Below are 55,250 nucleotides of genomic sequence, written 5' to 3'. Positions count from 1 at the left end.
CTTCAACGCACTTCTGTTCCCGCTGACGCACCGCTTTGCGTAGATCGCCAATGGCTTGCTGCTCATCTTCAGTGACTACACTGCGGCGGCAGGCAGCGCAGTCGATCAGCAGTTCGGCGATCAAGCGTGCGGCGCTTTGCTGGCGGGCCTGGCGCTGGGCCTGCTGATCGAGGATCAGCCGCTCCAACTGTGGCCGCGCAGTTTCCAGCAGCAGGGCCAGGCTTTCATACAATCGGCGTTCGCCATCTTCCGGCGGCGCCACGCTGTCGAAACGCACCAGCGCATGCAGGCCGAGGCGGGCCAGGGCTTCGCGCCAGTCCGGTTCGCGATGGTCGGCGCTGCTGACAAAATTAAGCACCGGCAGCAAGGGTTTGCCGCAACTGGCCAGCACTTGCAGCTCATCGCGATACTTGGCCAGCACCGGTTCGCGGGCATCGATCACATACAGGCCCGCATCCGAGGCCAGCAATTGGCGTAGCACCTTGGCTTCCTGCTCGAAACGCTGGCGCGCCTCGCTGCCCTCCAGGAACCGCGCCAGGCGTGCCGGGCCGTCGAGACGTTCGCCGGGGCGGTCCAGACGTTCCAGGTAGTCGAGCAGGGCGATGGCATCTTCCAGGCCCGGCGTGTCGTACAACTCCAGCAAGGCTTCGCCGTCCACCGACAAGCGTGCGCCTTCCACATGCCGCGTGGTGCTGGGACGATGGGAGACTTCGCCAAAGCCCACGTCGCGGGTCAGGGTGCGCAGCAGCGAGGTCTTGCCCACATTGGTATGGCCGACCACGGCGAGCTTCAGGGGGTTAGTCATGACCGCTCTCCAGCCAGTTCAATGGGGCGCAGTCGGCGAAGGGCAGCTCAAGCTGTTGCAGCGCGCTGTGCCAGTCGCCCAGGCGCTCGGCGTCCAGCGCCTGGCCGGGCGGCGCCTGCAGCAGCCATACACGGGTGGCGGTGGCGCTGCGTGCCAGTTCGGCGATCAGCGCCAGGCTGCCACGGTCGGGCGAGCGGCGCGGGTCGCAGACGATGGCCAGGCGCGCGGGCGGGAATCGGCTGAGTTGTTCCAGCAGCTTGTTTCGCGATTCACGGCTGTCGAGGATACCGGCGTTTTGTACGTTGCCAGGCAGTTTCGGTGGCCACAGGTGCTGATCGTCCAGCTCGATGGCCACCAGCAGGGCGCCGTCGCTTTCCATATTGCTGACGCCGCCGCTGACGTGGTGCAGCTGTTCGGGTGCGGCATCGTTGACTCCAAGGCGTTCGCTGCTAGGCATCAGGCGTTCGCGCAGTTGGGCATAGCCGGGCAGGTTGAGGTCCAGGCGCAACGCCGCACGTCCGATCTTCCAGCGCCACAAACAGAGCAAAGCGAGGACCGCCCGGGGCAGCAGGCCGTAGACCAGCAGCACGCCCACCAGCCAGGCAGCCCAGGCCTGACGGGCGCTTTCGATATTCAGCGCGGAATCGCCGCTGGCGCGGATCATGTCGACCGTCGGTACATTGAAGCCCAGCAGGGCGGGGAGGGTGCCGAGGGCCTGGGTGACGGCGATGAAGGTATCCGCACCGAGAAGGGTGGTTTCCCACACAAAGCCGTAGCGCCGGGTGGCGAGCAGCATCAGCAAAACCAGCATGGCGCTGAGCAACGCCAGCAACCACAGGCTGTTGACCAGAACGCCGATTGCCCAGCGATTGAGCTTCTGGCGCTGTAGCAACAGCAGCAGCGCCGGGGCCAGCTGCGCGGCCTTGGTATCGCGCGCCAGTTTCTCGCTGAGCCACAACCACAGTTGCCCAAGGCTGGCGCTGTGTTCGCCGGCAAACAGCAGGCCCAGGGCCCAACTGAGCAGCAGGATCAGGTTCAGGCCGAGCAGGCTGCCCAGGGCCCAGAACACATTCACCGGGGCTAGACCGTTACCCAGCGCGGCAAATGCCAGGCCGGCGCCGCTGATCACCGCGACGATCGCCAGTAGCACCAGCGCCAGGCGCGCGCCCTGCAGCCAACGACCGAGGGCGGTGGTGAGACCGTCGCGTTCGGCCAGGTGCAGGGCGCGCTGCTGGATGCGCGTCGGCAGGTCGCCACCGGCCGTGCGGGCCAGGCGATTGGCTTCGAGATCTTCCAGAGGCCCGGCGTGTTCTTCGCGCAGGCGCACGGTTTCGGTCAGCCAGAGTTTTTGCAGCGGGTTCAGTGCAGTCACGCGCTGTCCTGTTGTGTTGGTGAGGTTGGAGCATAACCGCTGTGCACCCTGTTGGGGAAAGCTGCGCGGGGCTCTGGTATTCTCGTCGCCATGAAAAAAACTCTCCCTTTAAGCCTGATCGCAGCCCTCGGTGAAAACCGTGTGATCGGCGTCGACAACAGCATGCCCTGGCATTTGCCGGGGGATTTCAAGTATTTCAAGGCCACCACCCTGGGCAAGCCGATCATCATGGGGCGCAAGACCTGGGATTCCCTGGGGCGACCGTTGCCGGGGCGGCTGAACCTTGTGGTCAGCCGTCAGACCGACCTGGTGCTTGAAGGTGCGGAAGTTTTTTCGTCACTGGAAGCGGCGGTAGAGCGTGCCGAGGAGTGGGCCAAGGCCCAGGGCGCGGACGAGCTGATGTTGATCGGCGGCGCGCAGTTGTATGCTCAGGGGCTGGAACAGGCGGATCGCCTGTACCTCACGCGGGTGGCGTTGAGCCCGGAAGGGGATGCGTGGTTTCCGGCGTTTGATGCGAACCAGTGGAAGCTGGTGTCGAATGTGGAGAACCCGGCCGAAGGGGATAAACCGGCTTACAACTTTGAAGTCTGGGAGAAAGCTTAAAAGCATCGGGGGCAAGCCCCCTCCCACACTTGAATGTATTCACACATCAAAATGTGGGAGGGGGCTTGCCCCCGATAGCGCTCTATCAGACCTGAGCTAATTCAGCATGCTCATCGGCATCCAGTAACGCCTTGTCCGTCTGCCCCATGATCTGGCTGGTAATCGCCCCCGCCGTCATCGAGCCATTCACGTTCAGCGCCGTGCGGCCCATGTCGATCAGCGGCTCCACGGAAATCAGCAACGCCACCAATGACACCGGCAAGCCCATGGCCGGCAGCACGATCAACGCCGCGAAGGTCGCGCCGCCGCCCACGCCCGCCACGCCGGCCGAACTCAGGGTCACAATCGCGACCAGCGTCGCGATCCACAGCGGGTCCAGCGGGTTGATGCCGACGGTGGGCGCGACCATTACCGCCAACATCGCGGGATAGAGCCCGGCACAGCCGTTCTGGCCGATGGTCGCGCCAAACGAGGCGGCGAAACCGGCAATGGACTGCGGGATGCCCAGGCGGCGTGTCTGTGCTTCGATGCTCAAGGGGATCGAGGCGGCGCTGGAGCGGCTGGTAAAGGCAAAAGTCAGTACCGGCCAGACCTTGCGGAAGAAGCGCAGCGGGTTGACCCCGGCCAGCGACAGCAACAGGCCGTGCACCACAAACATCAGGCCCAGGGCCAGGTACGACACCACGACAAAACTGCCGAGCTTGATGATGTCCTGCAGGTTGGAGCTGGCGACCACCTTGGTCATCAGCGCCAGAACACCGTACGGGGTCAACTTCATGACCAGGCGCACCAGGCGCATCACCCAGGCTTGCAGGGTGTCGATGGCGTTGAGCACCTTCTGGCCTTTTTCCACGTCATCCTTGAGCAGTTGCAACGCGGCAACGCCCAGGAATGCGGCGAAAATCACCACGCTGATGATAGACGTCGGTTTGGCCCGGGCCAGGTCGGCGAACGGGTTGGCCGGCACGAACGACAGCAACAGCTGCGGGATATTCAGGTCGGCGACCTTGCCCGCGTAATCGTTCTGGATCACTTGCAGGCGCGCCATTTCCTGAGTGCCGGCGACCAGCCCTTCGGCGGTCAGGCCGAACAGGTTGGTCAGGCCGATACCGATCAGCGCTGCGATCGCGGTGGTGAACAGCAGGGTGCCGATGGTCAGGAAGCTGATCTTGCCCAGGGACGAGGCGTTGTGCAGACGCGCCACGGCACTGAGGATCGAGGCGAACACCAGCGGGATCACGATCATTTGCAGCAGTTGCACATAGCCGTTACCGACCAGGTCGAACCAGCCGATGGAGGCCCTGAGCACCGGGTGACCGGCCCCATAGATGGCATGCAGCACCACGCCGAATACCACGCCAAGCACCAGGGCGAACAGAACCTTTTTGGCGAGGCTCCAGTTCGTGCGGCCGGTTTGTGCCAGGCCCAGCAACAGGGCCACGAACACCAGTAAGTTGAGAATCAGGGGAAGATTCATTGAAGCTCCGTTGAGAAGGCAGCCCATCGCATGAGCCTGCGATTGCGAACCGGGAAGCCTAACAGCTTGAAATATATTGATTTAATACCGATATGGAATGGCGACTGTCGTTTTTGGAATAAGCATTTGCCGCTTAGACATACGCCCGTGGCGGAATCAGGATGCAGGCGGTCGTGCTCAACGCGAGAACTGTCACAGGGATTTGTTAGCGTCGATATCTTTCACTCAGGAAGAAAACGCTTATGAAGCTCGCGCCGAAATTGCTTGCCGCCGCTCTCTGCCTCGGGCTCGCCAGCCAGGCGTTCGCCGCCACCGAGTTGAAACACTGGCCGGCGCCTGCCGCCAAACAACTGAACGAGATGATCGCCGCCAACGCCAACAAGGGTAACTTCGCGGTGTTTGACATGGACAACACCAGCTACCGCTACGACCTTGAAGAGTCGCTGCTGCCGTACATGGAAAACAAGGGCCTGATCACCCGCGAGAGTCTTGATCCGTCGCTCAAGCTTATGCCGTTCAAAGACACCGCCGACCATAAGGAAAGTCTGTTCAGTTACTACTATCGCCTCTGCGAAGTGGACGACATGGTGTGCTATCCGTGGGTGGCCCAGGTGTTTTCCGGGTTCACCCTCAAGGAACTCAAGGTCCAGGTCGACGAGCTGATGGCCTCCGGAAAACCCGTTCCGGTCAGCTATTTTGAAGGCGATACGGTGAAAAATTCCGAGGTGCAGCCACCGAAAGTTTTCACCGGCCAGGCCGAGCTGTACAACAAACTGATGGAAAACGGCATCGAGGTGTATGTGATGACGGCCGCTTCCGAGGAACTGGTGCGCATGGTCGCCGCCGATCCGAAGTACGGCTACAACGTCAAACCCGAGAATGTGATCGGCGTGACCACCTTGCTCAAGGACCGCAACACAGGTGAACTGACCACCGCGCGCAAACAGATTGCCGCCGGCAAGTATGACGAGAAGGCCAACCTTGGCCTGGAACTGACACCCTACCTATGGACCCCGGCGACCTGGATGGCCGGCAAGCATGCGGCGATCCTCACCTATATCGACGAATGGAAAAAACCGGTGATCGTTGGCGGCGACACGCCGACCAGTGATGGCTACATGCTGTTCCACGACGTGGATGTGGCCAAGGGCGGCATTCACCTGTGGATCAACCGCAAGGACAAATACATGACCCAGCTTGACGGCATGATCGCCAAGCACGCTGCGGCGCAGGCCAAGGAAGGGTTGCCGGTGACCGCGGACAAGAACTGGGTGATCGTCAAGCCGGAAGACATCCAGTAACAGGCCGGACGCGGTAAAAAATGTGGGAGGGGGCTTGCTCCCGATGGCGGTGGGTCACGCAGCTCATAAATTGCCTGACCCTCTGCTATCGGGAGCAAGCCCCCTCCCACATTTGATCTTCATGGGTCTTGGGGGTGATCTCCAGGCAAAAAAATGCCCCGCCAAGTGCGGGGCATTTTCATGGGTGACGGTTACAAACCGTCAAGCATCGCCTTGTTACGCACAGCACCTTTATCGGCACTGGTCGCCAGCAGCGCATAAGCCTTCAATGCGGTGGTCACTTTACGTGGACGCTTCTCCACCGGTTTCCAGCCTTTCTTGTCCTGCTCAACCCGGCGTGCCGCCAGTTCTTCATCGCTGATCAACAGGTTGATCGAGCGGTTCGGAATGTCGATCAGCACCTTGTCGCCATCCTGCACCAGGCCAATCGCGCCGCCGGCAGCGGCTTCCGGCGACGCGTGGCCGATGGACAGGCCAGAGGTGCCGCCGGAGAAACGGCCATCGGTCAGCAGCGCGCAGGCTTTGCCCAGGCCTTTGGACTTCAGGTACGACGTGGGGTAGAGCATCTCCTGCATACCCGGGCCGCCTTTGGGGCCTTCGTAGCGGATGATCACGATGTCGCCTTCTTTCACTTCGTCGGCGAGGATGCCGCGTACCGAGCTGTCCTGGCTTTCGTAGATCTTGGCGCGGCCTTCGAAGACGTGGATGGACTCGTCCACGCCGGCGGTCTTCACCACGCAGCCGTCGAGGGCGATGTTGCCGTACAGTACGGCCAGGCCGCCTTCCTGGGAGTAGGCGTGCTCGACACTGCGGATGCAACCGTTTTCACGGTCATCGTCCAGGGTGTCCCAACGGGTCGACTGGCTGAACGCGGTCTGGGTCGGGATGCCTGCGGGGCCGGCCTTGAAGAAGGTGTGCACGGCTTCGTCGTCAGTCTGGGTGATGTCCCACTTGGCGATGCCTTCGGCGAGGGACGTGCTGTGCACGGTCGGCAGGTCGGTGTGCAACAGGCCGCCACGGGCCAGGCAGCCGAGGATCGAGAAGATCCCGCCGGCACGGTGCACGTCTTCCATGTGGTACTTCTGGATGTTCGGCGCGACCTTGCACAGTTGCGGCACGTGACGGGACAGGCGGTCGATGTCGCGCAGATCGAAATCGATCTCGGCTTCCTGGGCGGCGGCCAGCAAATGCAGGATGGTGTTGGTGGAACCGCCCATGGCGATGTCCAGGGTCATGGCGTTTTCGAACGCCTTGAAGTTGGCGATATTGCGCGGCAGCACCGACTCATCGTTCTCGGTGTAGTAACGCTTGCACAGCTCGACGATGGTTCGGCCGGCCTGCAGGAACAGTTGCTCGCGGTCGCTGTGGGTGGCCAGTGTGGAACCGTTGCCCGGCAAGGCCAGGCCCAGGGCTTCCACCAGGCAGTTCATCGAGTTGGCGGTGAACATGCCGGAGCACGAACCGCAGGTCGGGCACGCGCTGCGCTCGTATTCCGCGACCTTCTCGTCAGACGCGCTGGAATCGGCGGCGATTACCATGGCGTCGACGAGGTCGAGGCCGTGGGAGGCGAGTTTGGTCTTGCCGGCTTCCATCGGGCCGCCGGAGACGAAGATCACCGGGATGTTCAGGCGCAGGGCGGCCATCAGCATGCCGGGGGTGATCTTGTCGCAGTTGGAGATGCACACGATGGCGTCGGCGCAGTGGGCGTTGACCATGTACTCCACGGAGTCGGCGATGATCTCGCGGCTCGGCAGGGAGTACAGCATACCGTCATGGCCCATGGCGATGCCGTCGTCCACGGCGATGGTGTTGAATTCTTTTGCCACGCCACCGGCGCGTTCGATCTCACGGGCGACCAGTTGGCCCAGGTCCTTGAGGTGGACGTGGCCCGGTACAAACTGAGTGAACGAGTTGGCAATCGCGATGATCGGCTTCTTGAAGTCGTCATCCTTCATCCCCGTGGCACGCCACAATGCGCGCGCGCCGGCCATGTTGCGGCCGTGGGTGGATGTTTTCGAGCGGTAATCAGGCATTGGAGCACTCCGGGCGGCTAATCACTTACTAATCAGGTGCTAAAGGGGAGAGAGCTTCTATTGACGTCTGGAACACTCAGAAAATGGCCGTGTGTCCGGAAGTTGCCACTCGCGTCGCGGGATCGCCGCGTGCTTGGGCCTCGAGCTCATAAACCCGCCGGGGGATGACTGGCGATGAATAGGGCCGATTCTACACCGCTGGCGGCTGGAGGGAATGGCCGTCTACCTGTAGGAGCGAGCTTGCTCGCGAAAATCGTCAACGATGACGCCGTGCTATCAGGTAGCCCATGTCGTCTATGGGTTTTTCGCGAGCGAGCTCGCTCCTACAAGGGCGGATATATCCAGAACAATTGTTTGAAGGCTGGTTGGCGCTTCAGCTCCTACCGTTTCTCTTCCAATCACAGAAGAGGACGAAGGAATGTCCATTCAGCAAAATACTCATCGGCTGCGTAAGGGGCGCTATTCAGAATCGGGCCGTATCTACTTGCTAACGGCTGTCACCCATCAACGGCAACGCATCTTTCAAGACTGGCTTATCGGTCGCTTGCTGGTCCGCGAATTCAGAAAGGCTCAGGAGGATGGAGATGCAACGTCACTAGCCTGGGTGATCATGCCCGACCATTTCCACTGGCTGGTGGAGTTGCACAACGGCGATTTGCCCAGGCTCATGCAGCGAACCAAATCGAGAAGTGCCCGTGCAGTCAATAAGGCAAGACGGTCCTTCGGAGTGCTTTGGCAAAAAGGCTATTTCGACAGGGCGCTGCGTCGTGAGGAGGACTTGAAGGCAATGGCTCGCTACATTGTCGCAAACCCATTGCGTGCAGGTCTTGTTGATCACATTGGCCAATACCCGCTATGGGATGCCATCTGGCTATGAGACACCTTTACCTGTAGGAGCGAGCTTGCTCGCGAAGAACGTCAACGATAACGCAGTGCTATCAGGCAGCCCGTGGCGCCTATTCGTTCTTCGCGAGCAAGCTCGCTCCTACAGATGTTTCGGCTTCAATCAGCTGTTAGGCAAAAGCCGGCACGTAATGCTCTTGATATACCGCGTCTCGACAATCGCCGGGTGCACCGGATGATCCGGGCCCTGGCCGCCGCGTTCGAGCATCTGGATATTGCGGTCCAGGTGGCGGGCGCTGGTCAGCAGGATGTTCTGCAGGTCGTCTTCCGGCAGGTGCATGGAGCACGACGCGCTGACGAGGATGCCGTCCTTGCTGAGCAGGCGCATGGCTTGCTCGTTCAGGCGGCGGTAGGCGCCTTCGCCGTTTTTCATGTCTTTTTTGCGTTTGATGAAGGCCGGTGGGTCGGCGACGATCACGTCGAAGCGTTCTTCGCTGGCTTTCAGTTCTTTCAACGCTTCGAAGACGTCGCCTTCGATGCAGGTCATCTTCTCGGCCACGCCGTTGAGCGCGGCGTTGCGCTCCACGCCGTCGAGGGCGAAGGCGGAGGCGTCGACGCAGAACACTTCACTGGCGCCGAAAGCGGCGGCTTGCACGCCCCAGCCACCGATGTAGCTGTACAGGTCCAGAACGCGCTTGCCTTTTGCATACGGCGCCAGGCGCGCGCGGTTCATGCGGTGGTCGTAGAACCAGCCGGTTTTCTGGCCCTGGATCACCGGGGCTTCGAATTTCACGCCGTTTTCTTCCAGTGCGACCCATGCCGGCACCAGGCCGAATACGGTTTCGACATAGCGGTTGAGGCCTTCGGCGTCGCGCGCGGCGGAGTCGTTCTTGAACAGGATGCCGCTGGGCTTGAGCACTTGGGTCAGCGCGGCGATCACGTCTTCTTTATGGGCTTCCATGGTCGCCGAGGCGATCTGTACCACCAGGATGTCGCCGAAACGGTCGACCACCAGGCCCGGCAACAGGTCGGAATCCCCGTAGACCAGGCGGTAGAACGGCTTGTCGAACAGGCGGTCACGCAGGGACAGGGCGACGTTGAGGCGGTGCACCAGCAGCGACTTGTCCAGCGGCAACTTGATGTCGCGCGACAGCAGGCGGGCGCAGATCAGGTTGTTCGGGCTCATGGCCACGATGCCCAGGGTCTTGCCGCCGGCCGCTTCCAGGATAGCCTGGTCGCCTGCCTGGAAGCCGTGGAGTGGGGTGGCGGCCACGTCGATTTCGTTGCTGTAGACCCACAGGTGGCCGTTGCGCAAACGACGATCGGCGTTGGCTTTGAGACGCAGGCTTGGCAGGGACATGACGTCGCTCCGGAAAAAAGAGCGGGAGTATACCGTGTTGTGCATTGCTTGGCGGCGCCGCCGGACATGTGGGAGGGGGCTTGCCCCCGATAGCGGTGGGTCAGTCAGCTCATCTTTCACTGATATACCGCAATCGGGGGCAAGCCCCCTCCCACATTTGATCGAGTTTCGGTTTGGGTTTTTGGGTGTCGGCCCGGTCTGCATAAGGGGTAGAATCCCCGCCTAGCCCAGAGTGTGTACTTATGTCCCAAGAGCTTTCCGCCGAACAGATCCAGCAGGTCCTGCAAGGCATCAGCGTGCCGCCCCAGCCGCAAATCATGGTGGATTTGCAGATGGAGCAGTACATGCCCGACCCGGACCTGGAAGTGATCGCCCGGCTCATCGCCCAGGACCCGGGCCTGTCCGGCGCGTTGCTGAAAATCGTCAACTCGCCGTATTACGGCCTGAGCAACAAGATCGCCTCGATTCAGCGCGCGGTGAACCTGCTGGGCAGCCGCTCGGTCATCAACCTGATCAATGCGCTGTCGATCAAGGGCGAGATGAGCGACGACACCATCGTCACGCTCAACCGCTTCTGGGACACGGCCCAGGATGTGGCAATGACCTGCCTGACCCTGGCCAAGCGCACCGGCTCCCAGGCGGTTGACGAAGCCTATGCCCTGGGCCTGTTCCACGATTGCGGCGTGCCGCTGATGCTCAAGCGGTTCCCGAACTACATGACGGTGCTGGAGCAGGCCTACGCCAATGCCGGTCCGGATTGCCGTGTGGTTGACACCGAGAACAATGCGTTCAACACCAACCATGCCGTGGTGGGTTACTACACCGCCAAGTCCTGGCGCCTGCCGGAGCATGTGACCGACGCCATCGCCAACCACCACAACGCCCTGGCGATTTTCAGCGATGAGTCGTCGCGTAACCCTGTGCTTAAGAACCTGCTGGCGATCCTGAAAATGGCCGAGCACATCTGTTCGTCCTATCGCGTGCTGGGCAACCAGGCCGTTGACCATGAGTGGGATGCGATCGGCCATTTGGTGCTCGACTATGTGGGCCTGTCGGACTACGACTTCGAAAGCATGAAGTTGTCGATCCGCGAACTGGGCGCGCACTGAGCCTTTCTTCCCGAGGTACACATGCCTGAGTTACCAGAAGTCGAAACCACCCGGCGGGGGATTGCCCCGCACCTGGAGGGGCAGCGCGTCAGCCGTGTGGTGGTGCGTGAGCGCCGCCTGCGCTGGCCGATCCCCGAGGACCTTGATGTGCGCCTGTCCGGGCAGCGCATCGTGCTGGTGGAGCGGCGCGCCAAGTACTTGTTGATCAACGCCGAAGTGGGCACCTTGATCAGCCACCTGGGCATGTCGGGCAACCTGCGCCTGGTGGAAGCCGGCACGCCTGCGGCCAAGCATGAACATGTGGACATCGAGCTGGAATCCGGCCTGGCCCTGCGTTACACCGACCCCCGGCGTTTTGGCGCCATGCTCTGGAGCCAGGACCCGCACAACCACGAGCTGCTGCTGCGTCTGGGCCCCGAGCCATTGACCGCGCTGTTTGATGGCGAACGCTTGTTCCAGCAGTCCCGCGGGCGGTCGATGGCGGTGAAGCCGTTCATCATGGACAACGCCGTGGTGGTGGGCGTGGGCAATATCTATGCGACCGAAGCGCTGTTTGCGGCGGGGATCGATCCGCGTCGCGCGGCGGGCGGTATATCACGGGCGCGCTACCTGAGGCTGGCGATCGAAATCAAGCGCGTGCTGGCTGCGGCAATCGAGCGGGGCGGCACCACCTTGCGCGATTTTATCGGCGGCGACGGGCAGCCGGGGTATTTCCAGCAGGAATTGTTCGTGTATGGCCGGGGCGGCGAGGCGTGCAAGGTCTGCGGGACCGAGTTGCGCAATGTAGTGCTGGGGCAGCGGGCGAGTGTGTTTTGTCCCAAGTGTCAAAGCTGATGGCTGTGTGATGGCTGATATCGCCATCGGGGGCAAGCCCCCTCCCACATTTTGAATGTATTCACAAATCAAAGTGTGGGAGGGGGCTTGCCCCCGATGAGGCCTTTACAGGCGCTAAAGAACCTCAGGCTTTACCGGTAATCTTCCGGTACTTCTCCATCAACTGCTCTTCAGTCTCAGGGCGCGCTTCATCCAGCGGAATGCAATCCACCGGGCACACCTGCTGGCACTGGGGTTCGTCGTAGTGGCCGACACATTGCGTGCACAGGTTGGGATCGATCACATAGATCTCTTCACCCTGGGAAATCGCAGCGTTCGGGCACTCGGGTTCGCAGACGTCGCAATTGATGCAATCGTCGGTGATGATCAGGGACATGAGAACTCCTGCCAGGGCTGTCAGCCAAGGCATCTGAAAACGAATGCGCGCAATTGTGCCGCATTGGCGCCCGCAGTGCGAGCGGGCGCCGAGTGAGCGGTCTTACTTCTTGAAGCGCAGCGTCAGCGCGTCCGCGACCGCCGGGTGCACGAACTTGGTGATATCTCCGCCCAAAGCGGCAATTTCACGCACCAACGTCGAGGAAATGAACGAATAACGTTCCGATGGCGTAAGGAACAGGCTTTCCACGTCCGGCGCCAGTTGGCGGTTCATGTTGGCCAGCTGAAATTCATATTCGAAATCCGACACCGCGCGCAGGCCACGCAGAAACACATTGGCGTTCTGCTCCTTGGCAAAGTGCGCCAGCAGGGTCGAAAAGCCCACCACCTCCACGTTGGGCAGGTGCTTGGTGACCTCTTGCGCCAATTCCACGCGCTGCTCCAGGGGAAACAGCGGGTTTTTCTTGGGGCTGGCGGCAACCGCGATGATCACATGGTCGAACAGGCGAGAGGCGCGTTCGACCAGATCGCCATGGCCTTTGGTAATCGGGTCGAAGGTACCTGGGTACAACACTCGGTTCATCGCGTCGTCCTGGCGGAGTCCGTTGGGGAATCGGATGGTATCGCAGCCATCCCGGTCGGCCAAGTCGACTTACGTAGATAAATGCCGTGAATCGCACGGTTTTTCACGCTGTTTTCAGACGTTCGGACAAGGCTGACGCCAATTGGGCGCTCATTCCATACACCGACAACTGGGGGTTTGCCCCAATGCTGGTGGGAAACAGGGAGCCGTCGTGAATCGACAGGTTACGCAGTTGGTGGTGGCGCCCGAGGCTATCGGCAACCGCGTTTTTCGGGTCTTCGCCCATGGCACAACCGCCCATCACATGGGCGCTGCCCAGCGTGGTTCGATGTAGCTCAAGGCTCAAACCGTCAATCACACTGCGCGCCTCGGCCAAGCTGCTCACGTATCGGGCATCGTGATGCAGGGGCTTGACCGATTTGGCGCCTGCTGCGAACTGTATCTCGGCCATGCTGTGAAAGGCCCGACGCAGGCCGTCCCAGGCATAGGGCGAAACCTGATAGTCGAGCACCGGCGTACCGTCACCGCGCAATTCCACTGCGCCGCCAGGGCTGTCGGGGTGAAAACCGTCGCGCAACAGCGCGAGCATGGCGTGGGTATGGGGCAGTCGGTTCATGTCCAGGGCATTCTGCCCGCCGTAGCCGCCAAACAGCGTGCTTGCCAACCCTGGGTGTAAGGGCGGGGCTTCCAGCTTGTAGGACATTTTACCGGTAGTGCCGTCCTGCCATTGGAAATGGTCGGAATAGATCGACTGCGGCGCCCCGTAGAACGGATTGATCACCTCGTCGAACAACCCGGCGGAGAAGTTCACCAAGTGCAGGAAGGTGCGCTTGCCCAGCCGTGAATGAGGGTCGGGCGCGTCCGAGCGCATCAGCAACGCCGGGCTGTTGATGCCGCCGCCCGAGAGTACGTAATGTTTGGCCTTTACGCTGATCGTGCGTCCGGTAGGCGCCACACAACGCGCATCCATGGCCACGCATTCCAGGCTGCTGATCGTGTCGCCGCTGTATGTGAGGCGCTCGGCACGGGCCAGGTAGAGCAGCTCGCCGCCTTTCTCCAGGGTGGCGGGGATGGTGGTCACCAGCATCGATTGCTTGGCGTTGACCGGGCAGCCCATGCCGCAATAACCCAGGTTGAAGCAGCCGCGCACATTGCGCGGGATCACATGCCAGCTGTAGCCGAGCTTTTCGCAGCCTTTGCGGATCACGTCGTTGTTGGCATTCGGCGGCAGGGCCCAGGGCGCGATGCCCAGGCGCTGTTCCATTGCTTCGAACCACGGCGCCATCTCGGCGCTGCTATGGCCCTTCACCGCGTATTCGCTGGCCCAGTGGGCGAGGGTGGCATCGGGGGTGCGAAAGCTGGAGGTCCAGTTGATCAACGTTGTACCGCCCACTGCCCGGCCCTGCAGTATGGTGATCGCACCGTCCTTGCTCATACGCCCAATCCCTTCCTGGTACAGGCTGGCGTAGGCTTCGTCTTCCAGCAGCTTGAAATCGCTGCTGGTCTTGAGCGGGCCTTCTTCGATCAGCAACACCTTGTAGCCGGCGGCGCTGAGGATTTCCGCTGTAGTACCGCCACCGGCGCCGCTGCCGATGATGGCCACGTCGGCTTCCAGGGTCAGGTCATTGTCGAGGGCGGCGCCGTTGTGGGTTTTCCAGCCTCGGGCCAGGCCGTCGCGGAACAGATCGGGTACGGGCATCAGGGTCGTCTCTTTTTTATTGTGAGGGATGCAGATCAGATCTTCGGCGGGCCGGGGTACCCGCAGTGGGCCCAGGACTCGGGCCGGAAGTACCAGGCCATGATCACCAGCTTGAGCAGCGAGCCCTGGCCCATGCGCAGCAGGTTCAGGTAGCTGTTTTCCCAGCGGTGCAGGAAGTTGCGGATCTGCTCGCTGCTCGCGTTTTCCCAACTGCCCCAGATGCCGGTCAACGGTCCTCGGGTAATGCCCATGCTCAACACGTCGAACAACTGTTGGGTGAGCTTGAACATCTCCGGCGACAGGTGCTGCAGGCTGTAGTCGAGTTTTTTCAGAGTGTCTTCAATCCCGGCGCTCACGGCTTGCGCGCTGGCCGCGCTTTCCAGCAGTACCGGGATTACCGCGCGCAGGAACGGCAAGTCACTGGCGCGCAACATCGCAAAACCGCTGGCCGGCGTGCTGCTCGAGCAACCGCTGAGGCTGGCGCCCAGCCCGGCGGTGGCCAGGAAGGCACTGGCGCACAGGCCGATTTTCAAGACGCCGCGCCGTGACAGCGAAGGTGTTTCAGTCAGGCTGGGGTTCATTGTTTTTATTGTCCCGAAAGTGGCGGTTTCAGCGGATAAACAGCTTCTGAATCAATTTCTGGATGGATTTTCCATAGGGCGGATAGATCAACTTCGCCGCATTCAAGCGCTGTTTGACCAGCACGCCCTTGGCCTTGCTGAAAGTCAGAAAGCCTTCGTGACCGTGGTAGTGGCCCATGCCAGAAGGGCCGATGCCACCAAACGGCAGGTCGTCCTGTGCGACTTGCAGCAGGGTATCGTTCAGGCACACGCCGCCGGAGTGGGTCTCGTGGAGCACACGATTCTGTTCGCGCTTGTTGTAGCCGAAGTAATACAGGGCCAGTGGGCGTGGGCGCTGGTTGATGTAGGCGAAAGCCTCATCAATGCCGCGATAGGGTACGATCGGTAATAGCGGACCGAAGATTTCGTCCTGCATCACCGTCATTTCGTCACTCACATTCAGCAGCAGGCTGTGAGCCATGCGCCGGGCCTGGCTCTGGTCGTACAGCGTAATCAGGGTGGCGCCCTTGTCGGTGGCGTCCTTTACGTAAGCATCAAGCCTGGCCAGTTGCCGCTCATTGATGATGGCGGTGTAGTCCGGGTTGTCGACCAGGGTCGGATAGAACCCACGAATCGCATGGGAGTAAGCCTCGACGAAGTCTTCCACACGATCTTCCGGCACCAGCACATAGTCGGGTGCCACGCAGGTTTGCCCGGCGTTCAAGGCCTTGCCAAAGGCGATACGCTCGGCAGCGTCCTTGAGCGGCACATCGGCGGAGACGATGGCTGGCGATTTGCCGCCCAGCTCCAGCGTGACCGGTGTGAGGTGTTCGGCGGCCGCACGCATCACATGTTTGCCGATGCTGGTGGCCCCGGTGAACAGCAGATGATCGAACCGCAACCTGGAAAACGCCATGCCGACGTCGGCTTCGCCCAGCACCACGCACACCAGGTCCTCGGGGAAGATTTTCGCCAGCAATGCCTTGAGCAGTTCACCGGTGGCCGGTGTGGATTCGCTGAGCTTGAGCATCACCCGGTTGCCGGCGGCCAAGGCCCCGACCAGCGGGCCGATGGCCAGGTACAGCGGGTAATTCCACGGCACGATGACGCCGACCACACCCAGCGGCTGGTAGATGACTCTGGCCGATGCGGGCTGAAAGGCAATGCCTACAGCGCGGCGGGAAGGTTTCATCCAGCCTTTGAGGTGTTTGCTGGCGTAGTGAATGCCATGCAGGCTGGGCATCAACTCGGCGAACAGGGTTTCGTCTGCGCTGCGATGGCTGAAGTCCTGGCTGATCGCGTCTATCAGCGCCTGGCGTTCATAGCTGAGCACATCGCGCAGGGCCTTGAGCCATTGCTGTCGTTGCGCGGCCGGCGGCATCGGGTTGGCGGCGTAGGCGCGACGTTGCGCTTCGAACAGGATCTGGAGGTGATCCAGCGCCTGGGATTCTTGCAGGTAGGCAACGTTGGCAGACATGGCGCGATCCTGATTGTTATAGGTCTGCCTGGATTTTTAGAGTCATTGCTCTAAATTGTCAAATAACATTGCAGTAACATCCGGATTTAACCTGACCGACATACGCCGTAAGATGCCCCATCCCGTGTTTAGAAGCTGAGCCCCTATGGCACCACGAGTAAAGACCAGCGAGCGCATTGTGCAAACCAGCCTGGAGCTTTTTAACCAGCAGGGCGAGCGCAGTGTCAGCACCAACCATATCGCCGCGCATATGGAAATTTCCCCGGGCAACCTGTACTACCACTTCCCCAACAAACAGGCGATTATCGCTGTGCTGTTCCGCGAATACGAAGCCTTGGTGGACAGTTTCCTGCGCCCGCCCCAGGGACGCGCGATGGTGGTGGAAGACAAGCGCTTCTACCTGCAGGCCGTATTGGCCGGCATGTGGCGCTACCGCTTTCTGCACCGCGACCTCGAACATTTATTGGAAAGCGATCCGGAGCTGGCCACCGGCTACCGACGGTTTTCCCAGCGCTGCCTGATCCAGGGCGGGGCGATCTACCAAGGCTTTGTCGACGCCGGCATTCTCTCCATGGACCCGGTGCAAACCGAAGCCCTGACCCTCAATGCCTGGATTATTCTCACCTCCTGGGTGCGTTTCCTGTGCACCACCAATGAAAACTCCACCCATTTGAGCGCCGAGGCGATCAAGCGCGGGGTGTATCAGGTGCTGGTGCTGGAGGCGGGGTTTGTCACGCCCCAGGCCAAAGACGCGGTGGATGCGCTGTTCAAAGAGTTTTACGTGCCGTTGAACCAGGCACTGGAAGAAGTGAAGTAGGACCCTTTCCCTTTGTATTCACAGGAGTCAGTCATGCCGCTTGCCCAACTGATCAGCCCCCAGCAACTGGCCGAGCGCCAGACGTCGGCAGGGCTGGTGATCCTGGATTGTCGCTTTGCCCTGGAAGACCCGGATTACGGGCGGTGCAGCTATGCCGAGGGGCATATCGAAGGGGCGCAGTATGCGGACTTGGACCGCCACCTCAGCGGCCCGGTGATCAAAGGCGTGACCGGTCGCCACCCGCTGCCTGCGGCGGATGCATTCATCCAGCAATTGCAGGCGTGGGGTATCAGCGCTGACACTGATGTGGTGTTGTATGACGATGGGCCAGGGGCCTATGCGGCTCGGGCATGGTGGCTGCTGGTCTGGCTCGGCAAGCGCGATGGCGTGTTTATCCTGGACGGAGGTCTCAAGGCCTGGCATGCGGCGGGCTTCCCATTGAGCCTGGATGCGCCGGTGGTAGAGCCCGGCACGTTTGCCGGTACGCCGGATAATCGGCTACTGCTGGACGCCGAGCAGTTGCAGAAACGCCTGGGCGAACCGGACATGACCTTGATCGACGCCCGCGCCCAGGCGCGCTTTCGCGGCGAAATGGAGCCCATCGACCCGATCGCCGGGCATATTCCTGGCGCGCAATGCGCGGCATTCAGTGAAAACCTGGGTAGCGATGGGCGCTTTTTGCCGGCTGAACAGCTCAGGCAGCGGTTCGCCGCGCAGTTGCAGGGGCGACCGGCGCAGGAGTTGGTGGCGTATTGCGGTTCCGGGGTAACGGCGTGCCATAACCTGTTTGCGCTGAGTTTGGCGGGGTATCCGTTGGGCAGGTTGTATGCGGGGTCGTGGAGTGAGTGGATTACGGATCCTGCTCGTGAAATTGCAACAGGCGACTAGAGGCCGGATCTGCAAACCCAATCAAAATGTGGGAGGGGGCTTGCCCCCTCCCACATGTTTAACCGTGTTGTGCCAGTAGCCACTGGGGGATGCGGCGTTCCAGGTAGTAGCCAGGGCGTTTCAGTGAGCCTTCTACAAACCCCACATGCCCACCCTTGGCCAACAGCTCAAACTCCGTGCATGCCGACAGTTCACTCGCCTCCGGCAGGCTATGAGCAAACACAAACGGATCATCGGCCGCCTGGATAATCAGGGTCGGCGTGCGGATATCACCCAGGTAATACCGGCTCGATGCCTGTCGATAGTAGTCTTCGGCACTCAAGTAACCGTGCAGTGGCGCAGTCACACGCCCGTCGAAGTCCCAGAAGGTGCGCATTTTCTCCAGTGAGCCCAGCGCCTCCAGGGTTTTGAGCCCCTCATCACGGCCATCCTGCAGAAACTGGCGTTGCTTGACGCGGATATACGCCAGCATCTCGCGCATGAAGTGCTTCTGATAGATTCGCGAAAACCCCAGCCCGATGCGGTCCGCGCATTGGTCCAGGCGAAACGGCACCGACACCGCCGCCGCGCCTTGCAGCCCCGAAGCCTCGCCGGTTTCGCCCAAATGCTTGAGCAACACATTGCCGCCCAGGGAATAACCCACCGCATACAGGGGCGCCAAAGGTCGCTTGGCGCGCAGATGAGCAATCGCCGCCGCCAGGTCTTCGCTGGCACCGGAGTGATAGCTGCGAGCCAGCAGGTTAGGCTCGCCGGAGCAGCCGCGCCAGTTCAACGCCACGCTGGCCCAGCGTTGCGCGCCGAGCACCTTTTGCAGGCCGGCCACGTAGGGCGAATTGGACGAGCCGGTCAGCCCGTGCAGCACCAGTACCAGCGGTGCATGCAGGTCATGGGGGCCATGCCAGTCGAGATCGAGAAAGTCGCCGTCTTCCAGCCACAGACGTTCGCGTTGGCGCTCGATATGGGTGGTCGGGCGCCACAGCGGCCCCCACAGTGTTTGCAAGTGGGGGTTGCCGAGGCCGAAGGCGGGTTTGAAGCGGTCCACAGAGGGAATCATGGAAATACTCGCTGCCGGACGAGCTTGCCATGACTCCTGTAGGAGCGAGCTTGCTCGCGAAAAACGTTAACGTGACGCAGCGCTATCAGGCCGCCCGTGTCGCCTGTTCGACCTTCGTGAGCAAGCTCGCTCCTACAGGGTGCGGTGCCACAACGCGTAATACACCCGCCCGGATTTCTGCTCGCGGTGCAGGCGCCAGCTGCCCGGCAGGCCGAGCGTCGACGGCGCGGTCTCGCTCTCAGTGTAGATCCACGCATCGGGCGCCAGCCATTGGCGTTCTTCCAGCAGCGTGCACACGGTCGGCAGCAGGTTCTGGTTGAACGGCGGGTCGAGGAAGACCACGTCGTATTCGCTGGCTGCCTGGGTTTCCAGGTAGCGCAAGGCGTCGGCGGTCTGGACCTGGCCGTTGGTGCAACGCAAGGTGCCCAAGTGTTCCTTGAGGCTGGACACCGCCACATTGCTCGCATCCAGCGCCTGTGCCTGGGCTGCGCCACGGGACAGCGCCTCCAGGAACAGCGCGCCGCTGCCGGCAAACGGGTCGAGGACCTTGGCGCCGCCGATATACGGCGCAAGCCAGTTGAACAAGGTTTCGCGCACGCGATCCGGGGTCGGGCGCAGGCCAACGACATCGGGGAAGCTCAGCTTGCGGCTGCCCCATTCACCACCAATGATGCGCAGTTGGCCCACACCGTTATGCACGTTGTGGACAGGTTTTTTCGGGCGAGATGAACTGGCCATTAATGCTCCGGAACCCCGAGCGGCTGCTCGGCGGGTTTATCAGTGGGGGGCGGTAGTGGCTTTTGCGCAATCGTCGGGCCGGCGGTCACGATGACCATCTTGTCGGCGCTCAAGTGTTTGTTCATTGCAGCCTTGACCTGCTCTACGGTCAGGGCCTGGGATTGTTTCATGAAATCTTCCAGATAGCTCAGTGGCAGGTTATAGAAACCCATGGCACCGAGTTGCCCGACGATATCGGCATTGCTGGCGGTGGACAGCGGAAAGCTGCCGGCCAGTTCGCGCTTGGCGTCATCCAGTTCCTTCTGGGTGGGGCCGTTTTTGAGGTAGTCCGCCACCACGTCTTCAACCAGGCGCAGGGTGCCGCCGCTCATTTCGGCGCGGGTCTGCAGGTTGATCATGAACGGGCCGCGTACCTGCATCGGCGAGAAGCCGGAGTACACGCCGTAGGTCAGGCCGCGTTTTTCGCGCACTTCGCTCATCAAGCGGGTGCCGAAGCCACCGCCGCCGAGAATCTGGTTACCCAGGGACAAGGCTGCGTAATCCGGGTCTGCACGGTCGATGCCCAACTGGGCGAACAGCAGGTGGGTTTGCTTGGAGGGAAATTCGATACGGCTCAGGCCGGCCTTTGGCGCCGTCGGCTGGGCAATCTTCGCCAGCGCCGGGCCCTTGGGCAACGCGGCAGAAACCTTGGCGGTCATCGCTTCGGCTTCAGCGCGGGTCAGGTCGCCGACCACCGCGATCACCGCATTGCCCGCTGCGTAGGCCTTGGCGTGGAAGGCCTGCATCTGTTGCACGGTAATCGCCGGAACGCTTTCAGGCGTGCCTTCGCTGGGGTGGGCGTACGGGTGGTCGCCGTACAGGCGCTTGAACAGCTCGATGCTCGCCAGCTTGGCGGGGTTCTGTTTCTGGTATTCGAAGCCGGCCAGGATCTGGTTCTTGATGCGTGCCAGAGAATCGGCCGGAAACGTCGGCTTGCCGATCACGTCATCGAACAGCGCCAGTGCGGCATCGCGTTTGTCGCTGTCGCTCAAGCTGCGCAGGGACACCAGCGCCATATCGCGGTAGGCGCCATTGCCAAAATCAGCACCCAGACCTTCAAAGCCGCTGGCGATCTGGCTGACGTCCTTGCCCGGCACGCCTTCGTTGAGCATGGCATTGGTCATCAGGGCCAGGCCTGGCACGTTGCCGTCCTGGCTGCTGCCGGCGGCGAACAGGATGCGCACGTCGAACATCGGCAGTTCATGGGCCTCGACGAACAGCACCTTGGCGCCTTCGGCGGTGGTCCAGGTCTGTACATCGAGCTTGCGGTTGGTCGGCGCTTTACCGTCCAGCTCAGCCAGCGATTGCAGCTTGCTGGCCGATTGAGTCTTGTCCAGGGCCGGGCTGGCAACGGATTCGCTCGGGCGCAGGAAATACACGGCACTGGCTGCGATCAGGGTCACCGTGATCAGGCCGGGCAGAATCAGGCGGCTGCTTTTGCGATCATTCATGAGCGGTCTCCTCAGGCAGAACATGGGCGACGCTCAGACGTTCGCGGGTGAAATAGGTGCGCGCCGCCTTCTGGATATCTTCCGGGGTCACGCTTTGCAGGTCGGCAAGCTCAGTGTCCATCAGCTTCCACGACAGGCCGACGGTCTCCAGCGAGCCGATGGCCGTGGCCTGGCTGGTGATGGAGTCGCGCTGGTAGACCACGCCGGCGATTACCTGGGCGCGGATGCGCTCAAGCTCTTCGGCAGTGGGCGGCTTGGCCTTGAGCTCTTCCAACAGGCGCCACAGGCCGGCTTCGGCCTGGGCGACGGTCTTTTTCTTCTGCTGGTTAGGCGTGGCGCTCAGCATGAACAGGGTGTCGCCGCGAGTATAGGCGTCGTAATTGGTGGAGGCGGCGGAGACCAGTTCTTCACCGCGCTCCAACTGCTCGGAGATCCGTGCGCTGTAGCCGCCGTCGAGCAGGGCCGAGATCAGGCGCAGGGCTTGTACCGAGCGCTTGTCTTCGGCAGTCGCCAGGCCCGGCACGTTGAAACCGAGCATGACGCTGGGCAACTGGGTCTGCACGTGCAGGGTCAGCAGGCGCTCGCCGGGCTCGGCCAGCTCCATCGGAATCTTGGCGGGCGGGACGTCGCGCCTGGGAATCGGGCCGAAGTAGCGCTGGGCCAGGGTTTTCACCTCGTCCGGCGTGACATCGCCGACCACCACCAGGGTCGCGTTGTTCGGTACGTACCAGGCCTGGTACCAGTGGCGCAGTTCCTCGACCTTCATGCGTTCCAGGTCGGCCATCCAGCCGATGGTTGGCGTGTGATAGCCGCTGGCCGGGAAGGCCATGGCCTTGAACCGTTCAAAGGCCTTGGACATCGGGTTGTCGTCGGTGCGCAGGCGGCGCTCTTCCTTGATCACTTCGATTTCGCGGCTGAACTCATCGGCCGGCAGGCGCAGGCTGGCCATGCGGTCGGCTTCCAGCTCGAAGGCCACGCCCAGGCGGTCGCGGGCCAGCACCTGATAGTAGGCGGTGTAGTCGTCACTGGTGAACGCGTTTTCTTCGGCGCCCAGGTCACGCAGGATCAGCGAGGCTTCGCCGGGGCCGACCTTGGCGCTGCCCTTGAACATCATGTGTTCCAGGGCGTGGGACAAACCGGTCTGGCCCGGGGTTTCGTAGCTCGAGCCCACCTTGTACCAGACCTGGGAAACCACCACCGGCGCACGATGGTCTTCGCGCACGACGACCTTGAGGCCGTTGTCGAGGGTGAATTCGTGGGTGGGTTGTGGGTCGGCAGCCAAAGCTGAAAGGGGCAGACAAACTGTGCTGAGCAGCAGGCCTGCGGCGCGGCGGGCTAGAGCATTCATTCGTTTTTTAACCTGTTGGACTGCCCGCTTGGTCTTAGCGTCGGCGGGCGAGGAGGTGCTAGGATACCGATCCGACTTAGGGGCGGCCACTACGGCTGTCTTGTTGAGGCCCTATTTTGGCCTTCAAAATGTTGCGCATGAACGAGCTGGCTAAAAAACAGTCTGTTACGCATCGAATTTTATTTACCGAAGCGCCGCTTGGCGCGTCGCTACCTTGAGATAGCCGTCTCCATGTTTGGTTCCAACGACGACAAGAAGACCCCAGCTGCGGCTGGCGAGAAAAAAGGCCTGTTCGGATGGCTGCGCAAAAAGCCGCAGGAAACCGTCGTCGAACAGCCGCAGGTTCAACCCGAACCTACCCCTGAACCTATAGTAGAAGCCGAGCCGGTTGCCGAAACACCGGCACCGGTGGTGTTGCCTATTGCGGAGCCGGTATTGCAGCCGGTAGTCGAGGCAGAACCTGCGCCTGAACCTGAACCCGAGCACAAACCGTGGCCGGAGCTGCCGGTAGCCGAAGAGCCGGTGGCACTGGTTGAGGATGTGCAGGCTGAACACGTGACGCCGCCCATTCCTGTGGCGCCACCGGTAGAGGTCGTTGTCGAGGCGCCCCCTGCCGTCGAAATTCCTGCCCAAGTGCCAGCTGTCGTTGCCGTGCCTGCGGTCATCGAAGAGCCTGCAGTACCCGCCGAAGCCAGCAAGGCCGGCTTCTTTACGCGCCTCAAGCAAGGCCTGAGCAAAACCAGCGCCAGTATCGGCGAAGGCATGGCCAGCCTGTTTCTCGGCAAAAAGACCATCGATGACGAGCTGCTGGAAGACATCGAAACTCGCCTGCTCACCGCAGACGTGGGTGTCGAAGCCACCGCCGTGATCATCCAGAGCCTGACCCAGAAAGTCGCGCGCAAGCAGTTGACCGACGCGGATGCGCTGTACAAGTCCCTGCAGGCTGAACTGGCCGCCATGCTTAAACCCGTTGAAGCACCGCTGGTAATCACCCCGAAGAAACCTTTCGTGATTCTGGTCGTGGGCGTCAACGGCGCCGGCAAGACCACCACCATCGGCAAGCTGGCCAAGAAGCTGCAGGGTGAGGGCAAGAAAGTCATGCTCGCCGCCGGCGACACCTTCCGTGCCGCTGCCGTTGAGCAACTGCAAGTGTGGGGCGAGCGCAACAAGATCCCGGTCATCGCCCAGCACACCGGTGCCGACTCCGCGTCAGTGATCTTCGATGCCGTGCAGGCCGCCAAGGCTCGCAACATCGATGTGTTGATCGCCGACACCGCCGGTCGCCTGCACACCAAAGACAACTTGATGGAAGAGCTGAAGAAGGTCCGCCGCGTGATCGGCAAGCTCGACGCCGATGCCCCCCATGAAGTGCTGCTGGTGCTGGATGCTGGTACTGGGCAGAACGCCATCAGCCAGGCCAAGCAATTCAACCAGACGGTGCAACTGACCGGCCTGGCCTTGACCAAGCTCGACGGCACGGCCAAGGGCGGTGTGATTTTCGCCCTTGCCAAACAGTTCGGGTTGCCGATTCGTTACATCGGCGTCGGTGAAGGCATCGACGACCTGCGCACCTTTGAAGCAGAACCCTTTGTACAGGCACTGTTTGCCGAGCGGGAGCGTTCATGATTCGATTCGAACAGGTCGGTAAACGCTACGCCAACGGGCATGTGGGCTTGCATGAGCTGAGCTTTCGAGTACGGCGGGGCGAGTTTTTGTTTGTCACCGGTCACTCCGGCGCCGGTAAGAGCACCTTGTTGCGCCTGCTGCTGGCCATGGAGCGTCCAACCACCGGCAAGCTGCTGCTGGCGGGCCAGGACCTGGCCACCATCAGTAATGCGCAGATCCCGTTCCTGCGCCGTCAGATCGGCGTGGTGTTTCAGAACCACCAGTTGCTGTTCGATCGCACGGTGTTCAACAACGTCGCCTTGCCCCTGCAGATTCTCGGGCTATCCAAGGCCGAGATCGTCAAGCGGGTGGATTCGGCCCTGGAACGCGTGGCGTTGTCGGACAAGACCGACCTCTACCCCGGCGACCTGTCCACCGGCCAGCAACAGCGCGTCGGTATCGCCCGCGCCATCGTCCACCGCCCGGCCTTGCTGCTGGCGGACGAACCCACCGGTAACCTCGACCCGCGCCTGGCGGCCGAGATCATGGGGGTGTTCGAAGACATCAACCGCCTGGGTACCAGCGTATTGATCGCCAGTCACGACCTGGCCCTGATCGCCCGCATGCGCCATCGCATGCTGACCCTGCAACGTGGTCGCCTGATCGGTGACGGGGAGGCCGGCGTATGAGTGCAACACGCAGTCCAAAAGTATCCGAACGCGTGGCGCCGAAACCGGCCGACCCGCAACCGAAAAAGAAAAAGCGCGACGATGATGACGGTCCGGACTTCGGCACCCTGCTGCGTGCCTGGATCGAAAGCCATCGCGCCAGCCTGCTCGATAGTCTGCGTCGGCTGGGCAAGCAGCCGATCGGCAGTTTTTTCACCTGTCTGGTGATGGCCGTGGCCCTGAGCCTGCCGATGGGCTTGTCGTTGCTGCTCAATAATGTGGAGCGTCTGGGCGGGTCCTGGCAGCGTGCGGCGCAGATTTCGCTGTACCTGAACCTGGATGCCAGTACCCAGCAGGGCGAAGCGCTGCGCGACGATATCAAGAACATGCCGGGCGTGGCGGAGGCCGAGTACATCAGCCGCGACCAGGCACTTGAGGAGTTCCAGCAACAGTCCGGCCTGGGCGAGGCGCTCAAGGAACTGCCGCAGAACCCGTTGCCGGGCGTGGTGCTGGTGACCCCCAATGAGGTGGACAAGCCGGCCCTGGAAGCCCTGCGACAAAAACTCGCAGAGATGCCCAAGGTGCAACAGGCGCAACTTGATCTAGTCTGGGTGGAGCGCCTGGCTGCAATCCTCAAGTTGGGCGACCGCTTCGTGTTCGGTTTGACCGTATTGTTGGTGTCTGCATTACTTTTGGTGATAGGTAATACCATTCGTCTTCATATTGAAAACCGCCGCACCGAGATAGAAGTGATTAAACTGGTCGGCGGCACGGACAGCTATGTGCGTCGTCCTTTTCTGTACATGGGCGCGCTTTATGGCTTGGGTGCCGGGGTTTTGTCCTGGGGTGTGCTGGCTTTTGGCCTGGACTGGCTGAACGATGCGGTTATCGGGCTGGCCGGCTTGTACGGCAGCGATTTTGCCCTGGCCGGCGTGCCGGTAGCTGACGGCCTGAGCCTCTTGCTTGGCGCGGTATTGTTGGGGTATATCGGTGCGTGGATTGCGGTCGCACGGCATTTACGTGAGCTGGCGCCGAAGTAGTTAATGTCAGGGTAATGTAGTTTCGTTTGTATTGATCGTGTCAGCAGTTTAGGGAACTTGTCCTACGGTTCCCCGGTCAATTTTCGCAGTGCTGAACTGCACGAGTTATGTGAGTCGGAGGTTTTTTCGTATGACCACTTCTTTGCAACCTGCTTATGCCTTGGTCCCGGGTGCGAACCTGGAAGCCTATGTGCACACGGTCAACAGCATTCCATTGCTGACGCCCGAGCAGGAGCGTGAACTGGCCGAGAGTCTCTACTATGAGCAGGATTTGGGGGCGGCTCGGCAGATGGTGCTCGCCCACCTGCGTTTTGTCGTACATATCGCACGTAGCTATAGCGGCTACGGCCTGGCCCAGGCTGACCTGATCCAGGAAGGCAACGTCGGCCTGATGAAGGCTGTAAAGCGTTTCAACCCGGAAATGGGCGTGCGCCTGGTGTCGTTCGCTGTGCACTGGATCAAGGCGGAAATCCACGAGTTCATCCTGCGCAACTGGCGCATCGTGAAAGTCGCAACCACCAAGGCCCAGCGCAAGCTGTTCTTCAACCTGCGCAGCCAGAAGAAACGCCTGGCGTGGCTGAATAACGAGGAAGTCCACCGCGTGGCCGAAAGCCTCGGCGTGGAGCCCCGTGAAGTGCGCGAGATGGAAAGTCGCCTGACCGGCCATGACATGGCCTTCGACCCGGCTGCGGAAGCAGACGACGACAGCGCCTTCCAATCGCCGGCCAACTACCTGGAAGACCACCGGTACGACCCGGCGCGTCAGCTGGAAGATGCAGACTGGAGCGACAACTCCAACCACAACCTGCACGAAGCGCTGGAAGTGCTGGACGACCGCAGCCGTGACATTCTCTACCAGCGCTGGCTGGCGGAAGAAAAAGCCACGCTGCACGACCTGGCGCAGAAGTACAACGTGTCGGCCGAGCGGATTCGTCAGCTTGAGAAAAGCGCGATGAACAAACTGAAGTTGTCGATCGCTGCCTAAAGCTACTGGCAGCACTGGGTAAAAAATGTGGGAGGGGGCTTGCCCCCGATTGCAGAGTGTCAGTCATTACATACAGTGACTGGTCCACCGCTATCGGGGGCAAGCCCCCTCCCACAGTTGTTTTGTATTGTGTCAGTTGGACCAGGGGGCCTTGCGGGAACTGCTCAGCTCAAGCAGGTAGCCATCGCCACCGAGTTGACTCATCTGCTGACGAATCCACGCCGCGCGCCGCGCTACATAGGCGGTCGGATGGCTGGCGCTCCAGACGCGCGGGTTCGGCAATACGGCCGCCAGATAGCTGGCTTGCTGACGCGACAGCCCCTTGGCACTCACCCCGAAATGATGCCGCGCCGCCGCCTCTGCGCCAAACACGCCCTCATCCCACTCCACGCTGTTGAGGTACACCTCAAGAATGCGCTGCTTGGGCCACAACACCTCGATCAACCCGGTAAACCACGCCTCCAGGCCCTTGCGCAGATAACTGCGGCCGGCCCACAGGAACAGGTTCTTCGACACCTGCTGGCTCAACGTACTGGCGCCGCGGATCGAACCGCCGCGTTCGTTGTGCTGGATCGCTGCCTGGATGGCGCCAAAATCAAAGCCCCAGTGCTGCGGGAAACGCTGGTCTTCACCGGCCATCACCGCCACTTTGAGGTCATCGGAAATCTCGTTCCACGGCACCCAGCTGCGCTGCAGGTCAATGGGCTCGCCGTCGATCCAGGATTCGACCTTGCGTTCCACCATCAGCGCCGTGAACGGCGGCGGTACGACGCGAAACAGCAGCACCAGCAGCACACTGCCGATGGCGAACCATTTCAGGACGTTGAGAAAGCGTTTGACGAGGACACGCAGCATAGAGATGGCTTGGCCGAACCCGTTGAGCGGGCCATTATACAGACCCTGCCCGATGAGTCTGACTGGAGTTCCTCATGCTGCGTAGCTTTCTGATGCTGGCTGCTTTTTTCGGCTTCACCGGTGTCGCCCTCGGCGCCTTCGCCGCCCACGGCCTGAAGAACCGCCTGAGCGCCGATTACCTGGCGATCTTCCACACAGGGGTGACGTATCAACTGGTGCACGCCCTGGCGTTGTTTGGCGTGGCCCTGCTGGCCGCGCATATTCCCGGCCGACTGGTCACCTGGGCGGGTGTTTCGTTTGTCGTCGGTATTCTGCTGTTCTCCGGCAGCCTGTATGTGTTGACGATGACCGGGATCAGCAAGCTGGGCATCATCACGCCATTTGGCGGCCTGGCGTTCCTGCTCGGCTGGTTCTTCCTGGGCTTGACGGCGTGGCGCCTGCAGCTTTGACCGCTTGACGCCTGGAGCTGACCTTCAGGCCCCAATCGCGTTAGAATGCCGGCCCCTAAAAACGATGGCGGCCCGTGGCATGCGCATTCAGTTGAACGGCGAACCCCTTGAACTGCCCGACGGTGAAACCGTTGCGGCCCTGCTGGCCCGCCTGGATCTGACCGGGCGTCGTGTCGCAGTGGAGCGCAACCTGGATATCGTCCCGCGCAGCCAGCACGAGGTCACCGCGCTCAGCGAGGGTGACCAGGTCGAAGTGGTCCACGCCATTGGCGGCGGCTAGTCGCCCCGGCTGTAACGCATTCTGCAGAACCTCACCCCATTACGAGGATTTCCCATGAGCATCGTTCGTAGCGACAAGCCCTTCGTCCTGGCCGGTCGTACCTACCAGTCCCGTCTGCTGGTCGGCACCGGCAAATACCGCGACATGGAAGAAACCCGTCTGGCCATCGAGGCCTCGGGTGCCGAGATCGTCACCTTCGCCGTACGCCGCACCAACCTCGGCCAGATCGAGGGCGAGCGGAACCTGCTCGAAGTGCTGTCGCCGGACCGCTACACCTTCTTGCCGAACACCGCCGGTTGCTACGACGCCATCGAAGCCGTGCGCACCTGCCGCCTGGCCCGTGAGCTGCTCGACGGCCATAACCTGGTGAAGCTGGAAGTGCTGGCCGACCAGAAAACCCTGTTCCCCAACGTGATCGAAACCCTCAAGGCCGCCGAAACCCTGGTCAAGGAAGGCTTTGACGTGATGGTCTACACCAGCGATGACCCGATCATTGCACGCCAACTGGCAGAAATCGGCTGCATCGCGGTGATGCCGCTGGCCGGTCTGATCGGCTCCGGCCTGGGTATCTGCAATCCGTACAACCTGCAGATCATCCTTGAAGAAGCCAAGATCCCGGTGCTGGTGGATGCGGGCGTGGGCACGGCCTCCGATGCCACCATCGCCATGGAACTGGGCTGCGACGCCGTGCTGATGAACTCCGCCATCGCCCATGCCCAGCAACCAATCATGATGGCCCAGGCCATGCAACATGCAATCGTCGCGGGCCGCCTGGCCTACCTCGCCGGGCGCATGCCGAAAAAACTCTATGCCAGCGCCTCTTCGCCGCTGGATGGTCTGATCAAGTAAGAGCTATTGATGACTGAATCAAACGAAACGCCGAACACCGAGCAAGCAGGCGACGAGTCCAAGCACCGCCGCATCAAAAGCTTCGTGATGCGCGCCGGCCGCATGACCGAAGGCCAGCAAAAGGGCCTGGAGCAGGGCACGCCGCTGTTCGTATTGCCGCTGGCCGACGCGCCGGTGGATTACGACCAGGTGTTCGGCCGTTCGGCCCCGCGCTCCCTGGAAATCGGCTTCGGCATGGGCCATTCCCTGCTGGAAATGGCTGCGGCCGCGCCGGAACAGGATTTCATCGGTGTGGAAGTGCACCGTCCAGGCGTCGGTGCGTTGCTGAACGGCGTGCTGACCCAGGGCCTGACCAATCTGCGCGTCTACGATTGCGACGCGATTGAAGTGCTCAACCGCTGCATTGCCGACAACAGCCTCGACCGTCTCATGCTGTTTTTCCCCGACCCCTGGCACAAGGCGCGTCACCACAAGCGCCGCATCGTCCAGGCTTCCTTCGCGGAACTGGTGCGCAGCAAGCTGAAAGTGGGCGGCATCCTGCACATGGCGACCGACTGGGAACCCTATGCCGACTACATGCTGGAAGTGATGAACGTCGCCCCCGGCTACCGCAACCTGGCCGAAGACGGCAAATGCGTACCGCGCCCGGCGGAGCGGCCGATCACCAAGTTCGAACGCCGTGGCGAGCGATTGGGGCATGGGGTGTGGGATTTGAAGTTCGAGAAGCTGGCTTAACTCGTCCCTGATTTGAAATGCAATCAAATGTGGGAGGGGGCTTGCCCCCGATAGCGGTGGACCAGTCAGTGTATGTAGTGACTGACACTCTGCTATCGGGGGCAAGCCCCCTCCCACATTGGTTTCTGTGTTGGGCTTGAGGTCAGCGGCGGTCTGCGACTACGCCAATCAACACCAGCACCACCACCAACACCGGCGCCAGGCTGTAGTTATTGAACTGGCTCAGCCCCCGCACAATCCACGGCGTGGCATAGATCAGCGCCGCACCGCTGCCGATCAGGCACAGCAGGGCCATCAAGGGGACGCGCAAGGCGCCGGCGATACTGCCCAGGCGGGCTTCGACCCAGCCCTTGATATCGGCGCCGAACAGCACCAGCAGACAGCCGACCAGGGCCAGGGAGATTTCCGACAGGTTGCTACGGCTCCAGCGGGATACGGTGGCGAGCAGGTCGAGTACCAGATCCATTCGATTTCCTTAAAGAGCGTCAGCTCAAAAACGTCTGCAACAGGTCATTGAGAAAGAGTTGCCCGCGGTCGGTCGCCGCCAGGCGTGACGGTTCGACCCGCATTAAGCCACTTTGTTCTGCCTCGCGACGGCCTTCGTCGAGGCTTGCCAGGTCAAGGCCGGTGCGCTCGGCGTAGAGCTTGGCTTCGACCCCTTCGGTGAGGCGCAGGGCGTTCATGAGGAATTCGAACGGCAGCTCTTCGTTGGTCAGCTCTTTGGCGCCGGCCTGGAAGCTTTTGGCCGGGTTGAGGTAGTCCTTCGGTGCGCGGGTTTTCCAGGTGCGTACGATGCGCCCGTCGGGGTGGCTGAGCTTGCCGTGAGCGCCGGCGCCGATGCCGATGAAGTCGCCAAAGCTCCAGTAATTGAGGTTATGCCGCGCCGGCCGTCCCGGTTGGGCGTAGGCCGACACTTCGTATTGTGCGTAACCGTGTTCGGCGAGCAGCGCCTGGCCGGCTTCCTGGATATCCCACAGCGTATCGTCTTCAGGCAGCGCGGGCGGCTGGTTCCAGAACACAGTATTGGGTTCCAGGGTCAGCTGGTACCAGGACAGGTGCGTGGGCTTGAGCGCAATGGCCTGACGCAGGTCACTCAACGCATCGTCCAGGGACTGGTTGGGCAAACCATGCATCAAGTCCAGGTTGAAGTTATCGAACCCGGCCTGGCGTGCCATATCCGCTGCACGTACGGCTTCGTCGCCATTATGAATGCGACCCAGCGCCTCGAGTTTTTCCTGCTGGAAGCTCTGGATGCCGATGGACAGGCGATTGATCCCCAGCTTGCGATAAGCGACGAACTTGTCTTGCTCGAAGGTGCCCGGATTGGCTTCCAGGGTGATTTCGATATCGCCGGCAAACGGGATGCGTGCTTCCACACCCTCAAGCAGGCGGCCCAATGCAACGGCGCTGAACAGGCTCGGCGTACCGCCCCCAAAGAAGATCGAACTCAACTCGCGCCCGTAGACCGCGTGCAGGTCCTGATCGAGATCGGCCAGCAACGCGTCCACATACTCTTCTTCCGGCAGCACCGGGCTTGCGGTGTGGGAGTTGAAGTCGCAATACGGGCATTTGCGTACGCACCACGGGATGTGGATGTACAACGCCAGGGGCGGCAGCACAGGCAAGGTCGCCCGAGGTGTTTGCGCGCCGCCGTGGATCAGCGGCAGCGCCGGGGTGTCGTGGGTCATTTCAGGCCCAGGCGCTGGCGCAGCAACGCCATGGCGCGGGCGCGGTGGCTGATCTGGTTCTTGTCGGCCGGGCTCAGTTCGGCGCTGGAGACACTGCGCTCCGGCACCCAGAACAGTGGGTCATAGCCAAAGCCATGCTCGCCGCTGGCCGCATGCAGGATGCGGCCGTGCCACAAGCCTTCGCACAGGATCGGCAGTGGGTCGTCAGCGTGTCGCACCAAGGCCAGCACGCAGACGAACTGCGCGCCACGTTCTGCATCGGGCACGTCCTTGAGGGCGTCGAGCAGCTTGGCATTGTTGGCGGCGTCACCCTTGCCGTCGGCATAGCGTGCCGAATAAATGCCCGGCGCGCCGCCAAGGAAATCCACCGCCAGGCCCGAATCATCCGCCAAAGCCGGCAGGCCGGAGATACGTGCGGCGTTGCGCGCCTTGAGGATGGCGTTCTCGACGAACGACAAACCGGTTTCTTCCGGCTCTACCTGGCTGAACTCGCCAATGGAGCGCAGTTGCACGGATTCACCGAGCATGGCCTGCAGTTCCTTGAGTTTGCCGGCGTTGTGGCTGGCCAGTACGAGTTGGGTAAGGTTCATCATTCGGCCGGGAACAGTTCTTGGTTGAATTGGAAGCCGTGGGCCTTGCCACCGGTTTCAACGTTGATGGTAAACGTCTTGTATTCCCGCTGCGTCACCGAGTAGGGCGCGAGGTAGCTGATCCCGCCTTTCTCTTCGATTTGCTTGAAGGTCAGGATCTCGCTCTTGCCGCCCAGGTCCTTGATGGTACCGGTTACCTGGGCGGCGACCGGTGTGACGCCCTTGATCACGGTCACGTTGATCAAGCCCTTCTCCTTGCTGCGCACGATGCCGACGTTCTGTGCGGTTTCCGGTGGCAGGAAGCTGGAGGTGAAGGTGTTGTAGTGAACGGTGATGTCACCGAAGTCTTTCTTGCGATTAGCGTCGATAGTGTCCGCAGCCATGGCGCTGGCGCCCAGGCACGCGGTCAGTAGAAAAATAGCCAAGCGACTCATGAACGTCCCTCTTGAAATGATTAGACGGCAACTTTGTGGTCGGTCAGGCCAGGACTGCTGACCCGGTAGATACCGATTTCGCCCAACAGGTTGGGCCACAGCTTACTCGCCCACCCGTGACGATGCTGCTGATCGACGGCAAGGCGGTTGATCACCTTGGCTTCACGCTCGCCACACAGGGCTTCGAAGTCTTCGAAGGTGCAGAAGTGGATGTTCGGCGTGTTGTACCAGGTGTACGGCAGGAAGTCCGACACTGGCATGCGGCCCTTGGTGGCCAGGTACCAGCGGCAGCGCCAGTGACCGAAGTTGGGGAAGGTGATGATGCATTGGCGGCCGACCCGCAGCATTTCATCGAGGATGCGGTCCGGGTAGTGCACCGCTTGCAGGGCCTGGGTCATCACCACGATGTCGAAGCTGTCGCTGGCAAAGTTGCCCAGGCCCTTGTCCAGGTCCTGCTCGATCACGTTGATGCCCTTGGCCACGCACTGGGCGATGTTGTCCGCATCGTTTTCCAGGCCGTAGCCGGTGACTTGCTTGTTGTCGCGCAACCAGCTCAGCAGTTCGCCATCACCGCAACCCAGGTCGAGCACGCGGCTGCCGGCGGGGATCCAGTCTTGGATGATTTCCAGGTCGGCTCTCATGGCGTTCTCCCAAAGCGTAAGCAATTCATATAAGCGCTATTCGGTTCATGTAATTGCTGAACGCCTGCAGATAACGGGGGATCGGAATCAGGAAGGCGTCGTGGCCTTGCGGTGCATCGATCTCCAGGTAACAGACATCTTTGCGTGCAGCCATCAGGGCGTCCACCAGTTCGCGCGAGCGCGCCGGCGAGAAGCGCCAGTCGGTGGTGAACGACATCACGCAAAACTTGGCCGTGGCGTGCTCGAAGGTTTTCGCCAGGTCGTCATCATGGTTCGCAGCCGGGTCGAAGTAGTCCAGCGCTTTGGTCATCAGCAGGTAGGTGTTGGCGTCGAAACGTCCGGAAAACTCCTCGCCCTGATAACGCAGGTAGCTTTCCACCTGGAACTCGACGCTGTGGAAGTCGTAGTTGAGCTTTTCGCTCTTGAGGCCACGGCCGAATTTTTCGCCCATGGAGTCATCGGACAGGTAGGTGATGTGCCCGACCATCCGCGCCAGCATCAGGCCGCGCTTGGGGATCACGCCGGCTTCCTGGAACGAACCACCGTGGAACTCGGGGTCGGTGAGGATGGCCTGGCGCGCCACTTCGTTGAAGGCGATATTCTGCGCCGACAACTTGGGGGCCGAGGCGATCGCGAGGCAGTGGCGCACGCGATCCGGGTAGGTGATGGTCCATTGCAGCGCTTGCATGCCGCCCAGGCTGCCACCGATCACGGCCGCCCATTGGGCGATGCCCAGCAGGTCGGCGAGGCGCGCCTGGCTGTGCACCCAGTCTTCCACGGTGAGCACCGGGAAGTCGGCCCCGAAGGGCTTGCCGGTTTCCGGGTTGAGGCTGCTGGGACCGGTGGACCCGTTGCAGCCGCCGAGGTTGTTCAGGCTGACCACGAAGAACTTGTTGGTGTCGATGGGCTTGCCAGGGCCGATGCAGCTGTCCCACCAGCCGGGCTTGCGCTCGTCGACGCTGTGGAAGCCTGCGGCGTGATGATGGCCGGACAAGGCGTGGCAGATCAGCACGGCGTTGCTCGCCGTGGCGTTCAACTGGCCGTAGGTTTCGTAGATCAGGTCATAGGCTGCCAGCGAACGTCCGCAGGCCAGGGCCAGCGGTTCGCTGAAGTGCGCCACTTGGGGCACGACCAGTCCAACGGAATCGGGGGGGAAGGCAGTTGGCATCGACCCTGCTCTCGTTTAAATGAGGCGTAAGTCTAAAGAGCGGGGCCCCCAGCGGCAAGCAATGGTCTGCACGTATTCAATTCAATACACAGATACAAAATGTGGGAGGGGGCTTGCCCCCGATTGCGGTGGATCAGTCAGCTTATCTGTAGCTGACCCACTGCTATCGGGGGCAAGCCTCCTCCCACATTTTTTACCGTATTTCAGATTAAACCGAACAGTTCCTTAGGCATGAACGCATAGAACGCCAGACGCGGAATCACCCAGCTCTGAATCAGCTGGATCGCGATAAACGCGAAGATCGGCGAAATATCCAGCCCGCCCAGGTTCGGGATCAGGCGACGGAATGGCGCCAACACGGGCTCGGTGATCTGATACACCAGCTCCGCACCCGGACTGCGGCTGCCCGGTGCGACCCACGAGAGGATCACGCTGATGATCATCGACCAGAAGATGATCTTCAAAAACAGCGAGAAAATGCCGATCAGCGCCCATGGCAACAGCAGCACCGTGAAGGCCTGGTAGCCGTTGAGCATCAGGATCACCACAAACAGCAGGATCTGCAGCAGCAGCGCCAGTACCAGCGACGACATGTCGAGCCCGAACAGGCTCGGGATCACGCGGCGCAGCGGCTTGAGCAGCGGTTGGGTGGCCTTGACCACGAACTGGCACAGCGGGTTGTAGAAGTTTGCCCGCACCAGTTGCAGGATAAAGCGCATCAGCACGATCAGCAGGTACAGGCTGCCCAGGGTCTGGATGATGAAGACGGCAGCGTCATTGATTCCGAGCATGTTTGATTACCTTGGTAAGGGACGACTATTTGCCCAGTTGTTCGGCCATCTCGGCTGAACGATGTGCCGCGGCACCCAGTGCTTTTTCCACCAGGGCTTCAAAGCCCCCGGCCTGGAACGATTCGATCGCGGCTTGCGTGGTGCCGCCCGGGGACGTTACGCGACGGCGCAGCTCGGCCGCGTCCACCTCGCTGGACACCGCCATCTTCGCAGCACCCAGGGCGGTCTGCTCGGCCAGTTGCTCGGCAACGTCAGCGGGCAGGCCCAGTTTCACGCCGGCGGCGGTCATGGCTTCGATCAGCAGGAAGAAGTACGCCGGGCCGCTGCCGGAAACGGCGGTGACCGCGTCCAGTTGCTGCTCCTGCTCCAGCCACAGGGCGATGCCCACGGCCGATAGTAGCTCCTGGGCCTGATCACGCTGCGCGGCGCTGACTTCGGCGGTGGCGTACAAGCCGCTCACGCCCTGGCGCAACAACGACGGGGTATTCGGCATGCAGCGTACGATTGGCTGAGAGCCGAGCCAGTTGTTCATGCTGGCGCAGGTGATGCCGGCAGCGATGGACACCACCAGTTGATGGGCCTGCAGGCTCGGGCGCAGGCTTTCGCACACGGCTTTCATGGCCTGGGGCTTGACCGCCAGCAGGATTACGTCGACGCCTTCAATGGCCTCGGCGTTGTCGGCAAAGGTTTCAATGCCGTGTTCGGCGCTGACCCGGGCGCGGGTCTCGGCGCCAGGGTCGCTGGCGCGAATCTGCGCAGCGTCCAGGCCCTTGGCCCGCAGGCCGCCGATCAGGCTGGCTGCCATGTTACCGGCGCCGATAAAGGCAATACGCATGTCTTTCATGACAGGTCCTTAGCTAAATGAACGTCAGCCATTTCACGGCTGGTCGTAGTCACGGGCGCCAAACAGCGCGGTACCGATCCGCACCCAGGTGGCGCCTTGAGCGATGGCCGACTCGAGGTCGTGGCTCATGCCCATGGAAAGTGTGTCGAGCGGCAGGGCCAGGCTGGCTTGCAGCTCGCGTACCGTGGCAAACGCCGCATCTTGCGCAGCACGATCTTCAGTCGGTTCGGGGATCGCCATCAAGCCCCGCAGCTTCAGGCGCGGCAGGGCGCTGATGGCGTTGGCCAGGGCCGGCAGGTCGGCGGGCGTACAGCCGGACTTGCTGGCTTCGCCACTGACGTTGACCTGGATGCAGATATTCAGCGCAGGCAGGTCGGCAGGGCGTTGTTCGGACAGGCGTTGTGCGATTTTCAGGCGGTCCACGGAATGCACCCAGGCGAAATTCTCGGCGATCGCGCGAGTCTTGTTCGATTGAATGGGGCCGATGAAGTGCCAACTCAAGGGCAGGTCGGATAATTGCGCCTGTTTGCCCAAGGCTTCCTGCAGGTAGTTTTCGCCAAAATCATGCATCCCGGCCGCGTAGGCTTCGCGTACGGCTTGCGCCGGTTTGGTCTTGCTCACGGCCAGCAGGTGGATGCCGCTTGCGTCACGCTGCACGGCGTCGGCGGCGGCGCGGATGCGCTGGCTAACCAGGCCGATGTTGTCTGCTATCGTCGACATTCAAGTTGCGCCCGTGGATATGGAGTCCGCGGCATTCTACTGGAAATGGAAAGCCCTATGGATATCACTGAATTACTCACCGCCAGCGTACGCCGTGGCGCTTCCGACCTGCATCTGTCGGCGGGCCTGGCGCCGATGTTGCGCATCGACGGCGAGGTCTGGCCGCTGGATTGCCCGGTGCTGGGCGGGTCGCAGGTAGGGGATTTATTGAGCCCTTTGCTCAACCAGCACCAACAAAAGGATTTCGAAACATCTCTTGAAACAGACTTTGCCTTCGAACTGCCCGGCGTGGCGCGCTTTCGCGTAAATGTGTTCCGGCAGGAGCGGGGCGTGGGCGCGGTGTTTCGCACCATCCCCAGCGACATCCAGAGCCTGGAAAACCTCGGCCTGGGCGAGGTGTTCCAGCGTATCGCGCAGCTGCCGCGCGGCCTGGTGCTGGTGACCGGGCCCACCGGCTCGGGCAAGTCCACCACCCTGGCTGCGATGATTGATTATCTGAACCGGCATCGACGCCAGCACATCCTCACGCTGGAAGACCCCATCGAATTTATCCACAGGCCGAAAATGGCGCTGATCAACCAGCGCCAGGTGCATCGCGATACCCACAGCTTCTCGGCGGCGCTGCGCTCGGCGTTGCGCGAAGACCCGGATGTGATTCTGGTGGGCGAACTACGTGACCTGGAAACCATCCGCCTGGCGCTGACGGCCGCTGAGACCGGGCACCTGGTATTCGGCACTCTGCACACCACCTCGGCGGCAAAGACGGTAGACCGACTGGTGGACGTGTTCCCGGCCGGGGAAAAGGCCATGGTCCGCTCGATGCTGTCGGAGTCGCTGCAGGCGGTGGTCTCCCAGGTGCTGGTCAGGAAAATCGGCGGCGGACGGGTCGCGGCTCACGAAATCATGCTGGGCACGCCCGCTATTCGTAACCTGATCCGCGAAGACAAAGTGGCGCAGATGGTCTCGGCGATGCAGACCGGCGGGGCGTTGGGGATGAAAACGCTGGATATGAGCTTGAAGGCGCTGGTGAACGAGGGGGTGATCAGCGCAGAGGAGGCGCGGGAGAAGGCCAGGGTGCCGGCAGACCTATGAGATTCAGCAAACAATGAAATCCAATGTGGGAGGGGGCTTGCCCCCGATTGCAGTGGGTCAGCCACAAGTAACTGACTGATCCACCGCCATCGGGGGCAAGCCCCCTCCCACATGGGTTACTGCATTTTCAGCCTGGAATCAGCGCTGCACGATCCGCAGGTTGTTGTTCTGCTCTTTAGGCAGTACCCGCTTGGCGATCACGTAGTTCTTGTCCCAGAACGGCTTTTTCAGTGTATCGATGCTCACCGACTTGCCACGACGCGGTGCGTGGATAAAGCGGTCGTTGCCCAGGTAGATGGCAACGTGGTTGACCTGACGGCTCTTGAGCTTGAAGAACAGCAAATCGCCGGGTTTCAGGTCTTTGCGATCAACTTTCAACCCGTGGCCGGCTGCCATGGCGTTGGACGTACGCGGCAGATCCACCGCCTTGACGTCGTTGAACGCATATTTCACCAGGCCGCTGCAGTCGAACCCTTTACTTGGGCTGCTGCCGCCCCAACGATAAGGTGTACCGAGCACGTTTACGGCACGGCTCAAAACGTTGCTGCTCTGTTTGGTATTCACGGCCAACTGCGTGGAAAGCGTTTTGCCGTGTGCCTTGCTCAGTTGAGTCGGGCGGCTGACGGTGGGCTTTGCCGATTTTGCGGTGCTGGGCGTGCTATGAACTTTAGGGGTAAAACCGTTAACGTTTGGAAGACGTTGCTCACGATTGGTGGCGTGGGCGGCCAGTGGCATTAATAGGCAAATGGTTAGCCATGTCTTGATAAATGGTCGCATTAGGCGTGGCTCATATGGGTTTGCGCGCAACTTTATAACAGCTTTTTGTGCTGTTCTCAGGCCGTTTGTCGACTGAACCTTGGGGTCAAATTCGGAAAAAACGCGACGATTCGCCGCAATTGTCCGACACAAGTCAGGTGGCATAAGGGTTTGAGGGCAGAACGATACCACTTACCGTGCGTCGGGTGCCCGTAAAAAAGTCACAAAAAAAATGAACAAATTTATCTATCAAGTGAAAAGAGGTCTTTCATGAACGGCTATCAACAGGTTGCTACGCAACAAGACACCCACAGCAAGGTGATCGGTTACCTGCTGTGGATTTTCGGTTTTACCGGAGCCCATCGCTTTTATTACGGTAAGCCGGTCACCGGGACAATCTGGTTTTTCACCTTCGGCCTGCTGGGTATTGGCTGGCTGATCGACTTGTTCCTGATCCCGGCCATGGACCGTGAAGCCGACCTGCGTTTTACCGCCGGGCCCATCGAATACAACGTGGCCTGGATTCTGTTGGCGTTCCTGGGTGTGTTCGGCGTGCACCGGATGTACCAGGGCAAATGGATCACCGGCCTGATCTACCTGCTGACCGGTGGTTTGTTCCTGATTGGGGTGCTGTATGACTTCTGGACATTGAACAGCCAGATTTCTATCCGCAACGCCGAGCGTAATGGCGGCCGCTGAATCTCCCCTATCCAATATAGAACCAAATGTGGGAGGGGGCTTGCCCCCGATTGCAGTGTGTCAGCCAATAGATTTGGTAGCTGACACTCCGCTATCGGGGGCAAGCCCCCTCCCACTTTTTTTACCGTGCCCGCTTCAAGCCTGGTAGCTGATCCGCCCATCCATCAAGGTGTAGCGCACCGTGGCCGGCAGGCTGTGGCCAACGAACGGGCAGTTTTCGCCTTTGGACAGCCAGTGTTCCCCGGCAACCGTGGAACTGGCCGGATCGAACAGCACCAGATCCGCCGCCGAACCCACCGCCAACTTACCCGCCGGCAGGCGCAAGGCGTCGGCCGGGCCGGTGCTCAGGCGTGCCAGCAGCGTCGGCAGGTCCAGCAAGCCATCCTCCACCAGGGTCATTGCCAACGGCAGCAGCAACTCGACGCTGCTGATGCCTGGCTCGGTGGCACCAAACGGCGCCAGCTTGGCATCGCGTTCGTGGGGCTGGTGGTGGCTGGAGATCGCCGAGACCACGCCCGATTTCACCGCCGCACGCAAACCCTCACGATCGACCAGGGTGCGCAGCGGCGGTTGCACGTGGTACAGGCTGGAGAAGTCGATCAGCGCCTCATCGGTCAGGATCAACTGGTACAGCGCCACGTCCGCCGTCACCGGCAAGCCGCGGGCCTGGGCCTGGGCAATCAGGGCGACGCCGCGGGCGCTGGTCAGCTGGCTGAAATGCGCGCGTACGCCGCTTTGTTCCACCAGCAACAGGTCACGGGCCAGGGCCACGGTTTCTGCGGTTTCCGGGATGCCCGGCAAACCGAGGAAGCTGGCCACCGCACCTTCATGGGCCAGGCCGCCTTCAGCCAGGTCGCGGTCCTGGGAATGAAAGATTACCGTCAGGTCGAAGGTGGCCGCGTATTCCAGGGCCCGGCACAAGGTACGCGTGCTGCGAAAGCTTTCCAGGCCGTTGCTGAACGCTACGCAACCGGCGTCGCGCAAGGCGATCAGTTCAGCCAGTTGCTCGCCCTCCAGGCCTTTGCTCAGCGCGCCCACAGGGAGCACTTTGCAGTTACCCGCTTCACGGGCGCGGTCGAGGATCAGCTCGGTGACCGCTGAAGTGTCCAGCACCGGCTTGGTGTTCGGCGGGCAGCACAGGCTGGTCACGCCACCGGCGGCGGCGGCGCGGGTTTCGCTGGTGATGTTGCCTTTGCGACTGTAGCCGGGCTCACGCAGGGCGACGTTGAGGTCCACCAGCCCGGGCGCGGCGACCAGGCCTTTGGCGTCGATGCTTTCGACTGCGCTGAAGCCTGCGGGCGCGGCACCGATGGCGATAATCTTGCCGGCGTCCAGGTGAAGGTCGGTGACTTGATCCAGGCCGCTGGCCGGATCGATGACTCGGGCGCCGAGAATGCTGAGCTTCACTGGGCGTTCTCCTGCTCGAATTGACGTTGCGCGGTTTGCCCGCTCATGGCCATGGACATTACGGCCATGCGGATGGCGATGCCGTAGGTCACCTGGTTGAGAATCACCGATTGCGGACCGTCGGCCACCGCCGATTCGATTTCCACCCCGCGGTTGATCGGGCCCGGGTGCATCACGATGGCATCCGGCTTGGCGCCGGCCAGGCGCGCGGTGGTCAGGCCGAACAGGCGATAGAACTCGCCCTCGCTCGGCAGCAGGCCGCCGGCCATGCGTTCGCGTTGCAGGCGCAGCATGATCACCACGTCCACATCCTTGAGGCCTTCGGCCATATTGGTATAGACCTTCACGCCGTACTGCTCGATGCCGATGGGCAGCAGCGTTTTCGGGGCGATCACGCGGATGTCCGGACAGCCCAGGGCTTTGAGGGCCAGCATGTTCGAGCGCGCAACCCGCGAGTGCAGGATGTCACCGACGATGGCCACCGAGAGGTTTTCAAAGCCGCCCTTGTGCCGACGGATGGTGAGCATGTCGAGCATGCCCTGGGTCGGATGGGCGTGGCGGCCGTCGCCGCCGTTGATGATTGCCACATTCGGGCACACATGTTCGGCGATGAAGTGCGCGGCGCCGGAGTCGCCGTGGCGCACCACGAACATGTCGGCGGCCATGGCTTCCAGGTTGCGCAGGGTGTCGAGCAGGGTTTCGCCCTTGCTGGCCGACGAGGTGGACACGTTCAACGTGATCACGTCAGCCGACAGCCGCTGGGCCGCCAGTTCAAAGGTGGTGCGGGTGCGCGTGGAGTTCTCGAAGAACACGTTGCAGATGGTCTTGCCGCGCAGCAGCGGAACCTTCTTCACCGCCCGGCCACCGACTTCGAGGAACGAGTCGGCGGTGTCGAGGATTTCGGTGAGCAGCTCGCGGGGCAAACCATCGAGGGACAGGAAATGTTGCAACTGGCCCTGAGCATTGAGCTGCAGCGGGCGCTTGGCATCTAGAGGCGTCATCGCGGGGACTCTGTACAAGGCGGTTTAAAGGGCAAGGTCTTGCAGTTCGAGTTCGAGCGGCGTGGGACCGGACAATTTTACCCGCTGGTGGGCTTCCAGGGACAGCGTTGCGCCGACCACATCCGGGCTGATCGGCAACTCGCCAGCATCCAGGTCCAGCAGGCACACCAGCGTGATACTGGCCGGGCGGCCGTAGTCGAACAGCTCGTTCATGGCCGCACGGATGGTGCGGCCACTCATCAGTACGTCGTCGATCAACACCAGGTGCTGGCCTTCTACCTCGAATGGCAGGGCCGAGGGTTGCACTTGCGGATGCAGGCCGTTCTGGCTGAAGTCGTCACGGTAGAAGGACACATCCAGCGTACCCAGGGGCGAGTCACTGCCCAGTGCTTCCAGCAAGGCCTGGGCCACCCACACACCGCCGGTGCGGATGCCGATGAAGCGCGGCTCGCTGATGGCACGGTGTTGCAGGTGCGCCGTGAGGCGCGTGGCCATCTGGCTGATCAGTTCGGCAGGGTTCGGCAAGCTCATGGTGGCTCCTTCAAGGCAGGCGATGGTGTGTAGGAGCGAGCTTGCTCGCGAAGAACCCACAGGCACCGTGTTTATCCAGGTTCATGCGTTATCGTTGACGTTCTTCGCGAGCAAGCTCGCTCCTACAAACAGCGTTGATGACAGGCAAGCCGCGTCAGTCAGGATTCAAATAAAGCGGTGTTTTCATCCAGCCAGCCCTGCAACAGCAAGGCGGCGGCGATGGCGTCCACGGGGTTGTCGCGGTAGCTGCCCTTCTGCCCGCCACGGTCGCGTCGCTCGCCCTTGGCTTCAAAGGTGGTCAGGCGTTCATCGTGGGTATAGAAGGGAATGTTGTAGCGACCGTTGAGGCGGCGGGCGAATTTTTCGGCGCGCAGGCACATGTCGCTGGGCGTGCCGTCCATGTTCAGGGGCAGGCCGACCACCACTGCATCGGGCTTCCATTCCTTGATCAGCGCTTCGACCTGGTTCCAGTCCGGCACGCCGTTCTGAGCCTTCAATGTGCACAGCTCGCGGGCCTGGCCGGTAATCACCTGGCCGACCGCAACGCCGATCTGTTTGGTGCCGTAGTCAAACCCCAGGATCAGACGCAAGGCCATCAGGCGTGCCCCGCCTGGCTGGTCAACAGGCTGAGGTTGACTCGCAGCTTGGCGGCGGCCGCTTCCAGGCGCAGTTCGCTGGCAGTGTTGAACAGGATGTCGGCGTCGAAGGGGCAGGTCAGCCAGGCATTGCTGGCCAGTTCGGCCTCCAGTTGCCCGGCTTCCCAACCGGCGTATCCCAGGGTAATCACACTTTGTTCAGGGCCGACACCGTCGGCGATCGCGAACAACACATCCTGGGACGTGGACAGGGACACGCCCTCAAGGTCAACCGTGGCCTGGAACTTCGGTCCGGTGGGGTGCAACACGAAACCGCGATCGGTCTGCACCGGCCCGCCGAAGTAGATCGGCACGCCCTGGCAACTGGCGGGAGGATCGATTTCCGGGCGCAGTTGCTCGAGGATGTCGGCCAGGTTCAGCTCCTGCGGGCGGTTCACCACCAACCCCATGGCACCATTGGCCGTGTGCTCGACGATGTAGGTCAAGGTCTGCGCAAAGTTCGGGTCGGCCATATGGGGCATGGCGATCAGGAAGTGGTGCTTGAGGTAGGTCGGGCTGACATTTTTCATGTCCGCTAGTGTGGCGTCGGAGGGGCAAACTGACAAGCTGAGCGTGACCCGAATAGAGCACCGTCTGCTTTTCTGTAGGAGCGAGGCGGGCGGCTAGCCCTTGCTCGCGAAGGTCGTTAACGATGACGCAGTGCTATCAGGTAGTCCGCGCCGCCTATGCGTTTTTCGCGAGCAAGCTCGCTCCTACAGTGAAGGAAAGTGCCAGAGTCAATTGCTGGACAGCCGATCGCCCCTGGCAAATTTCCAGGTGCGGATGATTTCCAGGCGGTCCACGTCGTTCAAGTCGCCGGTAAAGGGCGCAAAGGGCGCGGCCAGGCGCACGATGCGCTGGGCAGCCTGATCCAGCAGGGGCTGGCCGGAGGATTCCAGCACCTGCACTTCATAGAGCGAACCGTCGCGGTTGATCGACACCAGCAGGCGCAAATTGCCATAGATCTGCTGGCGGCGTGCCTCTTCCGGATAGTTGAGGTTGCCGATGCGCTCGACCTTCTTGCGCCATTCGTCCTTATACCAGGCGCCTTTGTCGCGCATGGTCGAGGCGGCGTTCAAGCGGTAGATGCGCGGGCGTTTGGCGTAGAGCTGTTGTTCGTGGGCCAGTTCGGCTTCCAGGCTGGAGATTTCGTCGGACAGCGTCGAGCTGTCGAATGTCGGCGCAGGCTTGACGGGCTCGGGGTTGGGCTCGGTCCGGGTTTTTTCGCGCTGGGTCGGGGCTTTTTGCGGCTTGGGCGCGACGGTGGTCACGGCAGCCTTGGGCGTCGCCTGTTTGACTTCCGGCCTGGCGGCCGGTGGCGGGGTGACTTTGTTGATCTTATTGTCCTGGAACGGCGCCACTTCGGTGGTCTTGGGCACGGCTTTCTTGTCGAGGGTGCCGCTGCCTTGCTGGTTTTCCTGGGCCAGAAAGTCGGCCTTCTCGGGCTTTTTATCGCTCTCGAAGGTGGCCAGCGTGATTTCCAGGGTCTTGGTGATCTGCTTGGGTTCGACCAAGGTGAAACCCAGCCCGAGAATCAGTGCCAGGTGAACCAGCGCCGCCAGGAACAGGGTAAATCCGAGCCGATCAGCCGGGCGCACGCCGCTGTGGGAGAGTTCGGGGGGCAGATCGGACGGGAGCGTCATGACAAAAAAACCAACATCGCGCGTTTCACAGGTGGCGCATGATAACGCAATGTTGGTGTATGTCCGGCTGTTCTATGTCACTTGGCTTGTAGCTTGCGCTCAATGGCTGCCATGAGCATTTCGCCGATGTTCGTGCCAAATGCGTTATCAATCTCGCGAATACAGGTCGGACTGGTGACGTTGATTTCGGTGAGGTTCTCACCGATTACGTCAAGTCCTACAAACAGCAGGCCTTTTTCGCGAAGGGTCGGGCCGACTTGGGCGGCGATCCAACGGTCCTTGTCCGACAGCGGTCGCGCTTCACCACGGCCACCGGCGGCCAGGTTGCCACGGGTCTCGCCGGCCGCCGGGATCCGCGCCAGGCAGTAATCCACCGGCTCGCCGTCGATCATCAGGATGCGTTTGTCGCCGTCCTTGATCGCCGGCAGGTAGGCCTGGCCCATGATTTGCTGGGTGCCCAGCGCGGTCAGGGTTTCCAGGATCACCGACAGGTTCGGGTCCCCCGCGCGGTGACGGAAGATCGAGGTGCCGCCCATGCCGTCCAGCGGCTTGAGAATCACATCGCCATGCCTGGCGGCGAACTCACGCAGCACGTCGGCACGGCGGCTGACTACGGTTGGCGGCGTGCACTGCGGGAACAGCGTGGCGAACAGTTTTTCATTGCAGTCGCGCAGGCTTTGCGGCTTGTTGACGATCAATACGCCGGCGCGCTCGGCCTGCTCCAGCAGGTAGGTGGAATACACGAATTCCATGTCGAACGGCGGGTCCTTGCGCATCAGGATCACGTCCAGATCGCTCAGGGGGCTGTCGATTTCATCCTGCAGTTCGAACCACTTCTCGGGGTTGGCGAATACCTGCAACGGGCGCATCCGCGCACGGGCTTCGCCGTCACCCTGGTAAAGGTCGCGCTGTTCCATATAGAACAGGCTCCAGCCGCGGGCCTGGGCGGCCAGGAGCATGGCCAGCGAGCTGTCCTTTTTATAGGAGATGCTGGCGATAGGGTCCATGACAATGCCGACGCGAACGCTCATGGGGGATTTCCTCTGGCAAATTGGGGCGCATAAAAGTGGCGTCAGAGTGGCGCTGCGGCTGTTGCGGGTCAAGGAAAAACCACCAGGCGGGCGCCTCGATAGATTGCGCCCGGAGACTGTGCTAAAAAGACTGCCGGAGCGCAGCAGCCCTTGAATTCCAAGGCCTGCGGGGCTCATCCTGTGACACATCAGGCAGTACACACCGAAAACCGATTCGCTGTGGCGATGGTAGAGCAACTATGGAACAGCATTCCAACGCCTTGAGAGTGATGGTGATCGACGATTCGAAAACGATCCGCCGCACCGCCGAGACGCTGTTGAAGAACATGGGGTGTGAGGTCATCACGGCCATCGACGGTTTCGATGCCCTGGCCCGGATCGTGGATCATCACCCGCACATTATCTTTGTCGACATCATGATGCCGCGCCTGGATGGCTACCAGACCTGCGCCCTGGTGAAGAACAACCCGGCGTTCAAGTCGATCCCGGTGATCATGCTGTCCTCCAGGGACGGCCTGTTCGACAAGGCCAAGGGGCGTACCGTGGGGGTCGATCAGTTTTTGACCAAGCCTTTCAGCAAGGAAGAACTGCTGGGTGCGATCAAGGCCTATGTGCCTGCCTTCGCCGCAGTAGAACAAGCACACTGACGCCGCCCCCGAGGGCCGGCGCCGACCAATGTAGTGGGGAAAACCATGGCACGTGTTCTGATCGTCGACGATTCGCCGACCGAAATGTACAAACTGACCGGCATGCTGGAAAAGCATGGCCACCAGGTATTGAAAGCCGAAAACGGCGCGGACGGCGTGGCCCTGGCCCGTCAGGAAAAACCCGATGCGGTGCTGATGGACATCGTGATGCCGGGTCTCAACGGCTTCCAGGCCACGCGCCAGTTGTCCAAGGAGCCGGAAACCAACGGCATCCCGATCATCATCATCACCACCAAGGACCAGGAAACCGACAAGATCTGGGGCGCACGCCAGGGCGCCAAGGACTACCTGACCAAGCCGGTGGACGAAGAAACCCTGATCGCCACGCTGAACAAGGTGCTGGCCGGCTGACGGCACGCCATCATGACCGAGTCGCAAACCGCCTTCGAGTTGCTGCTGGACATCGACCGCCGCTGCCGTCTGCTGGCCGCCGACCTGCCGTCCCAGGAAACCCGCCTGCAACGCTGGAGCGGGATCGGTTTTCGCCTGGGGCAGCACTGGTATGTGGCGCCCATGGGCGAAGTCGCCGAGGTGCTGCATGAGCCGCGCTGCACCCTGATGCCTGGGGTAAAACCCTGGGTCAAGGGCGTGGCCAACCTGCGCGGGCGCTTGCTGCCGGTGATGGACCTGGGCGGTTTTCTCGGCCAGGAGCTGTCCAAAGTGCGCAAGCAGCGGCGGGTGCTGGTGGTGGAATACAACGAGCTGTTTGTCGGGTTGCTGGTGGACGAGGTGGTGGGCATGCAACATTTTGCACTCGAGGCGTGGATGGCGAATGCCGCCTCCGGCGCGCCGTTTATCCAGGGCCAGTTCGATGGCGACCCGCAGTGGCAGGTCTTCAGCCCCTTCGCCCTGGCCCAGGCTCCGGGCTTCATGGATGTGGCCGCATGAGCACCGTGACCACGCCCAAGCCCCAGGCCGCCTCGCGCAGCCGCTCGCAGATCATCGTGCTGTTTATCGCACTGATCGTGTTCATCATGCTGTTGTTCGCCAACTTCGCCTACCTCAATACCCAGTCCACCTACGATAAACAGTACATCGGCCACGCGGGCGAGTTGCGGGTGTTGTCCCAACGTATTGCCAAGAACGCCACCGAAGCCGCCGCCGGCAAGGCGGCCGCGTTCAAGCTGCTGGGCGAGGCGCGCAACGACTTTGCCCAGCGCTGGGGCTACCTGAAAAAAGGCGACCCGCAAACCGGCCTGCCGGCCGCGCCCGGTGCCGTACGCGCCGAGATGCGCGCGGTGCAGACGGACTGGGAGGCCCTGCTGAAAAACACCGACGCCATTTTGGCCAGCGAACAGACCGTACTGTCGTTGCACCAGGTGGCCGCCACCCTCGCCGAAACCGTGCCGCAGTTGCAGATAGAGTCGGAAAAAGTCGTCGACATCCTGCTCCAGCGTGGCGCCCCCGCGAGCCAGGTGGCGCTGGCCCAGCGCCAGTCACTGCTGGCCGAGCGTATTCTGGGGGCGGTCAACACCGTGCTCGCCGGCGACGAAACCGCCGCGCAGGCCGCCGATGCCTTTGGTCGCGACGCCAATCGTTTTGGCGTGGTGCTCAATGGCATGCTCAACGGCAACCCGGGCCTGCGCATCACCCAGGTCGAGGACCCTGACGCCCGCGCGCGGTTAGCGGAAATCGCCGAGCTGTTCGAATTCGTTTCGGGTTCCGTGGATGAGATCCTCGAAACCTCGCCGCAGCTGTTCCAGGTGCGCGCGTCGGCGAGCAATATTTTCAACCTGTCGCAAACCCTGCTCGACGAAGCTTCGCACCTGGCCACCGGGTTTGAGAACCTGGCCGGCGGGCGCAATGTGGATACCCTCGGCGGCTATGTGCTGGGGCTGCTGGCGCTGGCTTCGATCATCCTGATCGGCCTGGTGATGGTGCGCGAGACCAACCGCCAGCTGCGCGAAACCGCCGAGAAGAACGAGCGCAATCAGAACGCGATCATGCGCCTGCTGGATGAAATCGAAGACTTGGCCGACGGCGACCTGACCGTCACGGCCTCGGTCACCGAAGACTTCACCGGCACCATTGCCGATTCGATCAACTATTCGGTGGACCAGTTGCGCGACCTGGTGGCCACCATCAACCTCACCGCCGGGCAAGTCGCCGGCGCGGTGCAGGAGACCCAGGCCACCGCCATGCACCTGGCCCAGGCCTCGGAGCATCAGGCCCAGCAGATCGCCGAAGCCTCCACCGCAATCAACCAGATGGCCCAGTCCATCGACCAGGTATCGGCCAACGCCGCCGAGTCCTCGGCGGTGGCCGAGCGTTCGGTGGAGATTGCCAACAAGGGCAACGAGGTGGTGCACAACACCATCCACGGCATGGACAACATTCGTGAACAGATCCAGGACACCGCCAAGCGCATCAAGCGCCTGGGTGAGTCGTCCCAGGAGATTGGCGACATCGTCAGCCTGATCGACGACATCGCCGACCAGACCAACATCCTCGCCCTGAACGCGGCCATCCAGGCGAGCATGGCCGGCGATGCCGGGCGCGGTTTTGCGGTGGTGGCCGATGAAGTGCAACGCCTGGCCGAGCGCTCGTCGGCCGCCACCCGGCAGATCGAAACCCTGGTGCGGGCGATCCAGGCCGATACCAACGAGGCGGTCATCTCCATGGAACAGACCACCACCGAAGTGGTGCGCGGCGCGCGGTTGGCCCAGGATGCCGGGGTGGCGCTGGAAGAGATCGAAGGCGTGTCGAAAACCCTGGCGGCGCTGATCCAGAGCATTTCCAATGCGGCGCAGCAGCAGACCTCATCGGCGGGGCAGATTTCGCTGACGATGAATGTGATTCAGCAGATCACCACGCAGACTTCGTCGGGTTCCACGGCGACGGCCGAAAGCATTGGTAACCTGGCGAAAATGGCCAGTCAGTTGCGCAGGTCGGTGTCGGGGTTCACGCTCCCGCCGCCCAAACAGGTCGATGAGTGAAATGCGCTCCAAAATCACCACAGTCCAAATGTGGGAGGGGGCTTGCCCCCGATAGCGGTTTGACAGTCAAAAGTGGGTCGCCTGACACACCGCCATCGGGGGCAAGCCCCCTCCCACATTGGATCTTCATTGTTAGTGAGATACCAGCAACCCATGAATTCCAAGCGGAGCAGTTATGGTTGATCGGCACGACTACGTGGCCCTCGAATGGGTCAAGGGCGAGATTGCCGAGACCCTGAGGCAGGCCCGTTCGGCGCTGGACGGCTACGTTGAAACCGGCGACGCCATTGATCAATGCCTGACCGGTATCCACCAGGTGCATGGCGCGTTGCAAATGGTCGAGTTCTACGGCGCGGCGTTGCTGGCCGAAGAGATCGAAGCCCTGGCCCTGGCGTTGCAGGCCGGGCATGTCGGCCAGCGCGACGAAGGCATCCGCCTGCTGCAACAGGCCCTCGGCCAATTGCCGCTGTACCTGGACCGCGTGCACAGCGCCCGTCGCGACCTGCCGCTGGTGGTGTTGCCGCTGCTCAACGACCTGCGCAGCGCCCGCGGGGAAAGCCTGCTGTCGGAGACCAGCCTGTTCAGCCCACAATTGTTGACCATCGCGCCGCTGCCCGATGAGGCACTGACTCAACGCACACCGCCGGACCTTCACCCGCAACTGCGCCAATGGCACGCACTGCTGCAACAGGCCCTGGCCGGGTTGCTGCGCGAGGACCACGGCCCCAGCAACCTGGAGGACATGGCGCGGGTCTTCGCGCGCCTGGAGGCGCTGTGCCAGGGCGCGCCGCTGTTGCCGTTGTGGCAGGTCGCCTCGGCGCTGGTCGAAGGCATGCTGACGGGCGTGATCGCCAACAGCCCGGCACTGCGCAGCCTGCTCAAGGCCAGCGGCAAGCAGCTCAAGCGCCTGCTGGCGCAGGGCATCGACGGGATCAACCAGCCGGCGCCGGATGAGTTGCTCAAGAGCCTGCTGTTCTACGTCGCCAAAGTCACCCGGCCGACGCCGCGCATGCAAAGCCTCAAGGAACGCTACGGTCTGGACGAGGCCCTGCCCGACAGTGCGGTGGTCGATGCCGAGCGCGCGCGCCTGGCCGGGCCGGACCGCAATGCCATGGGCTCGGTCCTCGGCGCATTGTGCGAAGAGCTGGTACGGGTCAAGGAGCGCCTCGATCTGTTCGTGCGCAGCGACCGCCAGCACACTCAGGACCTTGACCCGCTGCTGGCACCGCTGCGCCAGATCGCCGACACCCTGGCGGTGCTCGGCTTCGGTCAGCCGCGCAAAGTCATCATCGACCAGCTCGCCGTGGTATTGAGTCTGGTCCAGGGTCAGCGCGAACCCAGTGACGCCATATTGATGGACGTCGCCGGGGCGTTGCTCTACGTCGAAGCCACATTGGCCGGAATGGTCGGCACGGTCGAACCGCAAAGCCGCGAAGAGAGCCGCCTGCCGACCACCGACCTGACCCAGATCCACCAATTGGTGATCCGCGAATCCTGTCAGTGCCTGCGCCAGGCCAAGGAATTGGTGATCGACTGCATCGAGGCCGACTGGGACCGCCAGCGTCTGGAGTCCCTGCCTGAGCTGTTGAGCCAGGTGCGCGGCGCCCTGGCGATGATTCCACTGCCGCGCGCAGCGAGCCTGATGCGCGGGTGTACCGATTACGTCGATGAGCAGTTGATGGTCAACGACACCGCGCCCGACGAAGCGCTGCTGGCGCACTTTGCCGACGTGATCAGCAGCCTGGAATACTATCTGGAGCGCATGCTCCACGACCCTGACGCAGCAGGGGAAAAAGTGCTTGAACTGGCCACCCAGGCCCTGAGCGCGCTGGGCTACCTGCCGGTGGAAAAACCCTGGCGCCAGGCCTTGGCTGCACCCGAGGGGGCCTTGAGCGGCGACACCGCACCAAGCCAATCCCGATTCGATGCGCTGGCCAGCCCCACCTCGCGCCTCAACCCGCCGGCCCTGCAACGTCCGGGCAGTCTGCTGCCGCCTCCGTTCGATGAAGCGCCGATTGACGACGAGTTGCGCGAAGTCTTCCTCGAAGAGACCGATGAAGTCCTCCAGGTGCTGCACCGTTACTTGCCCGACTGCGCGGACAAAACCGCCCAGGGCGAAATGCGCCGTGCCTTCCACACCTTGAAAGGCAGCGGTCGCATGGTCCGCGCCCTGGTCGTGGCCGAGCTGGCCTGGGCCGTGGAAAACCTGCTCAATCGCGTGCTGGAGCGCAGCGTGGCGATCGGCCCCGAGGTGCAGCAGGTGCTGGATGAAGCGGTGGCGTTGCTGCCGGAGCTGATCGCCGACTTCGCCACCGGCCGACAGCGCCAGCGCGACGAGGTCGACGCTCTCGCTGCGCGCGCCCACGGGTTAGCCAGTGGTGCACAGGTAACGATTACCGAACCCCACGACCCGATGCTGCTGGAGATCTTCCGCAACGAAGCCCAGAGCCATCTGGACAGCCTCAACCAGTTCCTGCAACAGGCCGCCGAACACGTGCCGCTGCAGGTTACCGATGAACTGCAACGCGCCCTGCACACCCTCAAGGGCAGCGCCTATATGGCCGGCGTGTTGCCGATGGCCGAACTGGCCCGTCCGCTAGATCATCTGACCCGCGAATACAAGGCGCACCGTCTGCCGCTGGACCTGGATGAAATCGAGCTGTTGCTGGAAGCCGAAGGCGTTTTCCAGCGCGGGCTACGTGAGCTGGACAGCGATCCCCTGACGCCGATCAAGGGCGCGGCGCAGTTGATCAAGCGCACCCAAAGCCTGCTGGACCAACAGCTTGAAGCGCTGCTCAACGCCCCCGGCACGGGCCTGCGCATCAAGCGCGATCCGCACCTGATCACCGACTTCCTGGCCCAGGGCATGGACATCCTGCTCGACGCCGAAAACCTGCTGCGCCGCTGGCAGCAACACCCCGGCGAGCGCCAGGAACTCACCGCGTTGCTGGACGAACTGACCACCCTGGGCGAGGGCGCGCACCTTGCCGACCTGCACCCTATCGATCAACTGTGCGAAGCCTTGCTCGACCTGTATGGCGCGGTGGAAGAAAGCAGCCTGGCGGTCAGCGAACGGTTTTTCCATGAGGCCGAGCAGGCCCATGAAGCGCTGATCACCATGCTCGACCAACTGGCCGCCGGGCAGGAAATCAGCCCGGCGCCGGCGCGGGTCCAGGCCCTGCGCGAGTTGCTCGATGACGCCCTCGATCCGTCCGCCACCGGCCTGATCAAACGTGACGGCAACCGCGCCCCGAGTATCGCCGAGCTGGGCGCCGCGACCGAGCAACTGGGCCGGCACACGGCGCTGGACGACGAAATCGTCGAGATCTTCCTTGAAGAGGCCGTGGATATCCTCGACAGCGCCGGACAGTCGCTCAAGCGCTGGTTGCTGGAGCCCGATGGCATGGCGCCGTTGTCCTCGTTGCAGCGCGACTTGCACACCCTCAAGGGCGGCGCGCGCATGGCCGAAATCGACGCGGTGGGCGATCTGGCCCAGGAGCTGGAATGCGTCTATGAAGGCCTGGTGGACCGTCGCTACAGCTACTCCACCGAGCTGTCCCAGTTGCTGATGGCCAGCCATGAACACCTGGCCTTGCAGCTTGAAGAATTACAACGCCAGCAGCCTTTGAGCGATGGTGTCGAATGGCTCGCCCGGTTGCGTGAATGGCGCCAGAGCAGCCTGCCGACGGCCCCGGTTGCAGCGCCGCAGCCCTGGGGCGCCGACCCCGAACTGCTGGATATTTTCCTCGAGGAAGCCGCCGATATTCTCGACAGTTCAGGCAGTGCATTGCTGCGCTGGCAGGCCGAGCCCGGCAACCGCCAGGAAGTCGAAACCCTGCTGCGTGACCTGCACACCCTCAAGGGGGGCGCACGCATGGTCGAGATCGGCCCGATCGGTGACCTGGCCCACGAGCTGGAGTTTCTCTACGAGGGGCTGTCCGCCGGGCTGCTGGCGCCGTCGCCCGAACTGTTCGCGCTGTTGCAGGGTTGCCATGACCGCCTGGCGCAGATGATCGATGCAGTGGCGGACGGCTTGCCGGTGGGCTCGGTGGACAAGCTGATCGAGCGCATCAAGAGCCTGGTGCACCCGGGCGATGAGCCGGTGGTGCCGGTGGCGTTGCCGGCGGGCAAGGCGGAGGCGGTGGTTGATCCGGCCGCCGACATGGTGAAGATATCCGCCGAACTGCTCGACGACCTGGTCAACCTGGCCGGCGAAACCTCGATCTTTCGTGGCCGTATCGAGCAGCAGGTCAACGATGCACGTACTGCGCTCACGGAAGTGGAAACCACCATCGAGCGCATGCGTGACCAACTGCGTCGCCTCGACAGCGAAACCCAGAGCCGTCTTTTCAGTCGCCAGCAGGCCGAGGCCGAACGCCTGGGCTACGAGGAATTCGACCCGCTGGAAATGGATCGCCATTCGCAATTGCAGCAATTGTCCCGCGCGCTGTCCGAATCCGCCTCCGACTTGCTCGACCTCAAGGAAACCCTCGAGCGCCGCAACCAGGACGCCCACGACCTGTTGCAGCAACAGGCGCGCATCAACACCCAATTGCAGGAAGGCCTGATGCGCACGCGCATGGTGCCGTTCGAGCGCATGCTGCCGCGCCTCAAGCGCATCGTGCGCCAGGTGGCCGATGAGCTGGGCAAGGATGTGGAATTCGTGATCGGCAATGCCGAGGGCGAGATGGACCGCAACGTGCTGGAGCGTATGGCGGCGCCGTTGGAACACATGCTGCGCAACGCCGTCGACCATGGTCTTGAGTCCCGCGAGGTGCGCCTGCAGGCGGGCAAGCCAGAGAAGGGCCGCATCACTTTGGACCTGACTCACGAAGGCGGCGATATCGTCTTCGACATGCGCGACGACGGCGCCGGTGTGCCCCTTGAAGCCGTGCGCCGCAAGGCGATCAAGCGCGGCCTGCTCGATCCCGATCAAGCCATCAGCGACCGCGACGTGCTGCAGTTCATCCTGCAGCCGGGGTTTTCCACGGCGGAAAAGATCACCCAGATTTCCGGACGCGGCGTGGGCATGGACGTGGTGCATGAGGAAGTGCGCCAGCTCGGCGGTTCGATGGTGATCGACTCGATCCCGGGCGTGGGCGTGCATTTCAGGATTCGCCTGCCGTTTACCGTGTCGGTCAATCGGGCCCTGATGGTGCAATGCGCGGACGATCAATACGCGATTGCGCTCAATACCATTGAGGGCCTGGTGCGTGTGCTGCCCCATGAATTGGCGGGGCACTACCAGCAGGACCCGCCGTGCTATGAATACGCCGGCCGGCGCTACGAACTGTTTTACCTCGGCGACCTGCTGCATACCGTCAGTCGCCCCAAGCTGCTCGGCCAGTACCAGCCGGTGCCGGTGTTGCTGATGCAGTGCAACGAGCGGCATGTGGCGGTGCATGTGGACGCCATGGCGGGGACGCGCGAAATCGTGGTCAAGGGGCTGGGACCGCAATTTGCCGGGGTGCAGGGCTTGTCCGGCGCGACGATTCTGGGCGATGGCCGCGTGGTGCTGATTATCGACCTGTTGGCGCACATCCGTACGCGGCCACCGGCGTTGCCGGCGCAGTCGGTGGACACGCCACTGACCCTCAACGACCCGCTGAAAAAGCGCCCGCTGCTGGTGCTGGTGGTGGACGATTCGGTCACCGTGCGCAAAGTCACCAGTCGCCTGCTGGAGCGCAACGGCATGAACGTGCTG

The 55,250-nt window shown here is 62.0% G+C and carries 53 protein-coding genes and 1 pseudogene (2 of these 54 only partly in view); 22 read left to right on the top strand and 32 right to left on the bottom strand.

Going from position 1 to position 55,250, the window contains the following annotated elements:
• Together MRY17_RS24575 and MRY17_RS24570 are read right to left on the bottom strand one after the other, a co-directional pair.
• Positions 1 to 805: the 5' portion of a DUF3482 domain-containing protein gene (locus MRY17_RS24575; protein ID WP_191952572.1), read on the bottom strand. It extends 563 nt beyond the left edge of the window; the window shows 805 of its 1,368 coding nt (coding positions 1-805); its start codon is at positions 803 to 805; the stop codon falls past the left edge of the window.
• The gene (locus tag MRY17_RS24570) at positions 798 to 2,177 is read right to left on the bottom strand and encodes a DUF2868 domain-containing protein (protein ID WP_243353004.1); all 1,380 of its coding nucleotides are present in this window, start codon (positions 2,175 to 2,177) and stop codon (positions 798 to 800) included. Before MRY17_RS24570 ends, MRY17_RS24575 begins: the two co-directional genes overlap by 8 nt.
• A 90-nt stretch (positions 2,178 to 2,267) precedes the next feature.
• Between MRY17_RS24570 and MRY17_RS24565 the strand changes: the two genes are divergently transcribed.
• Positions 2,268 to 2,780 carry a dihydrofolate reductase gene (locus MRY17_RS24565; RefSeq protein WP_191956231.1) on the top strand — a complete coding sequence of 171 codons (513 nt, stop codon included), beginning with the start codon at positions 2,268 to 2,270 and terminating at the stop codon, positions 2,778 to 2,780.
• Positions 2,781 to 2,865: 85 nt separating this feature from the next.
• On the opposite strand, the gene MRY17_RS24560 is transcribed toward MRY17_RS24565, so the two are convergent.
• A complete protein-coding gene (locus MRY17_RS24560) occupies positions 2,866 to 4,257 on the bottom strand; it encodes an L-cystine transporter (RefSeq protein ID WP_181282526.1) in 1,392 nt (463 codons plus the stop codon).
• A gap of 242 nt (positions 4,258 to 4,499) precedes the next feature.
• Here MRY17_RS24560 and MRY17_RS24555 point away from each other — a divergent pair, with 242 nt between their 5' ends.
• The gene (locus MRY17_RS24555) at positions 4,500 to 5,558 is read left to right on the top strand and encodes a haloacid dehalogenase-like hydrolase (RefSeq protein ID WP_243353003.1); all 1,059 of its coding nucleotides are present in this window, start codon (positions 4,500 to 4,502) and stop codon (positions 5,556 to 5,558) included.
• Between the two features lie 191 nt (positions 5,559 to 5,749).
• On the opposite strand, the gene ilvD is transcribed toward MRY17_RS24555, so the two are convergent.
• Positions 5,750 to 7,591, bottom strand: coding sequence for a dihydroxy-acid dehydratase (ilvD, locus tag MRY17_RS24550; RefSeq protein ID WP_243353002.1), 1,842 nt, complete (start codon positions 7,589 to 7,591; stop codon positions 5,750 to 5,752).
• A 418-nt stretch (positions 7,592 to 8,009) separates the two neighbouring features.
• On the opposite strand from ilvD, the gene MRY17_RS24545 reads away from it, so the two are divergent.
• Entirely contained in the window at positions 8,010 to 8,468 is a 459-nt protein-coding gene (locus MRY17_RS24545; RefSeq protein WP_191953101.1) for an REP-associated tyrosine transposase, read from the top strand.
• Positions 8,469 to 8,597: 129 nt separating this feature from the next.
• Here the strand turns inward: MRY17_RS24545 and MRY17_RS24540 are convergent, their stop codons facing one another.
• Complete coding sequence (locus MRY17_RS24540; protein WP_191953100.1) at positions 8,598 to 9,794, bottom strand: class I SAM-dependent rRNA methyltransferase; 1,197 nt, start codon at positions 9,792 to 9,794, stop codon at positions 8,598 to 8,600.
• Between the two features lie 296 nt (positions 9,795 to 10,090).
• Between MRY17_RS24540 and MRY17_RS24535 the strand changes: the two genes are divergently transcribed.
• Positions 10,091 to 10,903, top strand: coding sequence for an HDOD domain-containing protein (locus MRY17_RS24535; protein WP_173667498.1), 813 nt, complete (start codon positions 10,091 to 10,093; stop codon positions 10,901 to 10,903).
• Positions 10,904 to 10,924: 21 nt separating this feature from the next.
• The gene (gene mutM / locus MRY17_RS24530) at positions 10,925 to 11,737 is read left to right on the top strand and encodes a bifunctional DNA-formamidopyrimidine glycosylase/DNA-(apurinic or apyrimidinic site) lyase (RefSeq protein ID WP_243353001.1); all 813 of its coding nucleotides are present in this window, start codon (positions 10,925 to 10,927) and stop codon (positions 11,735 to 11,737) included.
• Between the two features lie 124 nt (positions 11,738 to 11,861).
• On the opposite strand, the gene MRY17_RS24525 is transcribed toward mutM, so the two are convergent.
• The 5 genes and pseudogenes from MRY17_RS24525 to MRY17_RS24505 form a co-directional block, all read right to left on the bottom strand.
• Entirely contained in the window at positions 11,862 to 12,113 is a 252-nt protein-coding gene (locus tag MRY17_RS24525; protein WP_057723493.1) for a YfhL family 4Fe-4S dicluster ferredoxin, read from the bottom strand.
• 102 nt (positions 12,114 to 12,215) lie between these two features.
• Positions 12,216 to 12,695, bottom strand: a complete 480-nt coding sequence (coaD, locus tag MRY17_RS24520; protein ID WP_003195136.1) for a pantetheine-phosphate adenylyltransferase — start codon at positions 12,693 to 12,695, stop codon at positions 12,216 to 12,218.
• 103 nt (positions 12,696 to 12,798) lie between these two features.
• Entirely contained in the window at positions 12,799 to 14,394 is a 1,596-nt protein-coding gene (locus tag MRY17_RS24515; protein WP_181282523.1) for a GMC family oxidoreductase, read from the bottom strand.
• A gap of 35 nt (positions 14,395 to 14,429) precedes the next feature.
• Entirely contained in the window at positions 14,430 to 14,975 is a 546-nt protein-coding gene (locus MRY17_RS24510; RefSeq protein WP_191953099.1) for a twin-arginine translocation pathway signal protein, read from the bottom strand.
• 28 nt (positions 14,976 to 15,003) lie between these two features.
• Positions 15,004 to 16,443: pseudogene (locus tag MRY17_RS24505) on the bottom strand (coniferyl aldehyde dehydrogenase); the annotation flags it as partial.
• Between the two features lie 133 nt (positions 16,444 to 16,576).
• Here MRY17_RS24505 and MRY17_RS24500 point away from each other — a divergent pair.
• Together MRY17_RS24500 and MRY17_RS24495 are read left to right on the top strand one after the other, a co-directional pair.
• Positions 16,577 to 17,248: a TetR/AcrR family transcriptional regulator gene (locus MRY17_RS24500; protein WP_124360206.1), complete on the top strand. Its 672-nt coding sequence runs from the start codon at positions 16,577 to 16,579 to the stop codon at positions 17,246 to 17,248.
• A gap of 33 nt (positions 17,249 to 17,281) precedes the next feature.
• Entirely contained in the window at positions 17,282 to 18,136 is an 855-nt protein-coding gene (locus tag MRY17_RS24495) for a sulfurtransferase (protein ID WP_243352999.1), read from the top strand.
• Between the two features lie 58 nt (positions 18,137 to 18,194).
• On the opposite strand, the gene MRY17_RS24490 is transcribed toward MRY17_RS24495, so the two are convergent.
• The 4 genes from MRY17_RS24490 to MRY17_RS24475 all read right to left on the bottom strand — a co-directional run bounded on the left by MRY17_RS24490 (position 18,195) and on the right by MRY17_RS24475 (position 22,766).
• The gene (locus MRY17_RS24490) at positions 18,195 to 19,190 is read right to left on the bottom strand and encodes a hydrolase (RefSeq protein ID WP_243352998.1); all 996 of its coding nucleotides are present in this window, start codon (positions 19,188 to 19,190) and stop codon (positions 18,195 to 18,197) included.
• Between the two features lie 132 nt (positions 19,191 to 19,322).
• The gene (rsmD, locus tag MRY17_RS24485; protein ID WP_181282518.1) at positions 19,323 to 19,928 is read right to left on the bottom strand and encodes a 16S rRNA (guanine(966)-N(2))-methyltransferase RsmD; all 606 of its coding nucleotides are present in this window, start codon (positions 19,926 to 19,928) and stop codon (positions 19,323 to 19,325) included.
• Positions 19,928 to 21,418 (bottom strand): M16 family metallopeptidase, encoded by a 1,491-nt coding sequence (locus MRY17_RS24480; protein WP_243352997.1) that lies wholly within the window; start codon positions 21,416 to 21,418, stop codon positions 19,928 to 19,930. The genes rsmD and MRY17_RS24480 overlap by 1 nt, the downstream gene beginning before the upstream one ends.
• On the bottom strand, positions 21,411 to 22,766 hold the full coding sequence (locus tag MRY17_RS24475; protein ID WP_057723502.1) for a M16 family metallopeptidase: 1,356 nt from the start codon (positions 22,764 to 22,766) through the stop codon (positions 21,411 to 21,413). The genes MRY17_RS24480 and MRY17_RS24475 overlap by 8 nt, the downstream gene beginning before the upstream one ends.
• Positions 22,767 to 22,997: 231 nt before the next feature.
• Between MRY17_RS24475 and ftsY the strand changes: the two genes are divergently transcribed.
• From ftsY to rpoH, 4 genes are all read left to right on the top strand, one after another.
• Positions 22,998 to 24,392: a signal recognition particle-docking protein FtsY gene (ftsY, locus tag MRY17_RS24470; RefSeq protein WP_243352996.1), complete on the top strand. Its 1,395-nt coding sequence runs from the start codon at positions 22,998 to 23,000 to the stop codon at positions 24,390 to 24,392.
• Positions 24,389 to 25,060 (top strand): cell division ATP-binding protein FtsE, encoded by a 672-nt coding sequence (ftsE, locus tag MRY17_RS24465; protein WP_003234627.1) that lies wholly within the window; start codon positions 24,389 to 24,391, stop codon positions 25,058 to 25,060. Before ftsY ends, ftsE begins: the two co-directional genes overlap by 4 nt.
• On the top strand, positions 25,057 to 26,079 hold the full coding sequence (gene ftsX, locus MRY17_RS24460; protein ID WP_181282514.1) for a permease-like cell division protein FtsX: 1,023 nt from the start codon (positions 25,057 to 25,059) through the stop codon (positions 26,077 to 26,079). The genes ftsE and ftsX overlap by 4 nt, the downstream gene beginning before the upstream one ends.
• 130 nt (positions 26,080 to 26,209) lie before the next feature.
• Positions 26,210 to 27,064 (top strand): RNA polymerase sigma factor RpoH, encoded by an 855-nt coding sequence (gene rpoH, locus MRY17_RS24455; protein WP_003176698.1) that lies wholly within the window; start codon positions 26,210 to 26,212, stop codon positions 27,062 to 27,064.
• Positions 27,065 to 27,196: 132 nt separating this feature from the next.
• On the opposite strand, the gene mtgA is transcribed toward rpoH, so the two are convergent.
• The gene (mtgA, locus tag MRY17_RS24450; RefSeq protein WP_243352995.1) at positions 27,197 to 27,919 is read right to left on the bottom strand and encodes a monofunctional biosynthetic peptidoglycan transglycosylase; all 723 of its coding nucleotides are present in this window, start codon (positions 27,917 to 27,919) and stop codon (positions 27,197 to 27,199) included.
• Between the two features lie 74 nt (positions 27,920 to 27,993).
• Between mtgA and MRY17_RS24445 the strand changes: the two genes are divergently transcribed.
• From MRY17_RS24445 to trmB, 4 genes are all read left to right on the top strand, one after another.
• Complete coding sequence (locus MRY17_RS24445) at positions 27,994 to 28,368, top strand: DUF423 domain-containing protein (protein ID WP_057723506.1); 375 nt, start codon at positions 27,994 to 27,996, stop codon at positions 28,366 to 28,368.
• Positions 28,369 to 28,447: 79 nt separating this feature from the next.
• The gene (gene thiS, locus MRY17_RS24440; RefSeq protein WP_191953092.1) at positions 28,448 to 28,648 is read left to right on the top strand and encodes a sulfur carrier protein ThiS; all 201 of its coding nucleotides are present in this window, start codon (positions 28,448 to 28,450) and stop codon (positions 28,646 to 28,648) included.
• Between the two features lie 54 nt (positions 28,649 to 28,702).
• Complete coding sequence (locus MRY17_RS24435) at positions 28,703 to 29,497, top strand: thiazole synthase (RefSeq protein WP_191953091.1); 795 nt, start codon at positions 28,703 to 28,705, stop codon at positions 29,495 to 29,497.
• Positions 29,498 to 29,506: 9 nt separating this feature from the next.
• On the top strand, positions 29,507 to 30,232 hold the full coding sequence (gene trmB / locus MRY17_RS24430) for a tRNA (guanosine(46)-N7)-methyltransferase TrmB (RefSeq protein ID WP_191953090.1): 726 nt from the start codon (positions 29,507 to 29,509) through the stop codon (positions 30,230 to 30,232).
• Positions 30,233 to 30,374: 142 nt separating this feature from the next.
• Here trmB and MRY17_RS24425 read toward each other — a convergent pair whose 3' ends face one another.
• The 9 genes from MRY17_RS24425 to MRY17_RS24385 form a co-directional block, all read right to left on the bottom strand.
• Entirely contained in the window at positions 30,375 to 30,698 is a 324-nt protein-coding gene (locus MRY17_RS24425; RefSeq protein ID WP_034133991.1) for a DUF3392 domain-containing protein, read from the bottom strand.
• A gap of 19 nt (positions 30,699 to 30,717) precedes the next feature.
• Positions 30,718 to 31,920, bottom strand: a complete 1,203-nt coding sequence (gene hemW / locus MRY17_RS24420; RefSeq protein ID WP_191953089.1) for a radical SAM family heme chaperone HemW — start codon at positions 31,918 to 31,920, stop codon at positions 30,718 to 30,720.
• Positions 31,917 to 32,513 (bottom strand): RdgB/HAM1 family non-canonical purine NTP pyrophosphatase, encoded by a 597-nt coding sequence (rdgB, locus tag MRY17_RS24415; protein ID WP_181282508.1) that lies wholly within the window; start codon positions 32,511 to 32,513, stop codon positions 31,917 to 31,919. The genes hemW and rdgB overlap by 4 nt, the downstream gene beginning before the upstream one ends.
• Positions 32,510 to 32,944, bottom strand: a complete 435-nt coding sequence (locus MRY17_RS24410) for a DUF4426 domain-containing protein (RefSeq protein ID WP_181282507.1) — start codon at positions 32,942 to 32,944, stop codon at positions 32,510 to 32,512. Before MRY17_RS24410 ends, rdgB begins: the two co-directional genes overlap by 4 nt.
• Positions 32,945 to 32,964: 20 nt before the next feature.
• Positions 32,965 to 33,585, bottom strand: a complete 621-nt coding sequence (metW, locus tag MRY17_RS24405; RefSeq protein WP_181282506.1) for a methionine biosynthesis protein MetW — start codon at positions 33,583 to 33,585, stop codon at positions 32,965 to 32,967.
• A gap of 25 nt (positions 33,586 to 33,610) precedes the next feature.
• On the bottom strand, positions 33,611 to 34,753 hold the full coding sequence (gene metX, locus MRY17_RS24400) for a homoserine O-succinyltransferase MetX (protein ID WP_181282505.1): 1,143 nt from the start codon (positions 34,751 to 34,753) through the stop codon (positions 33,611 to 33,613).
• A gap of 203 nt (positions 34,754 to 34,956) precedes the next feature.
• Positions 34,957 to 35,544, bottom strand: a complete 588-nt coding sequence (locus tag MRY17_RS24395) for a YggT family protein (RefSeq protein WP_057723513.1) — start codon at positions 35,542 to 35,544, stop codon at positions 34,957 to 34,959.
• A gap of 25 nt (positions 35,545 to 35,569) precedes the next feature.
• Entirely contained in the window at positions 35,570 to 36,388 is an 819-nt protein-coding gene (gene proC / locus MRY17_RS24390) for a pyrroline-5-carboxylate reductase (RefSeq protein ID WP_191956240.1), read from the bottom strand.
• A gap of 33 nt (positions 36,389 to 36,421) precedes the next feature.
• Entirely contained in the window at positions 36,422 to 37,108 is a 687-nt protein-coding gene (locus tag MRY17_RS24385; RefSeq protein WP_181282503.1) for a YggS family pyridoxal phosphate-dependent enzyme, read from the bottom strand.
• Between the two features lie 57 nt (positions 37,109 to 37,165).
• Here MRY17_RS24385 and MRY17_RS24380 point away from each other — a divergent pair, with 57 nt between their 5' ends.
• Positions 37,166 to 38,200: a type IV pilus twitching motility protein PilT gene (locus MRY17_RS24380; protein WP_191956241.1), complete on the top strand. Its 1,035-nt coding sequence runs from the start codon at positions 37,166 to 37,168 to the stop codon at positions 38,198 to 38,200.
• 138 nt (positions 38,201 to 38,338) lie between these two features.
• Here the strand turns inward: MRY17_RS24380 and MRY17_RS24375 are convergent, their stop codons facing one another.
• Positions 38,339 to 38,977, bottom strand: coding sequence for a C40 family peptidase (locus MRY17_RS24375; RefSeq protein ID WP_057723517.1), 639 nt, complete (start codon positions 38,975 to 38,977; stop codon positions 38,339 to 38,341).
• Positions 38,978 to 39,226: 249 nt separating this feature from the next.
• On the opposite strand from MRY17_RS24375, the gene MRY17_RS24370 reads away from it, so the two are divergent.
• Complete coding sequence (locus tag MRY17_RS24370) at positions 39,227 to 39,655, top strand: NINE protein (RefSeq protein ID WP_181282500.1); 429 nt, start codon at positions 39,227 to 39,229, stop codon at positions 39,653 to 39,655.
• Between the two features lie 135 nt (positions 39,656 to 39,790).
• Here MRY17_RS24370 and MRY17_RS24365 read toward each other — a convergent pair whose 3' ends face one another.
• The 7 genes from MRY17_RS24365 to gshB form a co-directional block, all read right to left on the bottom strand.
• Positions 39,791 to 41,062 (bottom strand): dihydroorotase, encoded by a 1,272-nt coding sequence (locus MRY17_RS24365; RefSeq protein WP_243352994.1) that lies wholly within the window; start codon positions 41,060 to 41,062, stop codon positions 39,791 to 39,793.
• A complete protein-coding gene (locus MRY17_RS24360; protein ID WP_065885356.1) occupies positions 41,059 to 42,063 on the bottom strand; it encodes an aspartate carbamoyltransferase catalytic subunit in 1,005 nt (334 codons plus the stop codon). The genes MRY17_RS24365 and MRY17_RS24360 overlap by 4 nt, the downstream gene beginning before the upstream one ends.
• A 24-nt stretch (positions 42,064 to 42,087) precedes the next feature.
• Positions 42,088 to 42,594, bottom strand: coding sequence for a bifunctional pyr operon transcriptional regulator/uracil phosphoribosyltransferase PyrR (gene pyrR, locus MRY17_RS24355; RefSeq protein ID WP_065934219.1), 507 nt, complete (start codon positions 42,592 to 42,594; stop codon positions 42,088 to 42,090).
• Positions 42,595 to 42,752: 158 nt separating this feature from the next.
• Positions 42,753 to 43,190, bottom strand: coding sequence for a Holliday junction resolvase RuvX (ruvX, locus tag MRY17_RS24350; RefSeq protein WP_181282497.1), 438 nt, complete (start codon positions 43,188 to 43,190; stop codon positions 42,753 to 42,755).
• Positions 43,190 to 43,759, bottom strand: coding sequence for a YqgE/AlgH family protein (locus tag MRY17_RS24345; protein WP_181282496.1), 570 nt, complete (start codon positions 43,757 to 43,759; stop codon positions 43,190 to 43,192). Before MRY17_RS24345 ends, ruvX begins: the two co-directional genes overlap by 1 nt.
• Positions 43,760 to 43,966: 207 nt before the next feature.
• Entirely contained in the window at positions 43,967 to 44,872 is a 906-nt protein-coding gene (locus tag MRY17_RS24340; RefSeq protein ID WP_243352993.1) for an energy transducer TonB, read from the bottom strand.
• Positions 44,873 to 44,949: 77 nt separating this feature from the next.
• Positions 44,950 to 45,903 (bottom strand): glutathione synthase, encoded by a 954-nt coding sequence (gene gshB / locus MRY17_RS24335; protein WP_124425321.1) that lies wholly within the window; start codon positions 45,901 to 45,903, stop codon positions 44,950 to 44,952.
• A 239-nt stretch (positions 45,904 to 46,142) separates the two neighbouring features.
• Between gshB and pilG the strand changes: the two genes are divergently transcribed.
• The 5 genes from pilG to MRY17_RS24310 all read left to right on the top strand — a co-directional run.
• On the top strand, positions 46,143 to 46,550 hold the full coding sequence (gene pilG / locus MRY17_RS24330; protein WP_057723526.1) for a twitching motility response regulator PilG: 408 nt from the start codon (positions 46,143 to 46,145) through the stop codon (positions 46,548 to 46,550).
• A 45-nt stretch (positions 46,551 to 46,595) separates the two neighbouring features.
• Positions 46,596 to 46,961 carry a twitching motility response regulator PilH gene (gene pilH, locus MRY17_RS24325; protein ID WP_014720320.1) on the top strand — a complete coding sequence of 122 codons (366 nt, stop codon included), beginning with the start codon at positions 46,596 to 46,598 and terminating at the stop codon, positions 46,959 to 46,961.
• 12 nt (positions 46,962 to 46,973) lie between these two features.
• Positions 46,974 to 47,498, top strand: coding sequence for a chemotaxis protein CheW (locus MRY17_RS24320; protein ID WP_181282494.1), 525 nt, complete (start codon positions 46,974 to 46,976; stop codon positions 47,496 to 47,498).
• The gene (locus MRY17_RS24315) at positions 47,495 to 49,546 is read left to right on the top strand and encodes a methyl-accepting chemotaxis protein (protein WP_181282493.1); all 2,052 of its coding nucleotides are present in this window, start codon (positions 47,495 to 47,497) and stop codon (positions 49,544 to 49,546) included. The genes MRY17_RS24320 and MRY17_RS24315 overlap by 4 nt, the downstream gene beginning before the upstream one ends.
• A 175-nt stretch (positions 49,547 to 49,721) precedes the next feature.
• Positions 49,722 to 55,250, top strand: partial view of an Hpt domain-containing protein gene (locus MRY17_RS24310; protein WP_243352992.1) — the 5' portion only. The gene runs 285 nt beyond the window's last position; 5,529 of the gene's 5,814 nt are visible here — the first part of the coding sequence; the start codon lies at positions 49,722 to 49,724; the stop codon falls past the right edge of the window.

Origin of the sequence: Pseudomonas orientalis (assembly GCF_022807995.1) — a bacterium.
Classification (GTDB): Bacteria; Pseudomonadota; Gammaproteobacteria; order Pseudomonadales; family Pseudomonadaceae; genus Aquipseudomonas; species Aquipseudomonas orientalis_B.
The sequence above is the reverse complement of the archived record's forward strand: the minus strand, read 5'-3'. Positions and strand labels throughout refer to the sequence as shown.

What these genes read in the sequence shown, in the direction of transcription:
- MRY17_RS24435 (WP_191953091.1), top strand. Translation starts at nt 28,703, where the DNA reads ATGAGCATCGTTCGTAGCGACAAGCCCTTCGTCCTGGCCGGTCGTACC.
- MRY17_RS24320 (WP_181282494.1), top strand. Translation starts at nt 46,974, where the DNA reads ATGACCGAGTCGCAAACCGCCTTCGAGTTGCTGCTGGACATCGACCGC.
- MRY17_RS24515 (WP_181282523.1), bottom strand. Translation starts at nt 14,394, where the DNA reads ATGCCCGTACCCGATCTGTTCCGCGACGGCCTGGCCCGAGGCTGGAAA.
- pyrR (WP_065934219.1), bottom strand. Translation starts at nt 42,594, where the DNA reads ATGAGCTTGCCGAACCCTGCCGAACTGATCAGCCAGATGGCCACGCGC.
- trmB (WP_191953090.1), top strand. Translation starts at nt 29,507, where the DNA reads ATGACTGAATCAAACGAAACGCCGAACACCGAGCAAGCAGGCGACGAG.
- MRY17_RS24560 (WP_181282526.1), bottom strand. Translation starts at nt 4,257, where the DNA reads ATGAATCTTCCCCTGATTCTCAACTTACTGGTGTTCGTGGCCCTGTTG.
- MRY17_RS24525 (WP_057723493.1), bottom strand. Translation starts at nt 12,113, where the DNA reads ATGTCCCTGATCATCACCGACGATTGCATCAATTGCGACGTCTGCGAA.
- MRY17_RS24475 (WP_057723502.1), bottom strand. Translation starts at nt 22,766, where the DNA reads ATGAATGCTCTAGCCCGCCGCGCCGCAGGCCTGCTGCTCAGCACAGTT.
- MRY17_RS24495 (WP_243352999.1), top strand. Translation starts at nt 17,282, where the DNA reads ATGCCGCTTGCCCAACTGATCAGCCCCCAGCAACTGGCCGAGCGCCAG.
- MRY17_RS24565 (WP_191956231.1), top strand. Translation starts at nt 2,268, where the DNA reads ATGAAAAAAACTCTCCCTTTAAGCCTGATCGCAGCCCTCGGTGAAAAC.
- metW (WP_181282506.1), bottom strand. Translation starts at nt 33,585, where the DNA reads ATGAGAGCCGACCTGGAAATCATCCAAGACTGGATCCCCGCCGGCAGC.
- MRY17_RS24340 (WP_243352993.1), bottom strand. Translation starts at nt 44,872, where the DNA reads ATGACGCTCCCGTCCGATCTGCCCCCCGAACTCTCCCACAGCGGCGTG.
- MRY17_RS24555 (WP_243353003.1), top strand. Translation starts at nt 4,500, where the DNA reads ATGAAGCTCGCGCCGAAATTGCTTGCCGCCGCTCTCTGCCTCGGGCTC.
- MRY17_RS24370 (WP_181282500.1), top strand. Translation starts at nt 39,227, where the DNA reads ATGAACGGCTATCAACAGGTTGCTACGCAACAAGACACCCACAGCAAG.
- MRY17_RS24445 (WP_057723506.1), top strand. Translation starts at nt 27,994, where the DNA reads ATGCTGCGTAGCTTTCTGATGCTGGCTGCTTTTTTCGGCTTCACCGGT.
- MRY17_RS24425 (WP_034133991.1), bottom strand. Translation starts at nt 30,698, where the DNA reads ATGGATCTGGTACTCGACCTGCTCGCCACCGTATCCCGCTGGAGCCGT.
- MRY17_RS24545 (WP_191953101.1), top strand. Translation starts at nt 8,010, where the DNA reads ATGTCCATTCAGCAAAATACTCATCGGCTGCGTAAGGGGCGCTATTCA.
- mutM (WP_243353001.1), top strand. Translation starts at nt 10,925, where the DNA reads ATGCCTGAGTTACCAGAAGTCGAAACCACCCGGCGGGGGATTGCCCCG.
- MRY17_RS24510 (WP_191953099.1), bottom strand. Translation starts at nt 14,975, where the DNA reads ATGAACCCCAGCCTGACTGAAACACCTTCGCTGTCACGGCGCGGCGTC.
- ftsX (WP_181282514.1), top strand. Translation starts at nt 25,057, where the DNA reads ATGAGTGCAACACGCAGTCCAAAAGTATCCGAACGCGTGGCGCCGAAA.
- ruvX (WP_181282497.1), bottom strand. Translation starts at nt 43,190, where the DNA reads ATGGCCTTGCGTCTGATCCTGGGGTTTGACTACGGCACCAAACAGATC.
- coaD (WP_003195136.1), bottom strand. Translation starts at nt 12,695, where the DNA reads ATGAACCGAGTGTTGTACCCAGGTACCTTCGACCCGATTACCAAAGGC.
- ftsY (WP_243352996.1), top strand. Translation starts at nt 22,998, where the DNA reads ATGTTTGGTTCCAACGACGACAAGAAGACCCCAGCTGCGGCTGGCGAG.
- pilH (WP_014720320.1), top strand. Translation starts at nt 46,596, where the DNA reads ATGGCACGTGTTCTGATCGTCGACGATTCGCCGACCGAAATGTACAAA.
- rdgB (WP_181282508.1), bottom strand. Translation starts at nt 32,513, where the DNA reads ATGATGAACCTTACCCAACTCGTACTGGCCAGCCACAACGCCGGCAAA.
- proC (WP_191956240.1), bottom strand. Translation starts at nt 36,388, where the DNA reads ATGAAAGACATGCGTATTGCCTTTATCGGCGCCGGTAACATGGCAGCC.
- MRY17_RS24385 (WP_181282503.1), bottom strand. Translation starts at nt 37,108, where the DNA reads ATGTCGACGATAGCAGACAACATCGGCCTGGTTAGCCAGCGCATCCGC.
- MRY17_RS24410 (WP_181282507.1), bottom strand. Translation starts at nt 32,944, where the DNA reads ATGAGTCGCTTGGCTATTTTTCTACTGACCGCGTGCCTGGGCGCCAGC.
- MRY17_RS24315 (WP_181282493.1), top strand. Translation starts at nt 47,495, where the DNA reads ATGAGCACCGTGACCACGCCCAAGCCCCAGGCCGCCTCGCGCAGCCGC.
- gshB (WP_124425321.1), bottom strand. Translation starts at nt 45,903, where the DNA reads ATGAGCGTTCGCGTCGGCATTGTCATGGACCCTATCGCCAGCATCTCC.
- MRY17_RS24500 (WP_124360206.1), top strand. Translation starts at nt 16,577, where the DNA reads ATGGCACCACGAGTAAAGACCAGCGAGCGCATTGTGCAAACCAGCCTG.
- MRY17_RS24490 (WP_243352998.1), bottom strand. Translation starts at nt 19,190, where the DNA reads ATGATTCCCTCTGTGGACCGCTTCAAACCCGCCTTCGGCCTCGGCAAC.
- mtgA (WP_243352995.1), bottom strand. Translation starts at nt 27,919, where the DNA reads ATGCTGCGTGTCCTCGTCAAACGCTTTCTCAACGTCCTGAAATGGTTC.
- hemW (WP_191953089.1), bottom strand. Translation starts at nt 31,920, where the DNA reads ATGACCCACGACACCCCGGCGCTGCCGCTGATCCACGGCGGCGCGCAA.
- ilvD (WP_243353002.1), bottom strand. Translation starts at nt 7,591, where the DNA reads ATGCCTGATTACCGCTCGAAAACATCCACCCACGGCCGCAACATGGCC.
- ftsE (WP_003234627.1), top strand. Translation starts at nt 24,389, where the DNA reads ATGATTCGATTCGAACAGGTCGGTAAACGCTACGCCAACGGGCATGTG.
- MRY17_RS24380 (WP_191956241.1), top strand. Translation starts at nt 37,166, where the DNA reads ATGGATATCACTGAATTACTCACCGCCAGCGTACGCCGTGGCGCTTCC.
- MRY17_RS24360 (WP_065885356.1), bottom strand. Translation starts at nt 42,063, where the DNA reads ATGACGCCTCTAGATGCCAAGCGCCCGCTGCAGCTCAATGCTCAGGGC.
- thiS (WP_191953092.1), top strand. Translation starts at nt 28,448, where the DNA reads ATGCGCATTCAGTTGAACGGCGAACCCCTTGAACTGCCCGACGGTGAA.
- rpoH (WP_003176698.1), top strand. Translation starts at nt 26,210, where the DNA reads ATGACCACTTCTTTGCAACCTGCTTATGCCTTGGTCCCGGGTGCGAAC.
- MRY17_RS24480 (WP_243352997.1), bottom strand. Translation starts at nt 21,418, where the DNA reads ATGAATGATCGCAAAAGCAGCCGCCTGATTCTGCCCGGCCTGATCACG.
- metX (WP_181282505.1), bottom strand. Translation starts at nt 34,753, where the DNA reads ATGCCAACTGCCTTCCCCCCCGATTCCGTTGGACTGGTCGTGCCCCAA.
- MRY17_RS24540 (WP_191953100.1), bottom strand. Translation starts at nt 9,794, where the DNA reads ATGTCCCTGCCAAGCCTGCGTCTCAAAGCCAACGCCGATCGTCGTTTG.
- rsmD (WP_181282518.1), bottom strand. Translation starts at nt 19,928, where the DNA reads ATGGCCAGTTCATCTCGCCCGAAAAAACCTGTCCACAACGTGCATAAC.
- MRY17_RS24395 (WP_057723513.1), bottom strand. Translation starts at nt 35,544, where the DNA reads ATGCTCGGAATCAATGACGCTGCCGTCTTCATCATCCAGACCCTGGGC.
- MRY17_RS24375 (WP_057723517.1), bottom strand. Translation starts at nt 38,977, where the DNA reads ATGCGACCATTTATCAAGACATGGCTAACCATTTGCCTATTAATGCCA.
- pilG (WP_057723526.1), top strand. Translation starts at nt 46,143, where the DNA reads ATGGAACAGCATTCCAACGCCTTGAGAGTGATGGTGATCGACGATTCG.
- MRY17_RS24345 (WP_181282496.1), bottom strand. Translation starts at nt 43,759, where the DNA reads ATGAAAAATGTCAGCCCGACCTACCTCAAGCACCACTTCCTGATCGCC.